Below are 57671 nucleotides of genomic sequence, written 5' to 3'. Positions count from 1 at the left end.
GTGGAAGGGCAGCCCGTGCTTTCGTCGGCGCGCACACGACCTGGCGGTGCATCGTCTTCGACGGCCCGGCCAACACCGACGCCCATACCGTCAACGTCAGGATCAGCGGCGGCGGGCCGACTTTCGAACAGTGCACCTTCGGCCCGGGCATGCAGCCGCTGTCCGTGGGCTCGGGCGGGGCGGGCTTTTCGCGCTGCACCATCGCCGGCGCGCGCCGGGGCACCGATGACGGCCAGATCGTCACCCTAGACGCCGGTTCCTCGCCCGTGACGTTCGACTACTGCCTGTTCGCGGACATGCAGTTCGGCTACGTCCGGCCCCACACGGCCTCCCGGGTGCAGTTCAACAACTGCCTGCCGGCCGGCTTTTCCGGCGACGTGCTCTACAGCTCCTCGGGCGCCGCCATCCCCGGCGGCGTGCAGCTCACGAACTGCCTGCTCATGGCCAACGGCTACGCCGCGGACTACCTCGTCTGGAGCGAGACGGCCGCCGCCAGCGTGACCCTGAGCCATTGCCTGACCCAGCCGCGAAGCCCCGTGGACCTCACCGGCGCGAAATACAGCGCCAACGTGACCGAGGTCAGCCCCCTGACTCCCGGCTCGCCCGGGCTCACCCGGCCGGCCGCCGCGGGAGCGGCCGCTCGTGCGGAAATGCCGGCCTCTCCTCGGGCGTCGCCGCTCTCGCCGTCCTGGCACCCCTCTTGCTTTCTTTTCGCTGCCCGGCGCAGGCCCGGGGGACCCACCGGGTGACCTGCCCGGCCTGTATCGATAACATATTGAAAAAATTAAATATTTATTTGAATATACCACCACCGCAACATCCCCTCGTCAAGAGCGGCGCAGCGGAGGCGGCCAATGAAAACGCAGATTCTAACAATATAAAACGAATCGGTCGGAAATTATTCCGGGCGGAAGTGTCAGGCCCGCTCCGGCTGCCAAGCAACCTGGGAGCACGAGGATATGGAAGTCTTCCCCCGCGAGAAGCCCGACCGCCGCTTTTTGCCGGACATCCCCTCCAAGGGGACCACGCGACGCGCCCACGACACGCGCTATTTCTCCGAGGGCAAGGCCGACGTCTATTCCGAGGACGGCAAGTACCGCTATTGCTCGGGAAACGTCGTCAACCTTTCCCAGGGCGGCATGCTGCTTACGCCCGACAAGAAGCTTCGCGTGGGCCAGAAGGCCATGCTGCGCTTCTTCCTGAGCGCCGGCACCCTGCCCGAGGGCTACGAATCCTACCTCAAGCTGCCGGCCACCGTGGTGCGCCTGGACGTCTCCAGCGGAAACGCCGCCTTTCGGTTCGACAAGACCATCACCGAATGCCTGCGCCGCAGCCGCTGGCGCTATTTCGAGGCTACGGCGCTGCTCGGCGTCATGCTGACCCTGATCGGCGTGTGGTTCCTCAAGAAGGAGAGCGTCTTCTACTTCTGGTTCGACGTGCCGGTCTTCCTCTACGGCCTGTGCGCCCTGTTCTACCTCTTGTCGCGCTTCTTCTTCGCCGCCCTGTACCGCCCCTTCCCCGTGGATCCCGACTTCACCCCCAGCGTGAGCGTCGTCATTCCCTGCTTCAACGAGGAGGAATGGATCGAGCGCACCGTACGCGGCTGCCTCAACCAGCACTATCCCGAGGAGCTCCTGGAAGTGATCGTGGTGGACGACGGCAGCACCGACGGGTCCTTGACCGCCCTCGAGGCGGTCAAGGCCAAGATCTACGACGAGGTGGGCGAGCGGCTCGTCATCCACGCGTTTCCCCGCAACCGGGGCAAGCGCCACGCCATGGCCGCCGGCGCGCGCCTGGCCAAGGGCGACGTGCTCGTGTTCGTGGATTCCGACAGCTTCCTGCAGCCGATCTCCATCCTCCAGGTGGTGCAGCCGCTGAAAAATCCGCGCATCGGCGCATCCACCGGACGTTGCGAGGTGGAGAACAAGTGGACCAATGCGCTCACGCGCATGCAGGCCGTGCGCTACTATGTGGGCTTTCGCATCTTCAAGGCGGCCGAGAGCGTCTTCGACGCCGTGACCTGCCTGTCCGGCCCCCTGGCCGCCTACCGCCGGGACGTGCTCATGCGCTGCCTCGACGCCTGGGAGCACCAGACCTACCTCGGCCGACCGGCCACCTTCGGCGACGACAGGAGCCTGACCAACTACGTGCTCGGCAGCCACGACGCCGTGTACCAGCACACGGCCGTGACCCACACCATCGTGCCCTCGTCCTACCGGAAGTTCTACAGCCAGCAGATGCGCTGGAAGCGTTCCTGGCTGCGCGAGACCCTGCGGGCCTGCGCCTTCATGTGGAAGAAGGAGCCCTTCATGGCCATCTCCTTCTACCTGGGCTTCATCCTGCCGCTTCTGGGACCGGTCATCGTGCTGCGGGCCTTCGTGTTCATGCCCCTGGTCTACGGCGTGTGGCCCGTCATGTACATCGCGGGCGTGTTCGTCATGAGCATGCTCATGTGCACGTCCTATCTCTTCATCAAGCGCTCCAACCTGTGGTTCTACGGCGTGCCGTTCTGCTTCTTCTACCTTTTCGTGCTGCTGTGGCAGATCGTGTGGGCCGTGCTCACCTTCTGGAAGTCGGAGTGGGGTACGCGGCCCTCGAGCCATGACGCCAAGGTCCCGGCCAAGGACGCTCCCCAGCCCCGGGCGGCCACCCAGACCACCGGGGACCAATCATGAGAAAGTTCCTGCGCTACGCCTTCCAGTACGCCATCCTGGGCGTCGTCGCCTTGGCCGTCTACCAGACGACCTTCCGGCGCGGCGCTCCTCCGGCCGAGGACCGGGCCGCCTGGAGCCAGCGCGACGGGTTCGTGGCCATTTCCTACGGCGGCCTGACCATGGAGGAGCGCGAAAACGCCCTGGTGACCAAGGCCCGGCTGCGCGAGCACCTGACGGCCCTGGCCAAGGCCGGCTTTCGCACCGTGGCCACGGCCGACTTGCGGGATTTCTACAATGCCGACAAGCCCCTGCCCGAAAAGGCCCTGTATGTGATGTTCGAAGGCGGGCGCAAGGACAGCGTGCTCTTCAGCCAGCCCGTGCTCCAGGAAACGGGCTTTCACGCCTCCCTGTACCTTTTCGGCGGCCACCTCACGGGCTGGAACCGGTTTTTCGTGCGCGCCGACGAGCTGGGCAAGATCGCGCGCAGCCCCTTCTGGGACGTCGATTCCATGGGCTACCATGCCGAGGATCCCGCCGCCGCCGGGAAAACCGCCGCCTTTCATTACCTGGCCGCGCTCCAGACCGGCCCCGACGGCAAGTCCGTCGAAACCCAGCAGGAGTTCGAAGCCCGGGCGGCCGAGGACTTCCGCCTGGCCTACCGGTCCATCGACGAGGCCGCCGGCGTCCCGCCCCTGGGCTACGTCTTCGTGCCGGCCAACACCCTCGGCGTAAGCCTGCCCGCCGCCCTGGCCGATCCTCTCGAGAAGGACCTCAAGGCCACCTTTCCCGTGGCCTTCACCCGGGTGGGCGAGGCCTACAATTCCCGGGAGAACGATCCCCACGCCCTGACCCGCCTGGCCGTGGCCCCGGACTGGACCGCCGAACGGCTGCTCCTGGAGATCGACTCCCGCCTGCCCCGGTCGCGCTACCTGGACTTCTCCGATTCCGTGCGCCAGGGCCTGTGGCAGGTCGCGGCCGGAGACGTCGCGGCCGACGGCCAGCGCCTGACCCTGACCGCGCCGGCCGGCGTGGACCCTTTCGCCCGGCTGCGGGGCTCCGAGGGGTTCGAGGACTTCCTGTGCCAGGTCAAGGTCGATCCCCAACCGGGCGGCGCGAGCCTCGTCTACCTGCGCTACCGCGGGCCGGGCTCTTTCGTGCGCCTGCAGATCACCCAGGACCGGGTGGTGGTGCAGGAAAAAAACGGTTCCTCCCTCAACACCATCCTCCAGTACGTCCTGCCCCTGGAGCACGACGGCCCCGTAAGCCTGGACGGCTGCGTCAAGGCCAACCGGCTGCTCCTTTCCGTGGACGGCAAAAGCGCCTGCCCCTATCCCATTCCCCTGACGGCCGACACCAGCCGGGGCTACTTCGCCCTGGGGGCCCTTTCCGACAAGGAGCAACAGCCGACCAGCTTCACGGACCTGCGGCTGACCACCTTTGCGCCGCGCTGGGTCCAGTTGCCGACCGTGCGCGACGCCGCCCTGGACGAGGCCCGGACCCTGACCGGCATGATCCTGCCGGCCACGAACCTCGCCTCCGACCCGGTGGGCGACGCCGCCGCCCTGGTGGCCGTGTCCGCGGCCGGCGTCGGCGTCTACCTGGACATGCCCGAGGCCGACGCGGCCAAGGTCATGGAAACCGTCGCCTTCGTGGAAAAGGCTCCGGCGGCCATGGTCTTCGCCAAGCTGCTGCGCGGCTTGGTGCTGTCCCTGGACAACTTTCCGGACCTCGCCGCCCTTTCCCCGTGCATCAAGAATCTCCGGGCCAAAGGCTTCGCCGTGGTCCTGCGCCTGTCTCAGGCCGAAGCGGCGCGCCTGGCCGCCGGGCCGCTCCTGACGCCGGACTGGCTGCTCTTCGACGTCGCGCCCGCCGAGGACGCCCCGGACATGGCGACGCTTCGGAACCGCTACGACCGCGCGCGCATGCTCTTCCGCCTCCCCGCTCCTCCCGAGGCAACGGCCGTTTCCTACGAGGTGAAAAGGTAGCGCCATGACCAAGACACTGCTTCTGCTCATGGCGCTCGTCCTGGCCGCGCCCACCGCCGCCTCGGCCGCCGACGCCTCGGTGGTGACGCTTTTGCGCCAGTCCCAGCAGGCCGCCGCCCGGGGCCAGACGGCCCAGGCCATGGAACTCGTCGCCCAGGCCCTGGCCCAGGACCCGGCCTATCCGCCCCTGTGGCGACAGAAGGCCTCCCTGCAGATCGCGGCCAAGGACTACGCCGGCGCGCTGGAGACCCTGGCCGTGGCCATCCGGGTGGAGCCAGGGGACCTGGAAACCAACGTGCTCGAACTCTCGGCCCTGCTGCGCCTGGGCGAGGGCGGGCAGCCGCGCCTTTCGCAGTATGTGGCGGGGCTTGGCGAGGGCATGGCCGGCGCGCTCGTCATCGACCTCCTGTCCCGGCCCAAGGCCAAGGCCGACCTGACCCGGTTCCTGGCCGCCTGGAAGCCGGCCGGGCCGGACGGCCAGGCCGTCAAGGCCCTGGCCGCCGGCTACGCCGCCGGCGACCCCGGCTCCCTGCGCGCCCTGGCCGACGCCCCGGACATTCCAGCGCGAAAGGACGTCGTGGCCGCCCTGCAATTTTTCGCCGGCAAGGAAGCCCTGGCCGACAAGCGCCTGGACCTGGCCCAGGCGCTCCTCGACAAGGCCCTGGCCAACGGCTACGACCCGGTGGCCGTCACGGGCGAGCTCGGCTGGGTGCGCTACAACCAGGGACAGCCCGGCGCGGCCGCGGACCTCTGGGAAACGCAGTGGCGCAACGCCCCGGACGTGGGGCTCTGGGCCGGCTGGATCGCCGACGCCCGCCTGGCCTCCAAGGACTACGTCCGGGCGGCGCAGTTCCTGGAAAAGACCCTTCAGTTCAATCCGAAAAGCCCGGTCTACCAGGGCCAGTACCTCTTCGCCCTGCGGGCCTCGGGCCAGGGGCCCGCCGCCGAGGCCTTCGAGGAGAAGCTGCGCGACGCGCCGGACCAGGACGGCCTGCACTTCGGCCTGGCCATGGATGCCTGGCGCAAGGGCGACCTGACCGCCGCGACCGGGGAATTCCGCCAGATCCAGAACCGCCGCCCCTTCCGCGACCAACTGATCGAACTGGCCGACGCCTGGGTCGGCCGCATCGGCCCCAAAAGCGACCCGGCGAGCTGCATCGGCCGGATCGAGGGGCTCATCGAAGGCCTGGACGTGCGCCCGGCCATCCTGCGCGACATCGGCTGGCGGCTGTGGGCCGCCGGCAAGCAGGACATGGCCCTGTCCTTCTGGAAGCAGTCCCTGGACGACGGCCTGGCCGCCAGCGATCCGCTGGTGGCCCGCATCGTGCCGCTGCTCGTCGAGACCGGCCGCGCGGCCGAGGCCATGGCGCTGCTGCGCGCCCACGCCCCGGAGGTGACGCCGCTCGGGCTCGCCTGGTCCCTGGCCGCCGGCAACCGCTGGGATCTGGTGGGCAAGGTGCTGGCCCAGGGGCCGGCCGGCCCCTATCCCGACCTGCTCCTGGCCATGGCCGAACTGCAAGACGGCAAGTCCCAGGCGGCGCTCAACCGCCTGCGCGCCCTGGCCGCCCTGCCGGCCGGCGGCCTCGGCCAGGCCCCGGTGGCCGGCTTCGACGCCGACGGCCGCCTGACCCGGGCCGTCCTGACCCCGGCCCTGGCCGGCGAGGTCTACCTGCGCCTGGCCCGCACCATCGTGGACTACCAGTTCGCGGCGGCCTATTTCGTCCTCACGCCCCCGGCCTGGGCCACAGGCGTTTCGGCCAAGGCCATGGCCCCGGTCTGGGCTGGCGCGGGCCGGTCGCTCTGGAACGCGGGCAAGCTCGACGAGGCCGCGACGTTCCTGCAAAAGGCGCTGGCGGCCGATCCCGGCCAGACCCAGGCCATGCTCTATCTGGCTTTAGTAAAAAAACGGCAGGGCCAGGACGCGGAAGCGGGAAAGCTCCTGGACGCGGCCATGGCCAAGGCCCCGCCCTTCGACCGCGAGTACGCCCTGGGCGAGTTCGCCCTCCTCGACGGCGATAAGGCCGCCGCCCTGAGCCGGTTCCAGGCCGCCGTGAACCTCTCCCCGGCCGACGCGACGCTACGGCTTCGGGTGGTCAACCTGCTCGTGGCCGCCGACCGCTTCGCCGAGGCCCGGCGGGTTGACGCCTGGTTCGAGGACAAGACGGCCAAGGGCGACAAGGCCGTCTTCAGCGCCGCGGCCGCCGCACGCCTGGACCTCGGCGACCCCAAGGGGGCCGAGGCCCTGTACCGGGCCATGCTCGCGGTCAACCCCGATTCCCTGGACTACCTGTCCGGCCTCGGCCTGGCGCTGAACCGCCAGAGCCGCTACGCCGAGACCGTGGCCGCCCTGTCCGCGCCCTACGCCGCTTCCGCCTCGCCGCTGCTCGGCGGCGTGGTCTGCGAGGCCCTGCTGTCGCTCGGGCAGTACCAGGAAACCATCCGCCAGGCGGAGATCGGCCTGGCCCGCAACCCCAACGACAAGGAACTCCTGCGCCAGGCCGCCGAGGCGGCCGAATTCGCCAAGGACCCGGCCCATTGCGAGGGCTACGCCAGGCGCTACCTGGAACAGGACCCGGACTCGGTCACCATCCAGAACATGTACGGCCAGACGCTGCTCGACCAGGAGAAGTACGAGGCGGCCATGGCCCACTACAAGGGGCTGCTGGAGAAAAACCCGGTCTACCTGCCGGCCCTGCGCGGCATCTTCAACATCCACCAGTACACGGGCGACGCGCCCAAGGCCTACGAGGCCGCCCAGAACCTCATGACCGTGGCCCCGGACAACGCCACCCTGCGCCTGCACTACGCCGTGGCCGCGGCCGCGGACCACGACTACCGGCCGGCCTTCCCGACCCTGGAGAAAATTCGCGACTTCGGCCCGGGCAGCCCTGTCCTGTGCCTTTACTACGCCGACGTGCGCGACGCCGAGGCCGCCGGCAAGGTGCGCCTGTCCCAGCTGGCCGAGCACCTGCGCGCCGTGGCCGCGGCCGGTGGACGGTTCCTCGACGTGGCCGAGCTGGCCGCGCGCCCGGCCGGCGAGGAGGCCCGCAAGAAGCGCGACGTCGACCTGGCCCCGCGCGTGGCCCTGCTGGTGGACCGCACCGCCGGCCCGGTTCTCGACAAGATCGACGCGCTCCTGGCCGAGGTTGGCGGCAAGGCCCTGCTGGTGGTGGGCGGCGAATCCCTCGCCGACGGCACGCCCTACCTGCCGGACCTGGCCCAGGTGCGCCGGCTCGTGGGCACGGGCCGCTGGAGCCTGGCCCTGACCGACCACCGGCCGCCCACGGTGACGAGCGCCGACGGCCGGCCCACGGGCCTTTGGACCGCCGGCGGCGCGGTCGCCGGGGACGCGGCCGACCCCGGCGCGGCGGCCGCCCGTCTGACCGCCCGGCTCAAGGCCCTGGACCCCCGAAGCGAGATCCTCGGCAGCGCCCGGCCGGTCTTTTTCTATCCCGGCGGAGATGCGCCCATAGAAGCCCTCGGCGCGGACGCCGCCGGCCGGGAAGGCTACGCCAAGGCCGTGGCCGAGGCCTTTCCACTGGCCTTCGAGCTCACCCCCGAGGGCTACTGGACGCCCGTGTCCGATCCCCGGCGCATCGCGGCCAAGGCCGTGTCCCCGTCCCTGGACGCGGCGGGACTCGGCCGCTACCTGAAGCAGGCCAACCCCATGCGTCAGGTGTCACTGGAGCTGGCCAAGGTCTATTCCTGGCAGGAGCAGCTCGGACAGGCCGAGAACTATTTCAAGGAAGCCGCCGACCTCAAGGTCAACCCGGCCGACCTGACCTACCACCGGGCGGTCAACGCCTACTACATGCACGACGACCCGGTGGCCGTGGCCCGGGCGGAGAAGGCCGTGGAAGAGGCCCCCGACGCCCCGCGCACCCACGTCCAGCTCGGCCGGGCCGAGCTGCGCACCCGCCCCAGGGTCGAGGCCAGCGCCACCACCTGGTGGGACAGCGACAACCGCCAGTACGGGTGGTTTGGCCTGGGCGGCGACGTCCACCTGCGCGACGACTTGCTGGTCTTCGCCAGGACCGGCCGGATCCAGTGGTCCCTGGACAGCTTCCAGCGCCGGGGCAAGATGCTCAAGGCCATTTCCAACACCCTGGAAAACGGCTCCCTCGCCGCCTCGGACGTCTACGACGTGCTGCACTCCCGGCGCACCCGACACCTCGACGGCGAGGACCTGACCGTGGGGGCGCGCTGGTTCTTTCACCCCGAATTCTGGCTGGAAGCCCAGGGTCAGCTCACCAACACCGACTCCGGCCCGTCGACCTGGATCAACGGCATGGCCACCGTGCACGGCCCCCTGGCCCCCAAGGGGCTGCCCGTGGACGGGACCTGGGACCTGCAGGCCGCCCACGAGCGCATCGACACCGTGGAGGCCATCTCCGATCAGATCATGGCCAACCGGCTGAGCCTTTTCACCCACAACCGGGTATTCGACTACTACGACCTCTTCCTCAACCTCCACGGCATCTCGCGCACCGACGGCAACAACACGAGCTCCGTGGACGGCCGGCTGCTGGCCCGGCTGTTCGAATTTCCCCTGTTCTCCCTGGGCTACGCCTTCCAGTTCGCCAACAGCGACCGCAACCCGCCCCAGTACTGGGCCCCCCTGGACCTGGCCACCCACCTGGCCTACGGCTCCTTCGGCTATTCCCCGACCCGCTGGTTCAACATCAACGGCAGCGCCGGCTACGGCCCGTCGCGCGACCGCAACAACGACTGGCGCAACATCTGGCGGGCCAACGCGGGCATGGACATCACCATGCGGGAACGGCTAAAGCTCTCGGTCAAGTACTCCTACTTCAGCACCCCCACCTACAACCTCAGCGAAGCATGGGCCGGCATCAGCTACATATTCTGAAGATCATCCAGGCCGCCTGCCGGGGACTCCCCCTGGCGGCGGCCCTGGTCTGCGCCGCCCTGTTTCTCGTCGCGCCGGCCCGGGCAACGGCGGCCGGCACGGAGATCACCACCTGGATCGCCGACTGGGACCTGGCCCGGGGCCTGACCGAATGGCGCGCCCACCAGGGACTTTTCGATTCCGTGCGCGTCTTTTCCGCCAGCTTCGACGAAAAGGACCGACCGGCCCTGTCCCCGGACTGGGCCCGCGTCCTCGGCCGCGACGCCGCCGCCGTCTTCGGCGGCACGCCGGCTTACCTCACCGTGGTCAACGACGTGGTCACGCCCTCGGGCAAGGGCAACAAGCTCAAGGATCCTGGGCTCGTCTCCCGGCTGCTGGCCACACCCGACTCCCGAAGCCGACACCTGGACGCCCTGCTGTCCCTGGCCAGGGACAGCCGCTTCCAGGGCTTGGAAATCGATTACGAGAACGTGGCCGAGGCGGACTGGCCGGCCTTCCTGGACTTCGTGGCCGCGCTTTGGCAACGCGCCAACGCCTCGGGCTTGCGTCTGTCCGTGCTGCTTCAGCCCCAGCGCCGCTACCTTTCGCGCCCCCTGCCGCCCGGGCCGCAATACGTGCTCATGGGCTACAACCTCTACGGCTTCCATTCCGGCCCCGGCCCCAAGGCCACGCCGGCCTTTCTGGCCGAGCAGGCCGCCGCCCTGCGCGCCCTCGGGGCGCTCTCGTCCACGACCCTGGCCCTGGCCACGGGCGGCTTCGACTGGACCGGCCCCAAGGCCGCCAGGCAACTGACCGAGGCCGAGGCCCGGGCGCTTCTGGCGCAGCAGGCCGCCGCGCCGACGCGCTCGGCCGGGGACGGCTACCTCGTCGCCCGCTACCGCGACGGCACGGGAAAGGACCACGAGGTCTGGCACGCCGACGGCCAGACCCTGGGCACGTTGTGGCAGGCCGGCCGCCAGGCGGGCTTCGCCGGGCTGGCCGTCTGGCGTCTCGGCGGCAACACGCCGTCGCTTTTCGAATTCCTGTCCAGCCTCAGAAAATGAAGGGAGAAGTCCGCGTGCGCATCCGTTTCGCCGCCTTGGCCGGCGGCCTCGTTTTGACCTGTCTCGTCCTGGCGGCCCAGGCCGTTCCCGCCTTGGCCCAGGGCCTTTCCCCGGCCACGCGCGGCGTCCCCCTGCCCGGAACCGGCCCCCGGGCCTACGTGGCCATCGTCATCGACGACCTGCCGAACCTCGACCTCTGGTCGCGCCTGTCCGAGGACGCCGACGCCTTCGGCGTCAAGACCACCCTGGCGCTCAACACGGCCAAGGCCACGCCCGAGGATTACGCCCTCATGTCCCGGCGCATCGCCGCCGGCCACGAAGTGGCCAACCACACCCGCGACCACGTGTCCGTGGCCCCGGGACCGGTCATCCGGCTGCGCTACTTCAATCCGGCGGCCAAATCCGCCTTCCTGGTCATCGATGGGGAGAAGCCCACGCTGCGGCTTTTCGTGGACGACAAATCCGAACCCGCGGCCGCCTTCGACCTGTCCGAGGAAGGACGCACCCCGAGCCTCAAGCAGCTCGTGGACGCGCTTTGCGACGTGCGCGGCGTGACGGCGGAGCTCGGCGACCCCTACTACGCCAACATCCGCTCGCGGTTTCTGGCCGCCAAGGACAAGGTGGACGTCTTTTTCAAAAACGGCCTGGTGCCCCTGTTCGTGGACGGGACGGCCAGCGCCCGCTACGAGATGGCCGGGGCGCTCGAGGACATCAAGGCCGGCCTGCCCGACCATCCGGCCACGTCCATGGTCTTTCCGTTCCTGGTCAGCGACGCCGTGTCGCGCGCCGCGGCGGCGGAGCTCGGCATGGACTGCGGCCGCGTGGGCACGGCTGGCAACGCCGCCCTGGGCGCGCCGGGCGGCTACGACCTCTACCGCATCTACGCCGTCAAGCCCCGCGACGCCTTCGGCACGGACCCGGCCAGCCCGGAATTCAAGGAAAAGGTCGAGGCGTTCCTCAAGAAGGCCAAAGAAGTGGGCGGCATGCTCAGCCTCTACTCCCACGGCCCGGACGAATTCACCAACGAACAGTGGAAGGCGCTCTTGCCCCTGCTGGCCAAGGACAAGGAGGTGGCCTACGTCACCCTGCGCGGCCTGGGCGAGGCGGTGCGCAGGCTCGGCACGTTGCGCGACGGCAAGTACTTCCTGCCCCAGGGGAAATAGCCGGGCGGCGGTTATCGCGCCAGATCGCGCAACGCCTCCGGGCTTTCGGAAAAATCAAACGAAGACGCGCCCCTGCATCCGGCGTCTCCAGGACGCCGGATGCAGGGGCGCGATGCGTTTCCAGGGCGGGCGGTCGGAAGGGCGAGCCCCTCCGGCCGGCGCGAGCGTTTCCCTTGTTTCGCGATCAGCCGATCTGGGAGCAGATGTATTTGATCTCCAGGTACTCGTCCATGCCGTACTTGGAGCCTTCCCGGCCGATGCCGGACTGCTTCACCCCGCCGAAGGGCGCGACCTCGTTGGAGATGAGCCCGGTGTTGTGGCCGATGAGGCCGTATTCCAGGGCCTCGGCCACGCGCCAGGCCCGGCGGGCGTTTTCGGTGTAGAAGTAGGCGGCCAGGCCGTACTCGGTGTCGTTGGCCGCGGCCACCACTTCCGCTTCGGTCTCGAAGCTGAAAAGCGGGGCCAGGGGGCCGAAGGTCTCTTCCCTGGCCACGCGCATGGCGCTGGTCACGCCCGTGAGGATGGTGGGCTCGAAGAACTGGCCGCCGAGGGCATGGCGCTTGCCGCCGAGCAGCACTTTCGCGCCCTTTTCCACGGCGTCGGCGATGTGGCTCTCGACCTTCTCCACGGCCTTGGCGTCGATCATGGGGCCGACCAGCACGCCCGGGGCGTCGCCCCGGCCGATGGGCATCGCGGCCACGGCCGCGGCCAGCTTGGCGGCGAAGGCGTCGTAGACCCCGGACTGCACGTAGAGCCGGTTGGCGCACACGCAGGTCTGGCCGGCGTTGCGGTACTTGGAGGCGATGGCCCCGGTCACGGCGGCGTCGAGGTCGGCGTCGTCGAAGACGATGAACGGCGCGTTGCCGCCGAGCTCCAAAGAGATGCGCTTGATGGTCGGGGCGCACTGGGCCATGAGGGTGCGGCCGACTTCGGTGGAGCCGGTGAACGACAGCTTGCGCACCGTGTCGCTTCCGGTCAGCACCGCGCCGATGGCCCGGGACTTGCCGGTGACGACCTGGAACACGCCGGCCGGCACGCCGGCGGCCACGGCCAGCTCGCCGAGCGCCAGGGCGGAAAAGGGCGTCTGGGCGGCCGGACGCACGATCATGGCGCAGCCGGCGGCCAGAGCCGGCCCGGCCTTGCGGGTGATCATGGCCGCCGGGAAGTTCCAGGGCGTGATCGCCGCGCACACCCCCACGGGCTGCTTGATGACGAAGAGCCGTTTGTCGGCCGTGGGCGCGGGAATGACGTCGCCGTAGACGCGCCGGGCCTCCTCGGAAAACCACTTGATAAACGACGCGGCGTAGAGGATCTCGCCCTTGGCCTCGGCCAGCGGCTTGCCCTGCTCGGTGGTGAGGATGCGGGCCAGGTCGTCGGCGTTGGCGATGATGAGGTCGTACCATTTCTCCAGCACGGCGGCGCGCTGGGAGGCGGCCAGGGCCGCCCAGGGCTTGCGGGCCCGGTCGGCCGCGGCGATGACGCCCTCGATCTCCTTTTCGGACAGCTGGGGCACATGCCCGACGAGGCTCCCGTCCGCGGGATTGGTCACGGCCATGGTCTCGCCGCTTGCCGCCGCCACCCAGGCGCCGTCGACAAGGCAGCCTTCGCGGAAAAGCTGCGGATTGGAAAGCTGCAACATGAGATTCCCCCTGTGCTTGCGTTGACGAAATTCCCTTGCGGGATTGCCTTGCCTCACGGGCGCGCCGTCGTTTCGCCGCTCGAAATTTGCAAAAACAGAATATTCTCCGTAAAAATCCGGAGCCGGGGAACGGCGCGCAACAGGCCCGGGACCCATTGGGTCAAGGCCTATAAGCCCGGACGCCCGCGCCGCGCAAGGGGGGCCCCGCCCGGCCCGCCCGGCGGCAAGGGGCTTTCCGTTCCCGCGGCGGGTTGCCTCGAACCTTGGTTTCATGACACTTTGCGGGCAAAAGGACGGCCCCGCGTCCCCACGGCGACATTTTTGCGGAGTCCTCGATGGCAGCCCCTTTCAACGACGCCGACATCCTGCGCGCCCTGGCCGCCCCGGTGCTGGCCGTGGACGCCGACGGCCGGGTGGCCTCGGCCAACGCGGCGGCGCTCGCCCTTTTCGGACCGGAGACGGCCTCGCCCGGAGCGGCCCTGCCCCTGGCCCGGCCCGCCCTGTGGCGGGAGGTGTCGGCCGTCGTCGCCTCCGGCCTGCCGAGCCGGGTCCAGGCCGCCGAGGACGGCCAGACCCTCGGGGCCTGGGTCACGCCCATCGAGCGCGACGGCCGGGTGGTCGGCGCGACCATCGCGTGCGGCCCGGGCGGCGGCTCCTGCGGCGGGCCCATCGGCGACCGCCTGCGCTCCGTCCTCGACTCCGTGTCCGACGGCATCTGGATCTGCTCGGGCGACGGCACCATCCTGGAGATCAATGCCGCGTCGGAACGCCTCAACTCCATCGAGGCCGAGGGCTACATCGGCAAGGACGTGGCCTGCATCGTGGCCGAGGGCATGGTGGACCGCTCGGCCACCCTGGAGGTGCTGGCCACGGGCAAGCAGGCCAGCATGATCCAGCACATCACCCGCACGGGCAAGCAGCTTTTGGTCACGGCCTCGCCGGTGCTCGGCGCGGACGGCAAGGTGGCCCTGGTGGTGGTCAACGAGCGCGACGTGACCGAGCTCAACAACCTCCGCCAGGGGTTGCAGCACGCCCGCAAGGTGGAGGAGCGCTACCGCAGCGAGCTGGCCGAGCTCTCGCTCTACGAGCTGTCCCAGAAGGACCTGGTGGCCCGCAGCCCGCAGATGCAGCGCACCCTGCGCACGCTTTTAAAACTCGCCCAGATGGACGTCTCGCGCATCCTGCTCCTGGGCGAATCCGGCACGGGCAAGGGCCTGCTCGCCAAGTTCCTGCACCAGGTGAGCCCCCGGGCGCAAAAACCCTTCATCCAGATCAACTGCCCGGCGGTGCCGGAAAACCTCTTCGAGGCCGAGATCTTCGGCTACGAGCGGGGGGCCTTCACCGGGGCGCGGGAAAACGGCAAGGCCGGGCTCATCGAGCTGGCCATGGGCGGCACGCTGTTTCTCGACGAGGTGGGCGACATCCCGCTCTCGGTCCAGGCCAAGCTGCTCAAGTACCTGGACGACCACGAACTGCGCCGCCTGGGCGGCTCCGAGTCCCGGGTCGTGGAGTGCCGGGTGGTGGCGGCCACCAACTGCGACATGGAGGGGCTGGTCGAACGACGGCTTTTCCGCAAGGACCTCTACTAGCGGCTCAACACCTTCCTGGTGCGCATCCTGCCGCTTCGCGAGCGCCGCGACGACATCTTCGGCCTGGCCGAATTCTACCTGGCCCAGCAAAACGCCCGCCACGGCAAGGCCAAGCGGCTCTCGGCCCGGGCGATGCGGCTGCTCGAGGCCTACGACTTCCCGGGCAACGTGCGCGAGCTCGTGAGCATCGTCCAGAAGGCCTTCGTCATGAGCGAGGACGACGACCTGACCGACGCCCTGGAGGAGGCCCTGGCCGGGGACGCGGCCGCCTCCGCCTCCGGCGTCGCGCCGCGCAGCCTGTCCGAGTCCACGGACCAGACGCTCCAGCGGCGGCTGCGCGAGGCCATGGCCGCCTGCCGCACCACGCGGGAGATGGCGGCCTATCTTGGCGTGAGCCAGGCGACCGTGGTACGCAAGCTCAAACGGTACGCTCTGACCCGGGATTGATTCGTTTCTGAATCAGACGTTATCCGTCGCCGCGCCCGCGACGGACTTTTTTCCCGATCTCCACCTCGGGCGTTTTCCCCCAACCGGCTTTGCTTCCTCACTGTTTTTCGACCGCATCGGCTGCGTCGCGCCCGTGGTCCGGCGGTCAGCGTCCCGGGCGACCCGAAGCGGACTTCTTGCGATTCATCAGAGAATCAACGCCAACCATCGACAGCAACATGATTTTTACAAATTTGCCGATTCAAAAGAGAATCAGCGCCGGGATGCAAGCGGAGGACGACTTTTACAACATACTAAAATAACATGATAATTTTTAAAAGAGCCTCTGGCGTGGTTCTTGCTGTAAACTCTGGCTGACGTTTCGGTGCCAATGACCACAAGGCGCTTTCGCCCAAAACCGCCAACCTCGAGGATGCTCCGTGAACACTTCCGGCAAAGCGAGCCAACTCCAGGCGCTCCGCGATCGTTACGTCCCCAAGGGCCATCCCAACGCCACGCCCTTTTTCGTCGAATCCGCCCAGGGCGCCATGCTGCGAGACGTCGAAGGCCGCGAATTCATCGACTTCGTCGGCGGCATCGGCGTGCTCAACGTCGGCCACTGCCACCCCAAAGTCGTGGCCGCCGTCAAGGACCAGGCCGACAAGTACCTCCACACCTGCTCCATGATCACCCTGTACGAGCCCTACGTGGAGCTGGCCAGGCGCGTGTGCGAGGCCGCCGCCGGCAAAAGTCCCAAAAAGGCCCTGTTCGTCAACAGCGGCTCCGAGGCCGTGGAGAACACGGTCAAGATCGCCCGCTGCCACACCGGCCGCGCCGGCGTCATCGCCATGAAGAACGCCTTCCACGGCCGCACGCTTCTGGCCATGTCGCTCACCAGCAAGGTCAAGCCCTACAAGTACGCCTTCGGCCCCATGGCCGCCGAGGTCTACCAGTACCCCTACTACGCCTACTGCTACCGCTGCCCCCTGGGCCTGTCCTACCCCGACTGCGGCGTGGCCTGCGCGGAAAAGATGCGCGAATTCTTCATCGGCACGGCCGCCGCCGAGCAGACCGCCTGCATCATCGCCGAGCCGGTCCAGGGCGAGGGCGGCTTCGTGGTGCCGCCGGCGGAATTCTTCGTCAAGCTCAAGGCCATCTGCGAGGAGTTCGGCATCGTGTTCGTCGCCGACGAGGTCCAGTCCGGATTCGGCCGCACCTCCAAGATGTTCGCCATGGAGCACTTCGGCGTGGAGCCCGACCTCATGAGCGTGGCCAAGAGCATGGGCGGCGGCCTGCCCCTGGCCGGCGTCGTGGGCAAGGCCGACATCATGGATTCCGTCCACGTGGGCGGCATCGGCGGCACCTACGGCGGCAACCCGCTCGCCTGCCGCGCCGGCATCGCCGTGCTCGACGCCATCGAGGAGGAGGGCCTGCTGGCCGCCGCCGTGCGCCTGGGCGACACGCTGGCCGCCCGCTTCGAGGCCTGGAAGGACGAGTTCGCGCTCATCGGCGACGCCAGGGGCCTTGGGGCCATGCGCGCCCTGGAGTTCGTCTCCGACCGCACGACCAAGGCCCCGTGTCCCGAGGCGGCCAAGGGCGTGGTCAAGTACTGCCAGGACCACGGCCTGCTCGTGCTCTCCTGCGGCAACTTCGGCAACTGCATCCGGGCGCTCATGCCGCTGGTCATCACCGACGAGCAGCTTTCACGCGGCCTGGACATCATGGAAAGCGGCATCCGCGAGGTCTCCAAGAGCCTCGGCAAATAGGCAAGGCCCGACCGACAGCAACCGTCAACCAAGGGGAAAGGCATGAAAACGCAGGGCAAGGGATCGCTTCTGGCTTGCTGCCTGGCCGCGGCGCTGGGCCTGTACCTGGCCGCCTCGCCGGCCGGCGCCGCCGACAAGGTGGTGAAAATCGGCAACGTCGAGCCGCTGTCCGGCCCGTCGGCCTCGGTCGGCGTCCAGGGCAAGCAGGCCCGGGAAATGGCCGTGGAGGAGATCAACGCCGCCGGCGGCATCAAGTCCCTGGGCGGAGCCAAGCTCGAACTCGTCTACGCCGACAGCAAATCCGACCCCACCGTCGGCGTGACCGAGACCGAGCGCCTCATCAACACCGAAAAGGTCAACCTCATGACCGGTTGCTGGAACTCCGCCGTGACCTACCCGGCCACCCAGGTGGCCGAGCGCTACGGCATCCCCTTCGTGGTGCCCGTGGCCGTGCGCGACACCATCACCGAACGCGGCTTCAAAAACGTCTTCCGCGTGGCCGCCAAGGACTCCTGGTGGGTGCGCGACCAGTTCCGCTTCCTGAAGGACATGCAGGAAGAGACCGGAACCAAGCTCAAGACCATCGCCTTCGTGTTCGAAAACGGCGACTGGGGCACCGGTTTCGCCGAGAAGTGGCGCGAGCTGGCCAAGAAGGACGGCTACCAGATCGTCCTCGACGAGCCCTATCCGTCCACGGCCACGGACCTGACCCCGGTCGTGACCAAGCTCAAGTCCGCCAACCCCGACGTCGTCATGCTCGTCTCCAACGCCGCGGACGCCATCCTTTTGACCAACACCATGGCCGAGATGCAGGTCAAGCCCAAGGTCGTGCTGGCCAGCGGCGGCGGCCACGCCGATCCCAAGTTCCTGGAGAACACCGGCGACACCGCCTACGGCATCTTCGACGAGGTCGAGTGGAACACCGACGTCAACAAGCCCGGCGCCAAGGAAACCAACGCCAAGTTCAAGAAGAAGTACGGCTATGACCTGACCGGCGAATCCGTGGACGCCTACGCCGCCATGTACGTCATCGCCGACGCCCTGGAGCGCGCCGGTTCCACCGACCCGGCCAAGATCCGCGAAGCCCTGGCCGCCACCAATCTCACCTCCGGCCCGGCCATGATCGTCTCCTACGACGGCGTGGAGTTCGACAAGGACGGCCAGAACAAGAACGCCGGCATCGTCATCGTGCAGGTGGCCAAGGTCGACGGCAAGCCCGAGCGCGTGACCGTGTGGCCCAAGGCCGCCCGCCGCGCCGGTTACACTCCGGTCTTTCCGGCCAACAAGTAGCCCCGACGCTTCCCCATAAACGCCCCGGGCGGTCTGGCTGGCCGCCCGGGGCAAACGTCCTGGAGTAGGCCTCATGACCGCGGTGATTCAGGCGACGCTCAACGGCATCATGATGGGCGCCATGTACGGGCTGACCGCCCTGGGTCTCACCCTGATCTTCGGGGTGATGAAGGTGGTCAACTTCGCCCACGGCTCCCTGCTCATGGTCGGCATGTTCAGCGCCTATTGGCTGATCAAGCTCACGGGCATCCACCCGTACCTGGCTCTTCTTATCGTTCCTCCCATCCTCTACTTCTTCGGCTACTATCTCCAGGATCTGGTGATAAAACCCGTGTTCCGGGCCGAGCGGCAGGTCCGCGAACCGCTGACGGTCATCATCGTGACCACCGGCGTCTGGTACGTCCTGGACAACCTGGCGCTCATGCTCTTCGGGGCCGAATACCGCACCGTGCGCACGGCCATTTCCAACAAGTCCTTCGCGCTCGGCTCCTTCATCGTCTCCATCCCCAAATTTTCCGGCTTCGTCATCGCCGTGGCCACGGCCGTGGGCCTGGCCCTTTTCATGCGCAAGACCAAGATCGGCATGGCGCTTCGGGCCACCAGCCTCGACCGCGAGGCGGCCAACCTCATGGGCATCGACCAGTACAAGGTCTACAACATCGCCTTTGGCCTGGGCACCGCCATCGCCGGCATCGCCGGCTGCGTGCTCATTCCCTTCTACTACGTCTACCCGTCGGTGGGCGTGGTCTTCGACATCCGGGCCTTCATCATCGTGGTCCTCGGGGGCCTTGGCAGCATTCCCGGGGCGCTCCTCGGCGGCCTGGTCATCGGCCTGATCGAATCCGTCTTTTCGCAGTTCATGGCCTCCACCTGGACCGAGGCCATCATCTACGCCATTTTTCTCATTATCTTGTTCGTGAAACCCTCGGGTTTTTTCGGCAACAAACAGGACTGGTAGGAGGGGACGCCGTGAGCCGAAAACAACTCGACGCAACGCTTATGACCGTTGCCGCCCTCGTCGCCTTCGGGCTGCCCCTGGTGGTCACCTCGCCCACCTACCTGCAAATCCTCATCCTGCTCTTTTTCTACGCGTACCTGACCACGTCCTGGAACCTGGTCGGCGGCTTCGCCGGGGTGCTGCCGCTTGGCCACTCGGTCTTCGTCGGCATCGGGGCCTACACCTCGACCATCCTCACCCTCCAGTACGGCGTCTCCCCCTGGATCGGCATGCTGGTCGGCGGGGTGCTCGCCGCCCTGGTCGGCGTCGTCATCGGCCTTCCCACCTTCCGCATGCGCGGGGCCTACTTTTGCCTGTGCACCATCGCCTTCGCCGAAGGCATCCGGGTCATGGTGGAAAACATCGATTCGTTGGGGCCGCTGAAGGTCAACGGTCCGCGGGGGCTGCTCATACCGCTTAAGGACCCGTCCTTCTGGCACTACCAGTTCATGTCCAAGCTGCCGTACTACTACATCATCCTGGTCATGCTGCTCATCGTCCTGACCCTGACATGGTTCATCTCCCGCTCCAAGATCGGCTACTACCTGGCCGCCGGCGGCGAGGAGCCCGAGGCGGCCGCGGCGCTGGGCGTCAACGTGGCCAACTGCAAGCTTTTGTCCATGGCCCTGTCCTGCTTCTTCACGGCCCTGGCCGGCACCTTCTACGCCCAGCTCATGCTCTACTTCTATCCCAAGGGCCTCATGGGCCTCGACCTCTCCTTCGAGATCGCCTTCATCGCGCTCATCGGCGGCCGGGGCACCATCGCCGGCCCGGTCATCGGCGCGCTGGTGCTGCGGCCGCTTAACGAGTTCACCCGCATCTACCTGAGCGACATGCTGCCCGGCCTGCACCTCGTCATCTTCGGCCTCATCCTCATCCTGGTCATGCTCTACAAGCCGCAAGGCCTCACCGCGCCGCTGTCCGCCGTCTACGACAAGCTGGCCCGCAAGATCACCCGGGAACCCAACGCCAAGGGAGTCGCCGCATGAGCGCCAACATCCTTGAAATCACGACCCTGACCAAGCACTTCGGCGGCCTGACCGCGGTCAGCGCCCTGGACCTGCACATCGAAAAGGGCGAGATCCTGGCGCTGATCGGCCCCAACGGCGCGGGCAAGTCCACGGTGTTCAACCTCGTGGCCGGGGTCTACCCGCCCTCCGAGGGCACCATCCGCTTCAAGGACGCGGTCATAAACGGCCGCAAGCCCTGGGACCTGTGCAAGCTGGGCCTGGCCCGCACCTTCCAGATCGTCAAGCCCTTCGCCAGCAAGACCGTCCTCTACAACGTCATGGTCGGGGCGTTTTTGCACACCAACTCCACGGCCAAGGCCCGCGAAAAAGCCGAAGAGGTCATGGCCGTCCTCGGCCTGGAGCATCTGCGCGACCGCCTGGCCGGCAGCCTCACCATCGCCGACCGCAAGCGCCTGGAGATCGGCAAGGCCCTGGCGACGAACCCCGAACTGCTGCTCCTCGACGAGGTCATGGCCGGCCTGCGCCCCACCGAAGTGGACGACATGATCGCCGTCATCAGGGGACTGCGCGACCGGGGCGTCACGGTCTTCGTCATCGAGCACATCATGCGCGCCGTCATGGCGCTCTCCGACCGGGTGGCGGTCATCCACTTCGGCCAGAAGATCGCCGAGGGCACGCCCGAGGCCGTGACCAGGGACGAGAACGTCATCAAGGCCTATCTCGGGGGGGACTATGACGCTGCTTAGCGTGGAACACATCGACGTGGCCTACGGCGACGTCCAGGTCATAAACGACCTGTCGCTGACCGTGGAGGAAGGCGAGGTCGTGAGCATCATCGGCGGCAACGGCGCGGGCAAGTCCACCCTGCTCAAGACCATCTCCGGCCTCATGGCCCCGAGTTCCGGCATCATCCGCTTCAAGGGCGAACCCATCCAGAACCTGCCGCCCGAGCGCATCGTCGATCGCGGCATCGTCCACGTGCCCGAGGGCAGGCGGCTCTTCTCGCTCATGACCGTGGCCGAAAACCTGATGATCGGGGCCTACTCGCCCAGGGCCTACAAGGAGCGGGACAAGACCCTGCGCCAGGTCCACGCCCTGCTGCCGCGCCTGCTCGAACGCCAGGCCCAGACGGCCATGACGCTTTCCGGCGGCGAGCAGCAGATGGTGGCCATCGGCCGGGGACTCATGGCGTTGCCGGGGCTGCTCATGCTCGACGAACCGTCGCTTGGACTCGCGCCCATCCTGGTCAAGTCCATCTTCGACACCCTGCGCAAGATCGCCGACTCCGGCACCACGGTGCTCCTCGTCGAACAGGACGTGCACCACTCGCTGCGGCTTTCGGACCGGGGCTACGTGCTGGAGCACGGCCGGGTGGCCCTGTCCGGGCCGGCGGGGCAGCTGCTCGAGAACCCGCACATCAAGTCGGCCTATCTGGGCATCTGACGCCGGGCCGGGTCCGCCCGGCCCGGGGCGTCCTGCCGGGAGGGACCGCGCAGGCGGTCGGACGACAATGGATTCGGGGCATTGGTTTGTCCTGGAAAATCCGGACGGATGCTTCAGGACGCAACACTAGCGCAAGGAGCCACAGCATGCTCGTCGGAGATTGGATGTCGCGCAACGTGGTCACGGCGACCGAGGACGTGTCCATGATCAAGGCCGGGCGGATGCTGCGCGAACGCAAGATCCGCCGCCTGCCCGTGGTGGACAAGGACGGCAGGCTCGTCGGCATCGTGTCCGAGCGCGACCTCAAGGCCGCCTCGCCCTCGGCCGCGACCACGCTCGACATGTACGAGATGACCTACCTGCTCTCGGAGATGAAGCTCAAAAGCATCATGAACAAGTCCCCGCTGTCCATCCGGCCGACCGACACGGTGGAGCGGGCGGCCCTGGTCATGCGCGACAACAAGGTCGGCTGCCTGCCGGTGGTGGACGCCGCGGGCAAGGTCGTGGGCATCATCACGGACACGGACATCTTCAGACTCTTCGTGTCCATCACCGGCATCGACCAGGGCGGCATCCAGATCGGCCTGCGCCTGGGTACCAACGAAGGCAGCCTCAAGCCCGTGCTCGACGCCCTGCGCGGCCACGAGGCCCGCATCATCAGCATCCTTTCTTCCTACGACCGGGCCGACGCCGCCCGCCGCGACGTGTCCATCCGCATCCAGGGCCTGCCCGAAACCAAGGAACGGGAACTCCACGCCCTGCTGGAAAAGACCTGCCAGGTGCTGTCCTGGACCCGGGACTAGGCGGCCAAGCCGCAGCCTCCGCAAGCACGACGGGGCCGGTCGAACGACCGGCCCCGTTTCGTTTTCCGTCATGGCGCCTGGGAGGGCCGCCGCCTCGCCGCCCGGCCGGGGCGCGCCCCGGGCGGCGCGTCGGAAGCCTCGCCCGTCAGGAGCCGCGCCGGATGTTGTACACGCCGCGCCCCTCGGCCACGTGCTCGTCCGGGCTGCCGTCGGACCACAGCGCCACCTGCGCGTTGCCCACCCGGTTGCCGAGCAGGCGCACGGTCGCCTCGGCGTAGAGGTCGCGGGCCGCGGCCGGGCGCAGGTAGTCCACGCGCAGGTCGATGGTGGCGATGCGGTCGGCCAGTTCGCAGCGGGTCCACACGGCGAAGCCGGCGCACACGTCGGCCAGGGTGGAGATCACGCCGCCGTGGATGGCCGGCCGGCGCGCGTCGCCGATCAGGTCCTCGCGAAAGGGGATGAAAAGCCGCACCCGCCCTTCCTCCACGGCCGCCACCCGGATGCCGAGCATCTTCTGGAACGGCAACCCGTTTTCGATCAGGTCGGCCAGCACTGCGAAATCCATGTCTCCCCTCCGCGCATGACGTTTCCCTGCCCTGCCGGGCCGGACCACGGGCATACCGGCTCCCCGCCGCCTTGTCCAACCGCGCCGGGAGCGGACGCGGCCGGACCGGGCCGACCGCCGTGCCCGGGCGTTGCGGGGCAGCCGCGCCCAAGTGCGGCCGTTTCCCGCCCCGACGCCCGCCACCGTTCCCCGGGGCCGACGCCTCCGCAACGCCCCTCTCTCGACCTTTCCGCCGCTTTCCCCAGAGCCCGCCGCCCCTGGCGGTCGGCATGCAATGGAAGTGCATCTGCAAATCCTGCAATTGCACGGTCGCGCCCTGACCGGTGGCGCGCCCCGCGCCAGACGATTTCACAACACACTGAAATATCACTTCATCCCGCCATCGCTCTCTGCTGCGCGCCGTGAAGCGGCGCAATCCCGGTCGCGAACGCCTCCCGCCGGACCGTCTCCGGCCATACGTAAATTCAATCAATAATCACGGCTAAATAGGGAATTTCATGAAGTTCGCCTCGCTCCATGGCGTGGGCATTGGCATGCAAGCTGCTATGAGCGTGTTCGAACACTGCATGATGACAAGCAAAAAAATACAATAAAAACAATTTAATAAGGCTGATCAAAGCATGAGGCAGAATGGTTTCGCGACAACTGGTTGAAACCCATGATGCGACCATGCTTTCAGGTGATTACGGCGACAAGCATTTGTCATTTTCAACAACCTTAAGGAGGTCTTGTTCATGAGTTTCGTCGCACCACCGGATGTTGCAAAGAACTGTTGCAACGTACAGGAAGCAAGGGTGAAGTTGTCCGTTCCCAAAATGATCGTTCTCGGTCTGGCGGCGGGTTTCTACATCTCCTTCGGCGCGGAAGCCTCGGTCATGGTCGCCCACGACCTCACCGCCCTGGGAGCCGGCTTCCAGCGGTTCATGCTGGCCTCGATCTTCTCCGTCGGCCTCATGATCGTCATCAACGGCGGGGCCGAGCTCTTCACCGGCAACTGTCTGCTCTGGGTCGCCTACATGGACCGCAAGATCTCCACCGCCGCCATGCTGCGCAGCTGGGGCTGGGTGCTTTTGGCCAACATGGTCGGCGCGGTCTTCTTCGCCTGGCTGTACTACTGCACCGGCCTGGCCAACTTCAACAACAGCCTCCTCGGCGCGTTCCAGCTGAAGATGGCCGTGGCCAAGACCACCACCCCCTGGGACCAGTTGTTCGTGCGCGGCATCTTCTGCAACTGGCTGGTCTGCCTGGCCGTCTGGCTGGCCTTCGCCTCCGGCGACGTCATCAGCAAGTGCGTCTCCGCCTGGATCGGCGTCATGACCTTCGTCATGAGCAACTTCGAGCACAGCATCGCCAACATGTACTACCTGCCCGCCGGCTGGTTCGCCAAGCATTCCGACGCCGTGGTCAAGGCCTCGGGCCTGGCCGCCGACAAGGTGGACGCCCTGACATGGTCGAGCATCGTCTTCAACAATTGGGTGCCGGTGACGCTCGGCAACACCGTGGGCGGCTGCGTGTTCGTGGCCAGCCTCTACTGGTTCAGCTACGTGCGCCAGTGCAAGGGCGCGCCCAACGTCGCCGCCTGCATGCGCAAGGCCGCGGTCAACGAGTAGTCCCTCGCAAGCCCCCGGGAGGAACGCGCCATGTCGGACTGTAGCGGTCAGCACATCGCCCCTGTCCTGCTCGCGGGGGGAAAGAGCGCCCGGATGGGACGCGACAAGAGCTTCGTGCCCCTGGCGGGGCGACCCATGATCGAAGTGGTGGCCGGGCGCATCGCCGCCATATTCGGCGAAAAGCCCCTGCTCGTCGCCGACAGGCCGGACCGCTACAGCCATTTGGACCTGCCCGTGGTCGTGGACGTCTACCGCGAGCGCGGCCCCCTGGGCGGCATCCACGCCGCCCTGGCCGCCGGAAGCGCCCCCGCCTGCTTCGTCTTCGCCTGCGACATGCCGTTCCTCGACGCGCCGCTGATCGCGGCCATGCGCCGCATGGCCGACGGCCACGACGCCGTGGCCCCCCGCCACGGCAGCCGCGTCGAACCCCTGCACGCCATCTACCGCGCCTCGTGCCTCCCGCTGCTGGAAAGCATGCTGCGGGAAGGGCGCGGCAGACTGGCCGAGGCCCTGGCCCGGCTGCGGGTGCGCTACGTCTCCGAACGCCTGGTCCGCGCCTGCTCGCCCGACCTGCGGGTCTTCACCAACGTCAATACGCCGGCCGAACTCGGCGCGATCGCCGCGCTGGCCCCATACAACCCGGAACACCCCGTCTCAGCCGTCCGCGCTGAAAGGACATGCCCATGAACACCTCGCTCAACACCTTCGTTGTGGCGGACCCCAAGAAATGCATCGGCTGCAAGGTCTGCGAAGTGGCCTGCTCCACGGTGCACGCCACCCCCGAACCCCGGACCGTCGGGGCCATGGCCTCGCCCGTCCTGCCCCGGCTCTACCTCGTGCGCGTGCCCGAGGTGACCATGCCCGTCCAGTGCCGCCACTGCGAGGACGCCCCCTGCGCCAACGTCTGTCCCGTGGCCGCCATCACCCAGAAAAACGACGCCATCGTCGTGGACGAAGCCGTGTGCATGGGCTGCAAGACCTGCATGATGGCCTGTCCCTTCGGAGCCATCGACCTGGTGCCGGTCTACAAGAACGGCCAGGCGGTCATGCAGAACCTCCAGGAGGCCCAGGGCCAGGGGCTGGCGGTCAAGGAGAAGCTCGTGGCCAGCAAGTGCGACATGTGCTTTTCCCGCGACAAGGGGCCGGCCTGCGTCGAGAACTGTCCGGCCAAGGCCCTGGAAGTCATGTCGCTCAAGAAGGAAAAGCGGAAGCGCAACCTCAGCTCGGCCATGAACCTGCTCGAATCCGTCAAGCAGTTCATGGAATGACGCCCGGACGCTTGCTGCGTCGTCTCCGGAGCCTGCTGCCCCCAAACACCAACACTGCATCCGGTCGCCAGCGGACGGAACCCACCGACCTGGCGCGCGATGCCGGAGGTCCACATATGAGCGCCACCAGCGGCCCGATCATCAGCATCGACAAGGAACTGTGCACCGGGTGCAAGCGCTGCACCGAGGTCTGCCCCGTCAACGCCATCGAGGGCAAGAAGGGCGAGCCCCAGACCGTCGTCGCCGACCGGTGCGTGGTTTGCGGCCAGTGCGTCCAGGTCTGCAGCGCCTTCGCCTCCATCTTCGACGAGGGCGTCGCCCCCCGCGAGGCCAAGCTCGCCGAGCGCGGCCTGCTCCCCACGGTGCGCGAGCCGCTCTTCGCCGCCTACAACCGCGGCGACGCCGCCCGGGTCAAGGACGGCCTGGCCGATGCCGGGCTTTTCACCATGGTCCAGTGCGCCCCGGCCGTGCGGGTGTCCATCGCCGAGGAATTCGGCCTGCCGCTCGGCTCTCTCACCCCGGGCAAGATGGCCGCCGCCCTGCGCCGGCTCGGCTTCGACCGCGTCTACGACACCAACTTCACCGCCGACCTGACCATCATGGAGGAAGGCAGCGAGCTCATCAAGCGGGTGACCGAAGGCGGCGCGCTGCCCATGTTCACCTCCTGCTGCCCGGCCTGGGTCAAGTACCTGGAGCAGACCTATCCCGAGCTCATCCCCCACCTGTCCAGCTGCAAGTCGCCCCAGCAGATGGCCGGCGCGCTGTTCAAGACCTACGGCGCCAAGGTGGACGGCGTGGATCCGGCCACGGTCCTGAGCGTCTCGGTCATGCCCTGCACCTGCAAGAAGTTCGAGAGCGAACGCCCGGAGATGCAGGACAGCGGCTTCCGCGACGTGGACGTGGTCCTGACCACCCGCGAGCTCGGCTACCTGATCAAGGACGCCGGCATCGACTTCGCCGGCCTGCCCGAGGAGGCCTTCGACAAGCCGCTCGGCGTCTACACCGGCGCGGGCAACATCTTCGGCGTCACCGGCGGCGTCATGGAGGCGGCCCTGCGCACGGGCTACGAGCTGATCACCAAGGAGCCCGTGCCCAAGCTCGAGATGAACTTCGTGCGCGGCGGCGAGGGCGTGCGCAAGGCCACGGTCAAGGTGGGCAAGCTCAGCCTCAAGGTGGCCGTGGCCTCGGGCCTGGCCAACGTCGCGCCCCTGCTCGAGCAGATCAGGTCCGGCGAGGCCGACTTCCACTTCCTGGAGGTCATGACCTGCCCCGTGGGCTGCGTCAGCGGCGGCGGCCAGGCCAAGGTGCTTTTGCCCACGGACCGCACCGTGGCCTACGAGACGCGCACCGCCGCCACCTACAGCCACGACGAGCACCTGCCGCTGCGCAAGTCCCACGACAACCCCGAGGTGAAAAAGCTCTACAAGGACTTCCTCGGCGAACCCTTGGGCCATGAGTCCCATCATCTGCTGCACACGGAATACGTTCCCAGTAACCAAGGCTACCCGGTTCCGGGGCCGGGGCGCAGGCGCGTCCCGGCCCCGGCCCGACGCCAGGAAAAGGTCGCACCCATGCTGCGCGTCACCCCCCTCATCCACCGCGACGCCGCCGCCTGCATCGGCTGCCGCCTGTGCGAGGTCGCCTGCCAGGCCCGGGATCTCCGCCGGCCGACCGTCGGCTGCCTGGAGGAGCCCGTCGTGCCGCGCCTGCGCGCCGACCGGCGCGGCGCGGCGGTGGAACTCGCCTTCTGCGCCCACTGCGAGGAGCCCGCCTGCCTGCCCGCCTGCCCCGAGGGCGCGCTCGTCCGCCGGGACGGGACCGTGTCCGTGGACGCGGCGAAGTGCCGGGGCTGCCCGCATTGCCTCGCGGCCTGCCCGTTCGGGACGATCCGCATCGCCCCGAACGCTTCGGCCCGCAAGTGCGACCTGTGCCTCACGCGTCCCGGCGGCCCCGCTTGCGTGGAAGCTTGCCCGGAAAACGCCCTGGCCCGCGTGGAACCGGGGCGCGACAGGAAGGAGAAGAATCTCGCCGCCGCCCTGGCGCTCCTCGCGCCCGGGACCGGACGGCAGGCGGCGCAGGCGGCTTCCCGCCCGGCCGCCGGAAACGCCGACGACCGAACCCACAAACAAGCGGGGGAGTTGTAACCATGAAACTCTGGTACGTAAGCGCGCTGTGCTTCTACGCGCTCGGCATCTGCTCGCCGCTGTTCGCCGCCAAACGGCCGGCCGTGAGCAACGTCCTGGCGCACTTCGCGGCCGTGCTCGGCAGCCTGGCCCTGCTCGGGCTGTCCCTGACCATCATCACCGGCAACGGCGAAACCCTGCGTTTCGCCTGGTTCGCCCCCCTGGGCGACATCCTCGTCACCCTCGACGGCCTGTCGGCCCTGTTCCTCCTCGCCCTCGGCGTGGTCGGCACGGCGGCGAGCATCTACGCCGTGGGCTACACCAAGGAGTACTACGGCCACCGGTTCGCCTCCATGGCCTCGCTCTACAACGCCTTTCTCCTGTCCATCGTCCTGGTGCTGACCGTAAGCCAGGTGTTCTACTTCATCATCGCCTGGGAGACCATGACCCTGGTCTCCTTCTTCCTGGTGAACCACGAGTTCGAGAAGGCCGGCAACACCAAGGCCGCCTACCAGTACATCCTCATGACCCACGTGGGCACGGCGTTTATCGTGGCCGCCTTCCTGATCCTCTCGAGTTCCGTCGAGAGCCTGGACTTCGCCGGCCTGGCCGGGGCCCAGCTGCCCGGCGGCCTGCGCAACCTGGTGTTCGCCTGCGCCCTCCTCGGCTTCGGCACCAAGGCGGGCGTGATCCCCATGCACGTCTGGCTGCCCGAGGCCCACCCGGCCGCGCCGAGCCACGTGTCGGCGCTCATGTCCGGCGTCATGATCAAGACGGCCATCTACGGCATGTGCCGCTTCTTCCTGGAATTTCTGGGCACCGGTCCCCAGTGGTGGGGCGTGGTGGTCCTGGCCCTGGCCATCGTGTCCTCGGTGCTCGGCGTGCTCTACGCCTGCGTGCAGCACGACCTCAAACGCCTGCTCGCCTACCACAGCGTGGAGAACATCGGCATCATCCTGCTCGGCGTGGGCTCGGGCATGGTCTTCATGAGCCGGGGCCAGGCCCTGCCCGCGGCCCTGGCCTGGATGGCCGCCCTGTACCACGTCTTCAACCACGCCGTGTTCAAGTCCCTGCTCTTCCTCGGGGCCGGCTCGGTGCTCCACGGCTCCGGCACCAAGGACATCGAGCACATGGGCGGGCTTATCAAGCGCATGCCCGTCACCGCCCTGCTCTTCCTCATCGGCGCGGTGGCCATCTCCGCCCTGCCGCCGCTGTCCGGGTTCGTGAGCGAATGGCTGACCTTCCAGTCCATGTTCCACCTGCCGGCGGCCATGTCGGGCCTGCTCGGCAAGCTCTGGGCCGTGATCCTCATCGCCCTGCTGGGGCTGACCGGCGCGCTGGCCGGAGCCTGCTTCGTCAAGGTCGTGGGCGTGACCTTCCTGGCCAAGCCCCGAAGCGCCGGCGCGGCCAAGGCGCACGAGGCCCCGGTGTCCATGCTGGCCGGCATGGCCGGCCTCGCCGCCGTGTGCGTGGCCGCCGGCGTGTGCCCGCAGTGGATGCTTGCTGTCGTCGGCCGGGCCGTGGCCGGACTCAAGGGCGTGGACAGCGCCGGCATGCTCGCCCAGAGCGACTGGCTGACCACCATGCTGCCCCTGGGCTCGGGCGGCGATTCCCTGGCCATGCCCTTCGTGGCCGTGCTGCTCCTGGCCGGCTGCCTCATGGCCCTCGGCTTCGCCCGCCTGGCCGGCAAGGCCAAGGTGGTCACGGGCGAGACCTGGACCTGCGGCATCGTTCCCACCGCCCGCATGGAATACTCGGCCACGGGATTTACCGAGCCCATCCGTCGCGTGTTCAAGGCCATCCTGCGGCCCGTGGTCGAGATCAAAGCCGAGAAGGAGCCCAATCCCTACCACGGCGTGCGCATGACGTTTTCCGTGCACATCACCAACATCTTCAACGAGTGGATCTACAACCCGCTGTGCGAAGGCGTGATGTTTCTTGCCGAGAACTTCAAGCGCATCCAGGGCGGCAGCCTGCAGGTGTACATCGGCTACATCATGGTGTTCACGGTCATCGTGCTCATCGTCAGCAACAGGGGTTAGCCATGCCATACGAATCGCTTCTCATCCAGGTCGTCCTCGTCCTCTTGCTGGCTCCCCTCGTGCAGGGCGTCATCAAGAACACGAAGGCCCGTTTCCAGAGCCGTCGCGGCCCGGGCTACCTCCAGCCCTACTACGACTACGCCAAGTTCCTGCGCAAGGATTACGTCGTCTCCCCCACGACGTCCTGGGTCTTCCACGTCGCGCCCTACGTCTACTTCGGCGCGGCCGTGGCCGCCGCCCTGTTCGTGCCCACCCTCATGAACACGGGCGTCACCTTCAACAACCTCTTCATCCTGGTCTACGTCTTCGCCCTGGGCCGCTTCTTCCTGGCCGCCGCCTCCCTGGACGCCGGCAGCGCCTTCGGCGGCATGGGCGGCTCCCGCGAGATGTACATCGCGGTGCTGGTCGAGCCCATCCTCATGCTCACGCTCTTCTCCGTGGCCATGGGCGCCCAGACCACCACCCTGTCCGGCATGGCCGCCTGGGCCTCGGGCACGGGGCTCACCTTCTCGGGCCTGCTGGCCGCCCTGGCCTTCCTCATCGTGCTGGTGGCCGAGACCGGCCGCATCCCCGTGGACAATCCCGACACCCACCTGGAACTGACCATGATCCACGAAGGCATGGTCCTCGAGTACTCCGGCCGGCCCACGGGGCTCATCTTCTGGGCCGCCTCGGTCAAGCAGCTCGTGCTCATCGTGGTCTTCGTCAACCTGTTCGTGCCCTGGGCGCCGCCCTTCGTCGAGGGAACGGTCCTGTCGTGGGCGCTTTTCGCCCTGAAGGTCCTGGTCACGGCCGTGCTCCTGGCGGCCATCGAGACCAGCACCAACAAGATCCGGCTGTTCCGCGCGCCGGGGCTCCTCGCCGCCGGCGGCGTGCTGGCCCTGCTCGCCCTGGCCGCCCAATAACCGTGGAGGAACGCGTCATGTATCTGCTCACCATCCTGCTCCTGGCCGCGGCCGTCATCCAGACCCGGATGACCGACCTGCGCCGGGCCATCGCCATCATCCTGGTCCAGTCGGCCTTCCTGGCCCTGGCCTGCGCCGTGGTCGGCATCCAAAGCGGGCACATGCACATGTACGTGGCCGCGGTGCTGACCGTCGTCATCAAGGTCGGCCTGATCCCCTACGCGCTCTACAAGGTGCTGCCCTACCTGGCCGAAGAGCGGGAAGTGCCCACCAAGGAGATCGTCAAGGCCAACATGTCGACCTTCCTGTCCCTGCTCTCCATCATCATCGCCTTCACCCTGGTCATGCCGGTCATTCCCAGCGCCGCCCAGCACGAGACCCTGCCCGCCTCCATTTCGCTCGTGCTCATCGGCTTCGTGCTCATCATGACCCGCAGCCAGGCCGTCATGCAGATCATTGGCCTCATCACGATGGAAAACGGCCTCTACCTCCTCGGGCTCACCATCGCCAACGGCCTGCCGCTGATCATCGAACTCGGCATCTTCTTCGACGTCCTGGTGGCCGTGGTGGTCCTGGTCATCCTCACCTACCGGCTCAAGCTGTCGTTTCTGACCACCGACACGAGCCTGCTCAAAAAGCTCAAGGGGTAACGCCATGTACGAACTCCTGCTCATCACCATGGCCCTGCCCGTCATCGCCGGCGGCCTGTCGCTGTTCAACGCCAACCCCGGCATGCTGCGGGTGATCAACCTCTCCGGCAGCGCCGCCACCGGAATCTGCATCCTCGGCATCATCGCCAAGACCATCCACGGCGGCCCTTTCACCAGCGCCTTCCTTCACGTGGACGACCTGACCGCGGTCATGCTCTTCGTGGTGGGGCTGCTCACCTTCACGGCCACGCTGTTCTCCCTGTCCTACATGGAGCGCGAGGTGCGCGACGGCCACGTCGCCCCGCACATGCTGCCGCGCTACTACGCCCTGCTCAACCTCTTCGCCGTGTCCATGATCAGCGTGCTCGTGGTCGGCAACCTGGGCCTCATGTGGGTGGCCGTGGAAGGCACCACCCTGGCCTCGGCCCTGCTGGTGGCCTTCTACTTCAACCAGGCGGCCCTGGAGGCGGCCTGGAAGTACGTCATGATCTGCACGGTGGGCATCTGTCTGGCGCTGCTCGGCACCATCCTGCTCTACTCGGCCCAGGTCGGGGCCGGCGGCGCGGAACGGGCGCTCGACTGGGCCACGCTCAAGGAGCTGGCCCCCATGCTCGACCCCAAGACGGTCAAGATGGCCTTCATCTTCATCCTCATCGGCTACGGCACCAAGGCCGGCCTGGCCCCCATGCACACCTGGCTGCCCGACGCCCACAGCCAGGCCCCCTCGCCGGTCAGCGGCCTGCTCTCGGGCGCGCTTCTCAGCTGCGCCCTGTATGCGCTGATTCGCAACCTGGTCATCGTCGAAGGCACGCTCGGACCGGCGTTCCCCCAGACCGTGCTCCTGTGCGTGGGCGTGCTGTCGATCCTCATCGCCATCCCCTTCGTGCTGACCCAGCACGACCTCAAGCGCCTGCTGGCCTACTCGAGCGTGGAGCACATGGGCATCGTGACCCTTGGCCTGGGCATCGGCACGCCCCTGGCCGTGTACGCGGCCATCCTGCACATCGTGAACCACGCCGCGGCCAAGTCTTCGCTCTTCTACATCGCCGGCTCCATCTCCCAGGACTACCGGACCAAGGACATCAAGGGCATCCACGGCGTAGCCACGGTGGCCCCGCTTCTGGCCACGCTGTTCGTCCTGTCCGTCATGGCCATCACCGGCGTGCCGCCGTTCAACATCTTCCTGTCCAAGTTCATGATCATCAACGCCCTGTTCGACGACCACCACTGGCTGCTCGGCAGCGTCATCCTGCTGCTTTTGACCGGGGTCTTCGCCGGCATGCTGCGCTACGGCCTGCGCATGAGCTTCGGCCAAAAGCCCGCCGACGTGGCCCACCGCGAGCGCCTGTCGCTTTCGGCCAGGCTGGCGCTCGGCCTGTCCATGGTTCTGGTCTTCATCGGCGGGGTCTACCTGCCCGAAGCGGCCAACGGCGTGCTGCGCCGCGCCGCGCAAATCATCATGGGAGCCTAACGATGCTGCCGCATGACACCAAGATCGTGCCCGCCTTCCAGCTGCGCGAGACGGCCTACGCCATCTCCCGGGAAGGGGGCCGCCTGCTGGCCATGTTCGCCAACGACGAGCGCCCCGTGTGTGGCAAGTTCGTCATCTACTGTCTGTTTTCGAACGACGGGGGCACGGTGCTCGTCAAGGGCCTGCTCGACCGGGACGAAACCCCGGAATTCCCGTCCATAAGCCCGGAGATTCCCGCCGCCGCCTGGTACGAGCGCGAGATCCGCGACCTCTTCGGCCTGAAGCCCGTGGGCCATCCCGACCCGCGCCGGCTGGTGCTGCACGAAAACTTCCCCGACGGCGTGCATCCCCTGCGCAAGGACTTCGACACGCGGACCCCCATCGAAACCGTCGTCGGCGGCGAGTTCCCCATGGCCGGCGTCTCGGGCGAGGGCGTCTTCGAGGTGCCCGTGGGCCCCATCCACGCCGGCATCATCGAGCCCGGCCACTTCCGCTTCAGCCAGGCCGGCGAGATGATGATGCGCCTGGACGCCAAGATGTTCTTCGTCCACCGGGGCATCGAGAAGGCCGTGGAAGGCCAGCCCCTGGCCGACGCCTTCTACCGGGTGGAGCGCATCTCCGGCATCGCCTCGGTGGCCCACGCCCTGGCCTACAGCCAGGCCGTCGAAAGCCTGGCCGGGGTCGTCCCCTCGGGCCGGGCCCGGTACCTGCGGGCCCTGGTCGCCGAAATGGAGCGCCTCTACAACCACGTGGGCGACATCGGCAACATGTGCGCCGGCATCGGCTTCGCCGTGGCCATCATGGCCGGGGCGCGCATGAAGGAAGCCGTCATGCAGGTGAGCGACCGGCTGACCGGCAACCGCTTCCTGCGCGGCATGGTCGCCCCGGGCGGCGTGCGCCGCGACATCGACGCCGCGACCGAACAGGCCATCCGGACCCTGCTCGACGCCCTGGAGCCGGACTTCACCGAACTGGTGGGGCTTTTCCGGGAAAACGACGAACTGCTCGAACGCATGAACACCACGGGCATCGTGCCCAAGCAGGCCGCCTTCGACCTCGGCGTCACGGGCGTGGGCGCACGGGCCTCGGGCGTGGACACGGACTACCGCCGCGACTTCCCCTACGGCTGCTACCCGGACCTGGCGCTCTCCATCCCGGTCTACACCGCCGGCGACGTGGCCGCCCGGCTGTGGGTGCGCGTGGACGAGACCTACGCCTGCATCCGCCTCATCCGGCAGATCCTCGATCAGATGCCCGAGGGCGAGCTGCGCCTGCCCGTTCCTTCGATCCCGGCCCATTCCAGCGCCTTCGGCTGGGCCGAGTCCTCCCAGGGGGGCGTGATCCATTGGCTCATGACCGGCAAGGACGACACCGTCTACCGGCTCTTCGTCCGGGCGGCCGCCTACCCCAACTGGCCGGCCCTGACCGTGGCCGCGCCGGGCAACATCATCCCGGACTTCCCGCTCATCAACAAGAGCTTCGAACTCTCTTACGCCTGTCTGGACCGATAGGAGGACTGCCATGCTGCTCGACGTTTGGCGCAAGATCATCACCACCGGCACGGTCACGAGGGACTTCGACGCCGTCGTTCCCCCGGCCTGCTCCCGGGGCCAGGTCGTGCCCAAGGCGGCCAGGGACGGGGCCTGCGCCGCCTGCCGCAAGTGCGAGGCCGCCTGCCCCGGCCAGGCCATCACCGTGGACGGCGAGGGCGCGCATGTCGACGACAAGGCCTGCCTGTTCTGCGGCCGGTGCGTTTCCCTGTGCCCCAAGGACAGGCTCGAACAGACCGCGAAATACGACCTGGCCAGCCTCGGAGGCGTCTTCGCCGGCCCTTCGCCCAGCGACACGGCCAGGAAGATCCGGGCGGCGCTCGGGCGGTCCCTGCACATCCGCCACGTGGACATCGGGTCGTGCAACGCCTGCGACTTCGAGATGACCCACCTGTGCAACCCCATCTACGACGTGCAGCAGTACGGCCTGGACTTCGTGCCCTCGCCGCGCCACGCCGACCTGCTCATGGTCACGGGCGTGGTGACGCGAAATTCCACCCAGGCCCTGCAAATGACCTACGAGGCCACGCCCACGCCCAAGCTGGTCATGGCCGTGGGCACATGCGCCTGCAGCGGCAAGGCCTTCGGCGAGGGCTACGCCGTGCGCGGCGCGGTGGACAGCATCGTGCCCGTGGACATCTACGTCCCGGGATGTCCGCCCAGGCCCCAGGCCATCATCGACGGCGTCATGAAGGCCCTGGCCAGGCGGATCGGCCAATGAGGAGACACTGTCCCGGCCCCGCCCCGCGCGGGAACCGGGCAGGCATGGCGACGGCGCGCTCTCCGGCGCGCCGCGCCTCCGGTCAGGCGCGACAGGCCCAAGGCGGCCGCCGCGCCCGCCCGGAGGACACGGCCGCCGGGCCAGACGCCCGGCGGCGGCGGAAAGGACGCGCCCAGGTGGCCAAGCGCGCCTTGCCCGCATGAGCAGACGCCCGGGCCGCCTTCGCGGCGCGCCGCCCGGGCCAGAGGTTCCCATGGGTTTTGAACGATTGCGCGCCCAAAGCGGCCTGCTCGACGGCCCCCCTGCGCCGCGGCCGCGACCCGGCGAGGCCCCCCTCGAGATCGTCGAGGGCCTCGACCACAGGGGCCGGGCGCTCACGCGCTGCGTGGCCATCGAACATCCGCTGACGATCTATCTCAACGCCACCGAAGTCTACACCACCATGACCATGTGCGGGAACCAGGACCTTCTCGCCATCGGCCACCTGCTGAGCCGGCGGCTGCTGACCGAGGAGCAGGCCCTCGAGTCCGTCGCATCCATCGAATGCAACGACGACTTCCAGACCGTCATCGTCAAGACCAACGGCCCCCAGGCCATGGAGCCCAAGTCCCTGCGCCGGGTCTCCGCCTCGGGCAAGGGCCTGGGCGACCTCTACTACGACGCCCTGGACCTGCTCGATTCCATGCACCTCGACACCACGGCCACGGTCAGGGCCTCGTCCCTGGTCGGCCTCGACGCCGCCACGCGGGCGCTCACCGACGTGCACGCCAAGACCGGCACCGTGCACGGCTGCGTGCTGTTCGAAAGCGGGCTGCCCCTGGTGTGCATGGAGGACGTGGAGCGCCACAACGCCATGGACAAGGTTTCGGGCTACATGTGCGTGCACAGGATTCCCCCCCGGGGCAAGATCCTCTACACCACCGGCCGGCTGACCAGCGAAATGGTGCTCAAGACCGTGCTCATGGGCATTCCGGTCCTGGTCTCCTCCTCGGGCTTCACCGGCTGGGCCGTGGAGCTGGCCCGCCACGCCGACCTGACCCTGGTCGGCTACGCCAAGGACGACGCCTTCCAGGTGCTGTCGAGCCCCTACCGCGTCGTGTTCGACCTGCCCGCCGAAACCGGGGTCTCGGCCCGGCCCGCCGGAGGCCGCAAGGCCGCCGATTCCCGTCCCGCCCGGGCCAAGGCCGTCTGAAACGCCTCCCGCCTCGTGCAATCCCTGCAATTGCAGGGATTACACTTCTGCATCCCTTGCAGATCCTCCCGGTGGAGCACGCCTCGGAATTTGCCTGACAATCCAGGACATTGACATCCGAATTGGGGCCGTCCCGGCCTGGGCACGGCCTTTGCTAACATAACAGCGAAAGCAGCCAAGGAAACGGCCGGACAGCCGCCGCGCCGCGCAGGACCCGGACGCGGCGGCCCAAGCCGGGGATGCCGGGCGAACGGCCCGTGCGACCAACAAAAGGAGCATTCGCCATGGAGAGCGTCGTCACCACCTGCCCCTACTGCGGGTGCGGGTGCAGCTTCACCCTCAACGTGGAGGGAGGCGAGATCGTCAGCGCCGTTCCCCAGGTCGACAACGTCGTCAACCTGGGCCGGCTGTGCCTCAAGGGGCGCTTCGGCTTCGACTTCGTGCACCACAAGGACCGGCTGCGCACGCCGCTGGTGCGCAGAAACGGCACGCTCGAGGAAGCGACCTGGGACGAGGCCTACGGCGTCATCGCCGAACGGTTCGCGGACATCAGGAAAAAGCACGGCCCGGACGCCATCGCCGCCTTCAGCTCGGCCCGCTGCACCAACGAGGAGAACTACCTCCTGCAAAAGCTCATGCGCGCCGTGGTCGGCACCAACAACATCGACCACTGCGCCCGGCTCTGACACGCGCCCACCGTAGCCGGTCTGGCTAAATCCCTGGGCAGCGGCGCGATGACCAACGCCATCCTCGAACTCAAGGAATTCACCGTCCGCGACGCCATCTTCGCCATCGGCACCAACGCCACGGACTGCCATCCCCTCATCGGCGTCTACATGCTGGAAGCCCATGCCCGGGGGACCAAGCTCATCGTGGCCGACCCCCGCCGCACGGAACTGGCCAAGCACGCCGACATCTGGCTGCGCCACCGCCCGGGCACCGACGTGGCGCTTTTAAACGGCATGATGCACGTCATCCTGACCGAGTCCCTCATGGACAGGGACTTCATCGCCGCGCGCACGGAGAATTTCGACGCCCTGCGGGAAACGGTCCTGGCCTATCCGCCCGAACGGGCCTCGGCCATCACCCACGTTCCCGCCGACAAGATCGCCGCGGCGGCCCGGATGTTCGCCCGGGCGGAAAACGCCGCGACCTACTACACCATGGGCATCACCCAGCACGTCACGGGCGTGGACAACGTCCTGTCCGTGTCCAACCTGGCCCTTTTGACGGGCAACCTGGGCAAGCCCAAGGCCGGCGTCAATCCGCTGCGCGGCCAGAACAACGTCCAGGGTGCCTGCGACATGGGCGCGCTGCCCAACGTCTTCCCGGCCTACCAGCCCGTGACCGACGACAAGATCCGGGAGAAGTTCGAGAAAGCCTGGGGCGTGCCCCTGTCCGGCAAGCCCGGCCTGACCATCCCGGACGTGCTCCACGGCCTGGAGCACGGCAGCGTCAAGGCGCTTTTCATCTTCGGCGAAAACCCCATGCGCAGCGACCCGGACATCAACCACGTCAAGCACTGCATGGAGAACGTGGACTTCTCGCCCTTGAAGGAAGCCCGGTTCATCGTGGTCCAGGATCTCTTCCTGACCGAGACGGCCGAGATCGCCGACGTGGTCCTGCCCGGCGCGTCCTTCGCCGAGAAGGACGGCACCTTCAGCAACACGGAGCGCCGGGTGCAACGCGTGCGCCAGGCCGTCGCGCCCGTGGGCAAGCCCGACTGGCTGATCCTGACCGAACTGATGCGGGCCATGGGGACCAAGGCCGACTACGCCGGCCCCGAGGCCGTGTTCGACGAGATGCGCACCCTCGCCCCGAGCTACGCCGGCATCAGCTACGCCCGCCTGGAACAGGGCGGCATCCCCTGGCCCTGCCCCAACGAAAGCCATCCCGGCACGCCCATCCTGCACGTGGGCAAGTGCAACCGCGGCCCGGGGCTCTTCTGCGCCGTGGACTTCAAGCCGCCGGCGGAGAATCCCGACGAGAGCTACCCCTTGATCCTCACCACCGGCCGCGTGGCCGCCCACTACCACACCGGCACCATGACCCGGCGCTGCTGGGGCCTGGACGCCGCCCATCCCGAGGAGTCCCTGGAGATCCACCCCGAGGACGCCGCGCGCCTGGGCATCGCCCACGACGACCCGATCCGGGTCACCACGCGCCGCGGCACGCTCACGACCAAGGCCAACGTGACCACCCGGGTGCCGGTCGGAACGACCTTCATCTCCTTCCACTTCTCGGAGACGCCCGGGAACATCCTGACCAATTCGGCCGCCGACCCCATCTCCAAGACGCCCGAATACAAGGTCTGCGCCGTCCGGGTGGAACGGGCCCGGGCCTAGCCGGCATAAAGGAGCCGCATGCCATGAACATGAGCACCTTCGTCGTGGCCAACCCGCGCAAATGCATCGCCTGCAAGTCCTGCGAGATCGCCTGCGCCGTGGCCCACCTCAAGACTACCGTGGCCACGGCCGGGGCGGTGGACGCGCCCTTCCAGCCGCGCCTTTGCCTCGTGCAGACGCCGCTTGCGGCCATGCCCGTGCAGTGCCGCCAGTGCGAGGACGCGCCCTGCGCCGCCATCTGCCCGGCCAGGGCCATCACGCGCCGGGACGGGGCCGTGGTCGTGGACACCGACCGCTGCTTCGGCTGCAAGAGCTGCATGCTGGCCTGCCCCTTCGGGGCCATGGACATGGCGGCCGCGGGCGGCGAGGCTCCGGACGCCGCCGCTCCGGCCAAGGCGCGCACCGTGGCCCACAAATGCGACCTGTGCGCCGGCCGCCCCGGCGGCCCGGCCTGCGTGGAGGCCTGCCCGGCCCTGGCCTTCGTGGTGGTCCGGCCGGACGAACTGCAAAAAACCGTGGCCGACCGCCGCCGGGCCGCCGCCATGCCGCCCGCCTAGAACCCACCCTGCCGTCGCGCATGGACGCGGTCGCCCCGCCGCTTCCACCCGCCGCGCCGCCGCCGCCCCGGTCCCCGTCCGGGCAAGCCCCCGCCGTTTTCCGGCGGGGGCTTTTTCTTCTCCCGCGGCCCGCGCACCCCGAACCGCGCCTCGCCGAAGCGGCACGCTGCCGGCTTTTTTCGTGACTGTACAAGCGCGTCTCAGCCAAGCATCCGTCGGTACATGGCGCGACGAAGTCAATATCCTCCGGCCTCAACCCCGCTTTCTTCCGCGCTCATGGCCTTTTCTTTCCGAGTCTTGTCCGGATCGATTCTTACAGTGGTTTTTTACCTGATGCGGCATCTGGAATAACCGGCCACCTTCCGACGGCATCATCCAGGCTGGCGTTTCTAGGTTAGAAAAAACATATTCATCGTGCATGCAAGCAATGCAGGCATTGCAAGATGCTTGCATCTTGGCGCACGAATATCGTGTCTCTCCAACCAACCTTAATCATGAATATTTTATAGAGCGGCCACATGGCATGGATCATGCTTTTTTAAAGATCGCGATGCTCGAAACGGCGTCAAGAAGCACTGTCCTTCAAATCGCCAAACTCGTGATCGTCGTCACCCTCCATTGCAGAGCCCCAAGGAAGGATCGTCATGAACAACTTTCTCATCGCCAACCCGGACAGGTGCATCGGCTGCCACACCTGCGAGATCGCCTGCGTGCTGGCGCACGCGGCCGAGGACGCGCTGGTCTCGGGCGCCATCGACCAGCACTTCACCCCGCGCCTGCGCGTGATCAAGACGGCCACGGTCAGCGCCCCGGTGCAGTGCCGCCAGTGCGAGGACGCACCCTGCGCCAACGTCTGCCCGACCAAGGCCATCGTGAACAAGGACAACACCATCCAGGTGGTGCCCGAGGCCTGCATCGGCTGCAAAAGCTGCCTGATGGCCTGCCCCTTCGGCGTGATGGACATCGTGCCCCAGCTGCTCGGGAACTACACCCTCAAGCAGACGGCCCTCAAGATCCAGGACGACGAGGGCGGGCGCTCCAAGGACAAGTTCGTCGCCCTCAAGTGCGACCTGTGCATCGGTCGCAAGGAGGGCCCGGCCTGCGCCGGCGTCTGCCCCACCGAGGCGTTCACGCCCGTGCTCGGCAAGACCATGAGCGCCAGCGTGGCCAACAAGAGGAAGGCTCGCGTCGCGGAGCTTTCGGGCCTTTCGCTCAACCAGTAAACAACGAGTCGAGGAGGTTTGGCACATGGCCAAGAAGGTACTCACCGTCTGCCCGTACTGCGGGGCCGGATGCCGTCTGTATCTGCTGGTCGAGGACGGCAAGGTGGTCGGCGCCGAGGGCGCGCCCGGCCGCACCAACGAGGGCACGCTGTGCCTCAAGGGGCGGTACGGCTGGGACTATCTCAACGATACCCAGCGTCTGACCAAGCGGCTGACCCAGCCGCTTCTGCGCGACAAGAGCGGCGAGCTCGCGGGCGTATCCTGGGACGAGGCCATCGGCTTCGTGGCGGACCGGCTCACGGCCATCAAGAAAAAGCACGGCCCTGATGCGATCCTGTGCACCGGTTCGGCGCGCGGGCCCGGAAACGAAGCCAACTACGTCATGCAGAAATTCACCCGCGCAGTGATCGGCACCAATAATATCGATCACTGCGCCCGGGTCTGACACGCCCCCTCTGTGGCCGGTCTGGCCTACACCGTTGGCGACGGGGCAATGTCCAATGGCGTTCCTGAAATAGAAGACGCCAAATGCCTGTTCATCTTCGGCTACAACGCGGCCGACTCGCACCCCATCGTGGCCCGGCGCATCATCAAGGCCAAGGAGAAGGGCGCGAAGATCATCGTCACAGACCCGAGGCGCACGGAAGCGGCGCGCATCGCCGACCTGTGGCTGCCCATTAAGAACGGAACCAATATGGCCCTCGTCAACGCCTTCGCCAACGTGCTCATCACGGAAGACCTTTTCGACAAGGACTACGTGGCCAAGTACACGGAAGGCTTCGACGCCTACAAGGAAATCGTGCTCAGGTACACGCCGGAACACGCCGAAGCCATCACCGGTGTGCCGGCGGCGGACATCCGCAAGGCCATGCGCATCTACGCCGGCTCGCCCACATCGTTTATTCTGTGGGGCATGGGCGTGACCCAGTACGGCCAGGCCGTGGACGTGGTCAAGGGCCTCTCGGGCCTGGCGCTCATGACCGGCAACTTCGGCAAGCCGAGCGTCGGCTGCGGCCCGGTGCGCGGCCAGAACAACGTCCAGGGCACCTGCGACGTCGGCTGCCTGCCCAACGTCTACCCCGGCTACCAGTCCGTCACCGACGACAAGGTCCGGGAGAAGTTCGAGAAGGCCTGGGGTGTGCCGCTGTCGCCCAAGGCCGGCGTGACCATGACCATGGTCCCGCACCTGGCCCAGGAGGGCAAGATCAAGGCGTTCTACGTGTTCGGCGAGGACCCGGTGCAAAGCGATCCGGACGCCGGGCACATGCGCCACACCCTCGACCACCTGGACCTGGTGGTGGTGCAGGACATCTTCTTCAACAAGACGTCCATGCACGCCCACGTCGTGCTGCCGGCCACCGCTTGGGGCGAGCACGAGGGCGTCTACTCCACCTGCGACCGGGGCTTCCAGCACTTCAACAAGGCCGTGGAGCCCAAGGGCGACGTGAAGCCCGACTGGGAGATCATCTCCCTGGTCGCCACGCGCATGGGCTATCCCATGCACTACGACAACACCGAAGAGATCTGGAACGAGATGATCGCCCTGTGTCCGAAGTACGCCGGCGCGACCTACGAGATGCTCGACAAGTACGGCAGCATCCAGTGGCCCTGCCCCACCGTCGGCCATCCCGGCACGCCGTACCTGTTCTCGGGCAACAAGTTCAACACGCCGAGCACCAAGGGGAACCTCTTCGCCGCCGAGTGGCGTCCGCCCAAGGAGCTGCCGGACGAGGAGTATCCGCTCGTCCTGTCCACGGTGCGCGAGGTCAGCCACTACTCGGTGCGCACCATGACCGGCAACTGCGCCGGCCTGCAAAGCGTGGCCGACGAGCCCGGCTACATCCAGATGAGCGTGGCCGACGCCGAGGCCATGGACCTCGAGGAGAACGAACTGGTCTGGATCTCCTCGCGGCGCGGCAAGGTCATGGCCAGGATCATGCCCTCGGAGCGCATCAACAAGGGCACGGTCTACATGACCTACCACTGGTGGGTCGGCTCGTGCAACGAACTGACCATCGACAACCTCGACCCCGTCTCCAAGACGCCGGAATACAAGTTCTGCGCGGCCAAGGTGGAGAAGGTCGCCGACCAGGCCTGGGCCGAGCAGTACGTGAAGGACGAGTACGCGCGCCTGCGCGCCCGCATGGGCTGCCAGACAGCCGCGCCGGCCGCCGCGGCCGAAGCGGCGGCGAACGCGAACTGACGACCGGCCTTTGACGGCCCCGGACGGCGCGGGGGCCTGCATCGCATCCCGCAGGCCCCCGCCCGTCCCTTTCGCCAATACGACCCACGCCAACGGAGCCGCCATGTTCAGACCCTGGACCATCGCCCGGGAACCGGCGCGGACAGCCGACAAAAGCGCCCCGGAGAGCCGGCGGGAAGCCCCCCCCGACGTTCCCGTGATCTGCATCGTGGCCGGCCGGTCCAAGACCGGCAAGACCACCCTCATGGAAGGCCTCATCGACGAACTGACCCGGCGCGGCCACCGCGTCGGCGCGGTCAAAAGCGACTGCCACGGCTTCGACATGGACGTCCCGGGCAAGGACTCCTGGCGTTTCGGCCGGGCCGGAGCCCGGGCCACGGCCGTGGTCGGGCCGGGCCGCTACGCCGTCATCCAGCGCACCGAGGCCAAAAGCGAACTCGACGCGGTGGCGGCGCTCATGCGCGACGTGGACATCATCCTGGCCGAGGGCTTCAAGCATTCCGACAAGCCCAAGATCGAGGTGGTGCGCCAGGCCATGGGGGACACGCTGGTCTCCCGGGCGGCGGACCGCATCGCCCTGGTCACGGACGTGGACTGGGGGGCCGTGTCCACACCCGTGTTCGGCCTTGACGACTACCCGGCCATCGCCTCCTTCCTCGTGGACGCCTATCTGCGGCCCCGCGACTGACGCGTTCCGGGCCCTGCGTCCCGGTGCGCCGATGCTTTTCGGACGCGCGCCGGGAGAGACAAGGGCCAAGACGGCCCGCTTGCAGGACGCAAGGGAAGCGGGGAAAGGGAAAAGTCCGGCCGGCCTCAGGCCATGGCCGGGACGCGGGCGTCGGGGCGGACCTCGGCCGCCAGGCGACCGAGCACGGCGTTGCGGTCGGCCAGGCCGGCGAACCGGCCGTCCCGGTCGAGGACCAGCAGGAGCTTGGTCCGCTTTTCCGCGAAAAGTCGCAGCATCCGCTCCAGGGTCGCATCGGCGTACACGGCCGGCAGCTCGCAACGGGAGGCGTTGCGAGCCGTGCCCACCGCGTGCACGTCCTTGGAAACGTCGCCCGAGAATACGGCCACGAGGATTTCCAAGAGCTCTGGCTTGTTGCGGCCGAGGCACCGCTCGAGCAGTCCCCGGTCGGACACCACGCCCACGGGCCGGCCGCCGGCGTCCACCACCACGGCCAGGCGGCGCGGGGCGGCCATGATCCGGGCCAGGACCTCGGGCAGGGGCAGCTGCGGCGACACGATGGGCGCGGCGTCGGACAGGAGGTCCGCGGCGCACACGGCCCGCTCCCGAAGGGGCACGTCGAGGCCGGGCAGCAGGTCCGCCCGACCGACGATGCCGGCCAGGTCGCCGGCGTCGTCGAGGACCGGCATCCGCTTGAACCCGCCGGCGACCAGACGGGAAAGGGCCTCGGCCAGGGGCGTCTTGACGTTGAGCGCCTGGGCCGAGGCGGTCATGACGTCGCGCACGAGCAGCCCGGCCCGCGTAAGCGGCCCCAGGCACGGCTCCAGGAAACGCCGGGGCAGCATGGCCAGAAGGTCCAGGCGAAGCGGCAATCCGGCCCGGTGCAGCAGGTCGCCGCCCGTGAGCATGCCGGCCAGGCGGCCGCCGTCCATGACCGGCGCGGCGGTCACCCCCCGCTCGAGGAGCCGCTCGACCGCCTGGGCAAGCGGCAGGTCGGGCGCGACCGTGCATACCTCGGCCCGCATGACGTCGCGCACGCGCGGCGACGTGCAAAAGATCGCCAGAGCCCGCTCCACCACCAGCGTCCCCTCGCGCACGGCGGCCCTGGCCAGGGGCACGAAGGCGGCGATGCGCTCCGGCCGGTCCACGATCTCCACCACCGCCGGCAGGTCCTCGGACAGGCGCAGGAGCCTCGGCGTATGCACCAGGCAATTGCCGCCGAACCCCAGGACGCCCCGATACACCGTGGCTCCGGCCATGCCCCGTCGCCGGGCCTCCTCCACGAGCCATTCGTAGAGGGGGCGGCCCTCGTGCCGCGCGGCCTGGCCGACATAGACGCGCAGAATGCTCGCCTCGGTCATGGAAGTCATGGCGATCGTCCTTGTTGGCGGTGGCGGACCTTTGGCAGCTTGGGAGAGCAAGGGCCATGCCAGGGGCGGGGGGGACGCAAGCAGGCCGCGCAAGCCGGTCGAACGCCCCGCCCCGCATGCCTGGTTGAAAAACAATGGAGAGCTAATTATAACATAAAACTATGCAGCCTGCATGCAATTGCAACGCTTGCATGGCCGACGCGCCCGACCCAGGGCATTGTCCGCGAGGCCGGCCGGTCCCGGGACCGGCTCCGGCCGGGGCGGAGAGGGCGGCCCGTCGCCTGCCTTCCCCCCGCCAGAGCCGCGGCGAGCAATAGATCCCAGGAGCCAGGCAGGGGGGCCCGTCGGCCCCGTGGCCTGCTTCTTGCTTTTTTCATCCGCCAAGCGGCCACAGCGCGACGAGGCGGGACAACGACCGGCCGACGGCACGGGCCGCTGCCCAGGCCGGCAAAACGACACCGAGCGCGCCTTCCGCCCCTGGCGGGGGGCGGAAAGCGCGCCGCGAGAGGCAGCCATGCGCAGCGTTTCCGTGTTAGAAGCCCAAGGCATGGTCCTTTGCCACGACATCACCCGCATCGTGCCGGGCGAGGGCAAGGGGCCGGCCTTCCGCAAGGGCCATGTCGTCACGGACGAGGACATCCCCGTGCTGCTGCGCCTGGGCAAGGAACACATCCACGTCTGGGAGCCGGTGGAGAACGCCGTGCACGAGGACGAGGCCGCCCTGGCCATCGCCGCGGCCCTGGCCGGCGAGGGCGTGCGCATCGGCCGGCCCTGCGAGGGACGCGTTGACCTCACGGCCGACCGGCCGGGCCTCCTCGTCGTCGACAAGGACGCCCTGCGCCGCTGCAACAGCGTGGAGGAGGTCACCATCGCCACCCTGCACGGCGACATCGCCGTGCCCCCGGGCAAGGTGCTGGCCGGGGCCCGGGTGGTGCCCCTGGCCGTGGCCCGCGACCGGCTCGACCGGGTGGCGGCCGTGACGGCCGAGACCGGCCCGGTGGTGTCGGTGCTGCCCTTCCGGGCCCTGCGCGTGGGCGTGGTCACCACGGGCAGCGAAGTCTACCACGGCCGCATCGCGGACCGGTTCGGCCCGGTGCTGCGCCGCAAGTTCTCGGAGCTCGGCAGCGCCGTCACGCGCCAGATCATCGTGTCCGACGACCTGGACATGATCGTGGGGGCCATGACCCGGCTGCTGGGCGAAGGCGCGGAGATGCTCGCGGTCACGGGCGGCATGTCCGTGGACGCCGACGACCTCTCCCCCACCGCCATCCGTTCCCTCGGCGGCGACATCGTCACCTACGGCGCGCCCACCTTCCCCGGGGCCATGTTCATGCTGGCCTACGTCGGCGAGGTTCCCGTGGTGGGCCTGCCCGGCTGCGTCATGTACCACGAGGCCAGCATCTTCGACCTGACCGTGCCCCGCATCCTGGCCGGCAAGCGCCTGACGCGCGCCGACATCGTGGAACTCGGCTACGGCGGGCTCTGCGGCAAGTGCCCGCAATGCCGGTTTCCGGACTGCGGCTTCGGCCGCCACTGAGCCGGGGAAGCGGCCTCAAAGCATAATACATTGATATAATTAAATAAAAATAATACCATATGAAATTGATAAGGGTATCGGGATCAGGTAGCATCCCGGGGAAGCGTTCACGTCGCACGCAAGAGCGCGAGAGGCGCCGGTGAACAGCAGCAAGATCGACTCGTTCTACAATTTCCTGCGCCGCAAACCGCCCAAGGGGCAGCCCTCGGCCCGGGAGAGCGACCAGTTCCACATCCTGGTGGAGCAGTCCTCCGACGGCATCATGGTCACGGACAGGGACTGGGTGCTGCTCGACGTCAACACCAGCGGCTGCCTGATCTTCGGCTACGACCGGCCGGACCTGCAGCGCCGGGCCTTCGGCGAGCTGGTGGCCGGCGAGGACCTGCCCAAGCTCGAGCTGATCGGCAAGGCCCTGCGCACCGGCGACTCGGTGCTGTGCTCCCTCAACTGCCGCCGCCGGGGCGGCTGCTCCTTCCCGGCCCAGGTCAACCTGCGGCCGCTGATGGACGGCCGCATCCAGATCATCCTGCGCGACATGACCCAGAAGGGCCGGATGCAGGCCCGGCTGGAGGCCAGCGAGGCCCGCTACCGGGCCATCGTCGAGGACCAGACCGAGTTCATCCGCCGCTTCAAGCCCGACCTCACGCTCACCTACGTCAACCCGGCCTTTTGCAAGTATTTCGGCAAAAACCAGTTCGAACTGCTCGGCAAGAACTTTCTGGAGCTCGTGCCGCCCGAGGACCACGCCTCGGTGGCGCGCCAGGTCCGGGAGCTGAGCCGGGACCGGCCCGTGGCCGTGGCCGAGCGCCGGTCCCTGCACGCCGGCGGCGAGGAGCGCTGGCAGCAGTGGGTCAACCGGGCCATCTTCGACGACGCGGGCGAGATCATCGAATACCAGTCCGTGGGCCGCGACATCACGGAGCAAAAGCGCATCGAGCGCCGCCTCAAGGAGAGCGAGGTCCGCTACCGGGCCATCGTCGAGGACCAGACCGAGTGCATCCGCCGCTTCAAGCCCGACCTCACGCTCACCTACGTCAACCCGGCCTTTTGCAAGTATTTCGGCAAGACCGAGGGGGAGCTGCTCGGCAAGAGCTTCCTCGCCCTCTTCCCCGAGGAGGACCACGCCCACATCCGCCGTCAGATCGAGGGCCTGTCCGCCAAGCACCCCGTGGCCGAGGCCGAGCGCCGGCTGCGCGGGCCCGGCGGCGCGGAGCGCTGGCAGCTGTGGGTCAACCGGGCCATCTGCGACGACGCCGGCAATATCGTCGAATACCAGTCCGTGGGCCGCGACATCACGGAACAGAAGGTCATCGAGCGGCGGCTCACCGAAAGCGAGGCCCGCTACCGGGCCATCGTCGAGGACCAGACCGAGTTCATCCGCCGCTTCAAGCCCGACCTCACGCTCACCTACGTCAACCCGGCCTTTTGCCGCTACTTCGGCCGCCGCGAACGGGAACTTCTGGGCAAGAGCTTCCTGGCGCTCATTCCCGACGAGGACCACGACCTGGTGCGCGCCCAGATCCGGGCCCTTTGCATCTCCCAGCCCGTGGGCGTGGCCGAGCGGCGCACCATCATGCAAAACGGCGAGGAGCGCTGGCAGCACTGGGTCAACCGGGCCATCTTCGGCGAGGACGGGGAGATCGTCGAATACCAGTCCGTGGGCCGCGACATGACCGCCTACAAGCGCATGGAGGAGCAGCTCAAAAAAAGCGAGAGCCGCTACCGGGCCATCGTCGAGGATCAGACCGACCTCATCCGCCGCTTCACGCCCGACGGCACCCTGACCTTCGTCAACAGCGCCTTCTGCCGCTTCTACCAGAAGGACTTCGCCGAGATCCTGGGCAGCAACTTCGAGTCGCTCATCCCGCCCCAGGACCGGGAGCGCATCGCCAACCAGATCTATTCCCTGACCCCGGAAACGCCCACCTGCATCACCGAGCCGCGCTACTACAAGCCCGATGGCACCTTGAGCTGGTTGCAGTACGTCAACCGGGGCATCTACAACAGCAAGGGCGAGGTCATCGAATACCAGTCCGTGGGCCGCGACATCACCGCCCAGAAAGAGGCCGAGACCAAGGTCCAGGAGGCCCGCGAGGCCATCGAGCGCGCCACCCGCGTCACCACCCTGGCCGTCATCGGCGGCGGCATCGCCCACGAGATCAATCAGCCCCTAAACGCCGTGAAGATCCTCGTCGGCACCCTGTCCTACCTCATCAAGAACGGAAAGGACGCCGTGCCGGACAGCATCACCCAGGGCCTGACCGACATCGGCGAACAGATCGACCGCATCGACGCCATCGTCAACCACCTGCGGCTTTTTCTGCGCAAGAGCCAGAACTTCGAGTACATCCCCTGCAACCTCAACGAGATCGTGGAAACGGCCCTGGCCCTGGTGGCCAACCAGCTCTTCTCCAAGCGGATACGGGTCAAAAAGCTCCTCGCCCCGACCCTGCCCCCGATATGCGGCTCGTCCGTGCGCTTCGAGGAGATCGTGCTCAACCTCATCATGAACGCCGTGGACGCTCTGGAAGGCATCGACAAGCGCCGCAAGATCACCATCCAGACCTGGGCCGAGGAGGACGGCGTCCACCTGGTGGTCTCGGACACCGGCCGGGGCGTCGCGCCGGAAGTGGCGGACAAGATCTTCGAGCCCTTCTTTTCCACCAAGAAGCAGGGGGGCAACATGGGCCTTGGCCTGTCCATCGTCCATTCCATCGTCGTGGCGAGCAACGGCACCATCAGGATCGAGAACCTTCCCGGCGGCGGGACGGCGGTGTCGGTCCGCCTGCCGGCGGCCCGGGACGGGACGGAAGACGGGGCGTGCTGCCGCGAGGCGGCGCAGCTCGCCCGGCAGTAGCCTGCAAAGGACGCGGAACATGCGCATATTGCTGGTCGACGACGAGATGCAGGGCCGCAAGTACCTGGCCAACTACCTGACGCTGCTCGGCCACGAGGTCACCCAGTGCCAGTCGGCCGAGGAGGCCATCGAGGTGCTGGCCGAGGCCCGCTTCCACATGGTCCTGTCCGACATCAAGATGGAGGGCCAGTCCGGCATCGACCTGGTGCGCCACATCAAGAAGGGCGCCAAGGCCGACCAGCCGGACATCGTGCTCTACACCGGCTTCATCGACATCGAGCTGGCCATTGGGGCGCTACGGGCCGGGGCCTACGACTACCTCACCAAGCCCATCAACTTCGACGAGCTCGGGGCCATCCTGGACCGGGTGGCCGAGCACCAGGAGCTGGTCCGGGAAAACGCCCTGCTCACCGACCATTTCGACGACGAACTGCGGGCCGCGGCCGCGGACAAGGACCGCGAGCTGGCCGAGGTCCACGCCATGCTGGCCAAGCAGGCCGGCATCGAAAACCTGCTGCTTTTCTCCAAGCCCATGCGCGAGGTGATCCGCCAGGCCGAGCAGTACCACACCGACCGGTCCATCCCGGTGCTCATCCAGGGCGAGACCGGGGTCGGCAAGGAGATCGTGGCCAAGGTCATCCACTACGGCGACGACCGGGAGGCCCGGCCCTTCATCGACATCAACTGCACGGCCATCACCCCGAGCCTGTTCGAGAGCGAGCTGTTCGGCTACGAGGGCGGGTCGTTCAGCGGCGGCTATTCGCGCGGCCAGAAAGGCAAGCTGGACATGGCCGCCGGGGGATCGCTTTTTCTCGACGAGATCGCCGAGATCCCGGTGGAGCTGCAGGCCAAGCTCCTGCGCGTGCTGGAGGAGAAGCACTTCTACCGGGTGGGCGGGCTAAAAAAGATCCAGACCGACATCCGGGTCATTTCCGCCACCAACCTGGATTTCGACGAGCGCATCAAATCCGGGCTTTTTCGCCGCGACCTCTACTACCGGCTCAAGGTGGGCCACATCTACGTGCCGCCCCTGCGCGAGCGCCAGGAGGACATCCTCAACATGGGCCTGGCCTATCTCCAGATCTTTTCCCGCAAGCGCGGCAAGCGCTTTTGCCGCATAAGCGACGCCGCCGCCGAGGTGCTCCTGTCCTACCGCTGGCCGGGCAACGTCCGCGAGCTGCGCAACGCCATGGAATGGGTCTCCTTCATGTTCGACGACGAGGAGCTGCGCGTCGAGCATTTCGGCCGGCTGCTCAACAAGGCCGCCCCGGCCGACGGCGAGCCGCGCAACCTCGCCGAGGCCCGGCCCGTGGCCCGCAAGCGCCTGGAGCGCGCCGTCCAGGACGACCAGATGACCGACGTCGTGGAACAGGCCCTGGAACGCTTCCACGGCAACAAGACCCAGGCGGCCCGGTTTCTCGGCATCTCCATCCGCACCCTCTACTACCGCCTGGAACGGGCGCGCAAGGAACCGGCCAAGGCCCAGGGGAGCTGACGGACCCCAGCTCCCCTGCAATTGCAGGCCATGCAATTGCAAGCCGTGCAGCCGGTCGCGCCCGACCGCCCCGCCGGCCCCTCCCACGCCGGTCCGGGAGGGGCCGACTTTTTTTCATGCCCAGCCAACAAGCCGAAATCGCACGATTTATCGGAAACATGCTCCGCCGGCCCGCTGTCGGCCCCGGGCAGGAACGGATGTTGCTTTGTCATGGTCCAGGTTGTGCCGCCATCGGCGGCGGGCCGGCCCGGCCTTCCTCCTGCCGGCCGGCCCGCCGCCGAAAAACCGGCCGGACTCTTTCCCCGGCAGGCACGACGGTGGGAGCGCGCCATGGCTTCGAAGCTCGAAACGGTGCAGCAGACGCTGCTTGAGGTCGTGCGGACCGCCGGCACGGAACCCCTTCCCCTGGAGCAGTGCTGGCAGCGCGTGCTGGCGGAAGACGTCGCCGCGGACATGGACTTCCCCCCCTTCGACCGCTCTCCTCTGGACGGCTACGCCGTCATCGCCGCCGAGGTCGAGGCTGCCGGCCGGGAGCGGCCGGTGGTTCTGCGCGAGGTGGAAAGCGTGGCCGCCGGCGAAGTGCCGCGCCAGATCGTGGTCCCGGGCACGACCTGCCGCATCATGACCGGCGCGCCCCTGCCCGAAGGGGCCACGGGCGTGGTCAAGCTCGAGGACACGGTGCGCCTGGGCCGGCGCATCCACATTCTCAATGGCGCGGGCGCGGCCCGCAACATCTGCCGGCGCGGCGAGGAGATCGCCGCGGGCGAGGTGGCCGTGGCCGCCGGCACGCTGCTCAATTCCGGGGCCATGGGCACCCTGGCCCTGCTCGGCCGGGCCCGGCCCCTGGTCCACCGGCGGCCCCGGGTCGGCATCATCGTCACCGGCAGCGAACTGGCCACGGTGGACGACGCCCTGCCGCCGGGCAAGATCCACGACTCCAACAGCTACATGCTCGGGGCGCAGGTGCGCGACGCCGGGGCCGAGCCCGTGCTCTTCGGCGTCATCCGCGACGACGTGAGCGCCATCTGCGCCGTCATCGAAAAAGCCGGCGACTGCGACATGGTCATCACCACCGGCGGCGTGTCCGTGGGCGACTACGATCTGGCCCGGCTCGTCTTTACGCGCCTTGGCATCGCCACCTTGTGCGAGCGGGTGGACATGAAGCCCGGCATGCCGGTGCTGGCCGGGCTGCTGGCCGACCGGCTCGTGGTCGGCCTTTCGGGCAACCCGGCCGCGGCCAGCATCGCCTTCGAGCAGATCATCCGGCCGCTGCTGCTCAAGATGGGCGGCCGCAAGGCCTGGTGGCGGCAGAGCGCGCGCGGCACCATGACCAAGGGCTTCGCCAAGGGCTCCGGAGCCAGGCGTTTCGTGTGGGCCTACAGCTGGCTCGGCGAGGCCGGGCTCCTGGTCGAGCCCCTGCCCCTGCAGGGCAACGGCATGCTCAAGTCCGCCATCGCCGCCAATTCCCTCATCGCCGTGGAAGCGGGCAGCCCGCCCATCGGCGCGGGCGAGAACATCGAAGTCATCCTTTTGCACTGAGCCGGGCGGACGGCGCGCGGGCGGGCCCGTCGCCGTCCACCAATTCCCTACCGTTCCAGGCTGAAATAGACCCCGGAGGCCGCCATGACCGTACCCCAGCCCCAGCCGGCGCATCGCCTCGAACTGGCCCCCAATCCGGCCGACCCGTCCCTTTCCCGGGCCGTTCCCGCCCTGGACCAGGACGGCGAGCCGATCAGCCTGTGGGCCGTCGCCGAGCGCATGCTGACCATTTTTTTAAACGGCCGCGAGATCGTCACGGTCATGACCGTGGGCGACAACGCCGGCTACCTGGCCCTGGGCTTTCTGCTCAACCAGCGCCTGCTCGAACCCGGCGACCGGGTGCACGGCGTCAAGCACGACCCGGAGTGCGGCACGGTCATGGTCGAGGCCGATCTCCTTCCCCGACCCGAACTCGGCCCCATGCGCCGTATCCACACCTCGGGCTGCGCCGTGGGCACGCTCTTCGGCGGGGTCATGGAGTCCCTGGACGACATCAAGCTCCCGGCCGCGCCTCGCCTGCGCAGCACCTGGCTGCGCACGCTGGGCTACAAGATCGACACCCTGGAGACGCTGCACCGCAAGACCGGCTCCATCCACCGCTGCGTGCTGTGCCGGCAGGACCAGCTGCTGGCCTACGTGGAGGACGTGGGGCGGCACAACGCCCTGGACGCCCTGGCCGGGTTCATGTTCCTGCATGGCATCGATCCGGCGGACAAGATCGTCTACACCACGGGCCGGCTCACCAGCGAGGTGGTCATCAAGACCGTGATCATGGGCGTGCCCGTGCTGGTCTCCCGGGGCGGCTTCACCGCGCTCGGCATCGAGCTGGCCCAAAAGACCGACCTGACGCTGATCGGCCGCTGCCGGGGACGCTACTTCCAGGCCCTGTCCGGGTGCGGGCGCATCCTCTTCGACGCCCCGTCCCTGGCCAAGGGAGCCTGAGCCGGCGTCATCCGGTTTGACGCGCCGCGCGGGCCGGCGTATCCGGAAGGCATGCTTTGCCCCAGCCTTTGAGGCGAAGGGCCTCGGAGCGGGGCCTCGCGTCCGCTCCAGGCCGGGGCGGGCCGACGCCAGGAACTGCCATGCCCCAGCGGCTTCCCTCCCTTTTCGTCTCCCACGGCGCGCCGACGCTCTTTCTGGAGCCCCAGCCCGCCAGGGCCTTCCTGCAACGGCTGGGGGCGACCCTTCCCCGGCCCGAGGCCGTCCTTTGCGTCTCGGCCCACTGGACCACGGCCCGGCCCACGGTGACCCTGGCCGCGCACCCGGAGACCATCCACGACTTTTCCGGCTTCCCCGAGGAGCTTTACGCCGTGCGCTATCCCGCGCCGGGCGCGCCCGGGCTGGCCGGACGCGTGCTTTCCCTGCTTGAGGAGGCGGGCGTCCCGGCCTCGGGAGATGCGGCGCGCGGGCTCGACCACGGGGCCTGGGTGCCGCTCGGGCTCATGTATCCCGAGGCCGACGTGCCCGTGGTCCAGCTTTCCGTGCAGCCGGGCCTGTCGCCTCGGGAGCATCTGGCCGTGGGGCGGGCCCTCGCCCCTCTGGCCCGGGAGGGCGTGCTGGTCCTTGGCAGCGGCGGCGCGACGCACAACCTTCGCGACGTCCGCTGGGACGACCCGGACGCGCCCCCGCCGCCCTACGTGCGCGCCTTCGACGACTGGCTCAAGGCGGCCGTGCTCGAAGGGCGCACGGAAGCGCTGGCCGCCTATGCGGACCAGGCCCCTTACGCCGGGCGCAACCACCCCACGCCGGAACACTTCCTGCCGCTTTTCGCCCCGCTGGCCATGGGCGGGACGGCGCGCCTGGCCCACGATTCCTTCTGCCTCGGCGTGCTTTCCATGGCGGCCTTCCTGTGGGAGCCTTGAGTTCCCGCGACCACCCGCAAGGAGGACGGACCATGCCGGGCCGAAACATCGAGGACCGCGCGCGCGGCGCGCTCATGGGGGCCTTCGTCGGCGACGCCCTGGGCCTGGGGCCCCACTGGTACTACGACCTGGACGCCCTGCGCCGCGACTACGGCGACTGGATCGACGGCTACACCGACCCGAAACCCGGGCGCTACCACGAGGGCCTTCGCGCCGGGCAGCTCTCCCAGGCCGGCTTCCTGCTGGCGCTCACCCTGGAGTCCCTGGTCTCGCGCGGCGGCTACGACCGCGACGACTTCTGCCGCCGCCTGGACGAGGACCTCTTTCCCCGGCTCGACGGCACGCCGGTGAGCGGACCGGGCAACTACACCAGCCAGTCCATCCGCGAGGCCTGGCGGCGGCGCGTGACCCTGGGGCTGTCCTGGGACAGGACCGGCGGCCCGGCCGACACCACCGAGGCCATCGAGCGCGCCCTGGCCATCGCCGTGCGCTACGCCGCGCGCCCGGCCGAGCTGGCCGCCCACGTCGCGGACAACACGACGCTCACCCAGTCCGATCCTCTGGTCGTGTCCCTGACCGTGGCCTACTGCGCCGTGCTCGGCCAGCTCGTGGCCGGCCGCAGGCTCGACGCGGACTTGTCGGAGCGGCTCATGCATCTGGTCAAGACCGGGGAGCTGCCCTTCCACGCCGTCACCCGCGACGACCTCCAGCCGCCGCGCCCCGGCGACCCGGACCCGCCCCGGGCCGGGCGCTTCGCCTCGCCCGACGCCCTGCTCTCCCCGTCCTACATGGCCCGGGCGGCGGCCGACCCGGACATCCGCATCGAGCCGGCCTGGAAGGTTTCCCTCGTCTACGGCCTGCCCTGCGCCATCTACCACCAGCTCCCGGCGGCCTACTACCTGGCCGCCCGTTTCCACGACGACTTCGAAGCGGCGGTGCTCCATTCCGTCAACGGCGGCGGCCAGAACCAGGCGCGCACGATCCTCGTCGGCGCGCTGGCCGGCGCGCAGACCGGGCTGTCGGGCATCCCCAAACGGTTCCTGGACGGACTGGAGCAAGGCGGGCGGCTGCTCGAACTGGCCGAAGCCCTGGCCGCCGCCGTGGGATAGGCGGGAGCCCGCCCTGCCTAGAGGCTCTCGTAGAAGTTCTTGAGGAGCAGCGCGTCGTTTTCGAGTTCCGGGCTTTCGCACACGACGCAGCCTTTCGCGCCGTGCCCGTGCAGGGCCTTCAGACAGGCCTTGTAGTCGAAGTCGCTTTCCAGAAGCGGCAGGTGGTTCTTTTCGCCCTTGGGGCCGTAGGCGATGCCGCTGATGTGGATGTGCAGGTCGGCCAGGGCCTCGGGGCCGAGACGTTCGCCGACGTGATCCAGGATCCGCGAGAAATCGTCGCGGCTCTTGAGGGCCCCGCCGTCCCTGGCGTGCAGGTGGGAGAAGTCGATGCAGGGCTTGCAGGTGCCGATCTCGCCGCAAAGGGCCACGATCTCCTCAAGGGAGCCGAACTGCGAGGCCTTGCCCGTGGTCTCCAGGCGGTAGTCCACGCCCAGGCTTGGCAGCAGGCGCAGGTTGTCCCGGATGGCGGCGTAGGCGTCGCTTTCGGATCTGCCGAGGTAGAAGCCGGGATGGAAGACCACGCTGCGTCCGCCGACGCCGCGCAGGGCCTCGGCGGCCTTGACGATGCGCGCCCGGGACTGGTCCCGCTTCTCGGGCTCCGCGGCATTGAGGTTGATGAAATAGGAGGCGTGGGCGGAGAGGTAGAGGCCGTGCGCCTCCTTGGCGGCCAGGACGGCGGCGCGGTTTTTTTCCGTGACGTTGACCGAGCGCACGAAAGGCAGCTCCATGGCGTCGAGGCCAAGGGCGCGCAGATAGGCGATGCCGCCGGCGTAGTCGAACTTTTGCCCCTCGCCCAGGGGCAGGCCGGAAATGCCGAAAAGCAGTTTGTCCAACGATCGGTCCTCGGCTTGCGCGGTCATGGCGGCGAGCCCGCGCCGCCTGGCGCGGGCTCGCCCGGAAAATGCCCCGCCAGGCGGGCGCTACAGCTCCACCCGCACGAAGGAGGCGGCGCGCACGGCCTTGGCCTTGGCCTCCTCCACGTCGCGCCCCAGGGCCAGGGCCACGCCCATGCGGCGAAGGCCGTGCACCTCGGGCTTGCCGAAAAGGCGCAGGGCCGTGTCCGGCTCGGCCAGGGCCTGCGGATCGATCGCGTAGCGCGGCGCGGCGCAGTCGCCCTCGGCCAGCACCACCCGTGAGGCGGCCGGCCCGTACTGGCGGATGGCCGGCACGGGCAGGCCCAGGATGGCCCGCACGTGCAGGGCGAACTCGGACAGGTCCTGGGAAATGAGCGTCACCATGCCCGTGTCGTGGGGCCGGGGGGAGACTTCGGAAAAAAGCACCGTGTCGCCCTTGATAACAAGCCCCACGCCGAAGATGCCGCGCCCGCCCAGGGCCCCGGTCACGGCCGCGGCCATTTCCCGGGCCCGGGCCAGGGCGGCGTCGCTCATGGGATGCGGCTGCCAGGACTCGCGGTAGTCGCCCTTCTCCTGGCGATGGCCGATGGGGGCGCAAAAGGTCGTGCCGCCGGCGTGGCGCACGGTCAGCAGCGTGATCTCGTAATCGAAATCCACGAACCCCTCGACGATGACCCGCCCGGCCCCGGCCCGGCCGGCGCTCTGGGCGTAGTCCCAGGCCGCCTCGGCCGAGGCGGCGTCGCGGGCCACGCTCTGGCCCTTGCCCGAGGAGGACATGACCGGCTTGACCACGCAGGGGAACCCGACCACCTGGCAGGCGGCCAGGAACTCCTCCCGGGTGTCGGCGAAGCGGTAGGGCGAGGTGGCAAGGCCCAGCTCCTCGGCGGCCAGGCGGCGGATGCCCTCGCGGTCCATGGTGAGCCGCGCCGCCCGGGCCGTGGGGATGACGGTCACGCCCTCGGCCTCCAAGGCCAGCAGCTCGTCCGTGGCGATGGCCTCGATCTCCGGCACCACGAAGTCGGGTTTTTCCTCCTCGATGATGCGGCGCAGGGCGGCGGCGTCGAGCATGCTGACGACGTGGCTGCGGTGGGCGACCTGCATGGCCGGCGCATTGGGATAGCGGTCCACAGCCACGACCTCGACGCCCAGGCGCTGGGCCTCGATGGCCACTTCCTTGCCGAGTTCTCCGGAGCCGAGCAGCATGATCCTGGTGGCGGACGGGGTGAGCGGCGTGCCGATGGTCGCCATGGCGGGCCTCCTGGTGAATGTTGTGCGGGCGCGGGGAAATTACAGGGAAGA

Annotated in this window: 43 protein-coding genes; 38 read left to right on the top strand and 5 right to left on the bottom strand. The window is 68.3% G+C overall.

Annotated elements, in window-relative coordinates; all coding sequences use genetic code 11:
• Positions 1-149 precede the first annotated feature (149 nt).
• The 6 genes from Q1K70_RS07025 (at position 150) to Q1K70_RS07000 (ending at position 11715) form a co-directional block, all read left to right on the top strand.
• Positions 150-749 (top strand): hypothetical protein, encoded by a 600-nt coding sequence (locus tag Q1K70_RS07025; RefSeq protein ID WP_300157278.1) that lies wholly within the window; start codon positions 150-152, stop codon positions 747-749.
• Positions 750-959: 210 nt separating this feature from the next.
• Positions 960-2675, top strand: coding sequence for a glycosyltransferase (locus tag Q1K70_RS07020; RefSeq protein ID WP_300157276.1), 1716 nt, complete (start codon positions 960-962; stop codon positions 2673-2675).
• Positions 2672-4639 (top strand): hypothetical protein, encoded by a 1968-nt coding sequence (locus tag Q1K70_RS07015; protein ID WP_300157274.1) that lies wholly within the window; start codon positions 2672-2674, stop codon positions 4637-4639. Before Q1K70_RS07020 ends, Q1K70_RS07015 begins: the two co-directional genes overlap by 4 nt.
• Positions 4640-4643: 4 nt before the next feature.
• Positions 4644-9509: a tetratricopeptide repeat protein gene (locus Q1K70_RS07010; RefSeq protein ID WP_300157272.1), complete on the top strand. Its 4866-nt coding sequence runs from the start codon at positions 4644-4646 to the stop codon at positions 9507-9509.
• Complete coding sequence (locus tag Q1K70_RS07005; RefSeq protein ID WP_300157270.1) at positions 9482-10552, top strand: glycosyl hydrolase; 1071 nt, start codon at positions 9482-9484, stop codon at positions 10550-10552. The genes Q1K70_RS07010 and Q1K70_RS07005 overlap by 28 nt, the downstream gene beginning before the upstream one ends.
• A gap of 14 nt (positions 10553-10566) precedes the next feature.
• Positions 10567-11715 (top strand): polysaccharide deacetylase family protein, encoded by a 1149-nt coding sequence (locus Q1K70_RS07000; RefSeq protein WP_300157268.1) that lies wholly within the window; start codon positions 10567-10569, stop codon positions 11713-11715.
• Between the two features lie 184 nt (positions 11716-11899).
• On the opposite strand, the gene Q1K70_RS06995 is transcribed toward Q1K70_RS07000, so the two are convergent.
• Entirely contained in the window at positions 11900-13354 is a 1455-nt protein-coding gene (locus tag Q1K70_RS06995) for an NAD-dependent succinate-semialdehyde dehydrogenase (RefSeq protein WP_300157265.1), read from the bottom strand.
• Between the two features lie 335 nt (positions 13355-13689).
• On the opposite strand from Q1K70_RS06995, the gene Q1K70_RS06990 reads away from it, so the two are divergent.
• The 9 genes from Q1K70_RS06990 to Q1K70_RS06950 all read left to right on the top strand — a co-directional run bounded on the left by Q1K70_RS06990 (position 13690) and on the right by Q1K70_RS06950 (position 22639).
• Positions 13690-14943 carry a sigma 54-interacting transcriptional regulator gene (locus tag Q1K70_RS06990; protein ID WP_300157263.1) on the top strand — a complete coding sequence of 418 codons (1254 nt, stop codon included), beginning with the start codon at positions 13690-13692 and terminating at the stop codon, positions 14941-14943.
• An 18-nt stretch (positions 14944-14961) separates the two neighbouring features.
• The gene (locus Q1K70_RS06985; protein ID WP_300157261.1) at positions 14962-15390 is read left to right on the top strand and encodes a hypothetical protein; all 429 of its coding nucleotides are present in this window, start codon (positions 14962-14964) and stop codon (positions 15388-15390) included.
• 419 nt (positions 15391-15809) lie between these two features.
• Complete coding sequence (gene gabT / locus Q1K70_RS06980) at positions 15810-17135, top strand: 4-aminobutyrate--2-oxoglutarate transaminase (RefSeq protein ID WP_300157259.1); 1326 nt, start codon at positions 15810-15812, stop codon at positions 17133-17135.
• Between the two features lie 42 nt (positions 17136-17177).
• Entirely contained in the window at positions 17178-18425 is a 1248-nt protein-coding gene (locus tag Q1K70_RS06975; protein ID WP_300157257.1) for an ABC transporter substrate-binding protein, read from the top strand.
• Between the two features lie 73 nt (positions 18426-18498).
• A complete protein-coding gene (locus Q1K70_RS06970; RefSeq protein WP_300157255.1) occupies positions 18499-19383 on the top strand; it encodes a branched-chain amino acid ABC transporter permease in 885 nt (294 codons plus the stop codon).
• An 11-nt stretch (positions 19384-19394) separates the two neighbouring features.
• Positions 19395-20411, top strand: coding sequence for a branched-chain amino acid ABC transporter permease (locus Q1K70_RS06965; protein ID WP_300157253.1), 1017 nt, complete (start codon positions 19395-19397; stop codon positions 20409-20411).
• Complete coding sequence (locus Q1K70_RS06960; RefSeq protein WP_300157251.1) at positions 20408-21139, top strand: ABC transporter ATP-binding protein; 732 nt, start codon at positions 20408-20410, stop codon at positions 21137-21139. The genes Q1K70_RS06965 and Q1K70_RS06960 overlap by 4 nt, the downstream gene beginning before the upstream one ends.
• Positions 21126-21836, top strand: coding sequence for an ABC transporter ATP-binding protein (locus Q1K70_RS06955; protein ID WP_300157249.1), 711 nt, complete (start codon positions 21126-21128; stop codon positions 21834-21836). Before Q1K70_RS06960 ends, Q1K70_RS06955 begins: the two co-directional genes overlap by 14 nt.
• A gap of 146 nt (positions 21837-21982) precedes the next feature.
• Complete coding sequence (locus Q1K70_RS06950) at positions 21983-22639, top strand: CBS and ACT domain-containing protein (protein WP_300157247.1); 657 nt, start codon at positions 21983-21985, stop codon at positions 22637-22639.
• Between the two features lie 145 nt (positions 22640-22784).
• Here the strand turns inward: Q1K70_RS06950 and Q1K70_RS06945 are convergent, their stop codons facing one another.
• Positions 22785-23204: a PaaI family thioesterase gene (locus tag Q1K70_RS06945; RefSeq protein WP_300157245.1), complete on the bottom strand. Its 420-nt coding sequence runs from the start codon at positions 23202-23204 to the stop codon at positions 22785-22787.
• Between the two features lie 734 nt (positions 23205-23938).
• Between Q1K70_RS06945 and Q1K70_RS06940 the strand changes: the two genes are divergently transcribed.
• From Q1K70_RS06940 to mobB, 16 genes are all read left to right on the top strand, one after another.
• On the top strand, positions 23939-24814 hold the full coding sequence (locus tag Q1K70_RS06940) for a formate/nitrite transporter family protein (protein WP_300157243.1): 876 nt from the start codon (positions 23939-23941) through the stop codon (positions 24812-24814).
• A 30-nt stretch (positions 24815-24844) separates the two neighbouring features.
• On the top strand, positions 24845-25501 hold the full coding sequence (locus tag Q1K70_RS06935; RefSeq protein ID WP_300157241.1) for a molybdenum cofactor guanylyltransferase: 657 nt from the start codon (positions 24845-24847) through the stop codon (positions 25499-25501).
• Positions 25498-26082: a 4Fe-4S dicluster domain-containing protein gene (locus Q1K70_RS06930; protein ID WP_300157240.1), complete on the top strand. Its 585-nt coding sequence runs from the start codon at positions 25498-25500 to the stop codon at positions 26080-26082. The genes Q1K70_RS06935 and Q1K70_RS06930 overlap by 4 nt, the downstream gene beginning before the upstream one ends.
• A 116-nt stretch (positions 26083-26198) precedes the next feature.
• Complete coding sequence (locus Q1K70_RS06925; RefSeq protein WP_300157238.1) at positions 26199-28226, top strand: [FeFe] hydrogenase, group A; 2028 nt, start codon at positions 26199-26201, stop codon at positions 28224-28226.
• A 2-nt stretch (positions 28227-28228) separates the two neighbouring features.
• On the top strand, positions 28229-30247 hold the full coding sequence (gene hyfB, locus Q1K70_RS06920; protein WP_300157236.1) for a hydrogenase 4 subunit B: 2019 nt from the start codon (positions 28229-28231) through the stop codon (positions 30245-30247).
• Between the two features lie 2 nt (positions 30248-30249).
• On the top strand, positions 30250-31152 hold the full coding sequence (locus Q1K70_RS06915; protein ID WP_300157234.1) for an NADH-quinone oxidoreductase subunit H: 903 nt from the start codon (positions 30250-30252) through the stop codon (positions 31150-31152).
• 17 nt (positions 31153-31169) lie between these two features.
• On the top strand, positions 31170-31802 hold the full coding sequence (locus tag Q1K70_RS06910; RefSeq protein WP_300157232.1) for a hypothetical protein: 633 nt from the start codon (positions 31170-31172) through the stop codon (positions 31800-31802).
• A 4-nt stretch (positions 31803-31806) separates the two neighbouring features.
• On the top strand, positions 31807-33273 hold the full coding sequence (locus Q1K70_RS06905) for a hydrogenase 4 subunit F (protein ID WP_300157230.1): 1467 nt from the start codon (positions 31807-31809) through the stop codon (positions 33271-33273).
• Between the two features lie 2 nt (positions 33274-33275).
• Positions 33276-34784, top strand: a complete 1509-nt coding sequence (locus Q1K70_RS06900; RefSeq protein WP_300157228.1) for an NADH-quinone oxidoreductase subunit C — start codon at positions 33276-33278, stop codon at positions 34782-34784.
• Positions 34785-34794: 10 nt separating this feature from the next.
• The gene (gene nuoB / locus Q1K70_RS06895) at positions 34795-35544 is read left to right on the top strand and encodes an NADH-quinone oxidoreductase subunit NuoB (RefSeq protein WP_300157226.1); all 750 of its coding nucleotides are present in this window, start codon (positions 34795-34797) and stop codon (positions 35542-35544) included.
• Positions 35545-35797: 253 nt separating this feature from the next.
• Positions 35798-36736, top strand: coding sequence for a formate dehydrogenase accessory sulfurtransferase FdhD (locus tag Q1K70_RS06890; RefSeq protein ID WP_300157224.1), 939 nt, complete (start codon positions 35798-35800; stop codon positions 36734-36736).
• A 284-nt stretch (positions 36737-37020) separates the two neighbouring features.
• Complete coding sequence (gene fdhF / locus Q1K70_RS06885; protein WP_300157222.1) at positions 37021-39081, top strand: formate dehydrogenase subunit alpha; 2061 nt, start codon at positions 37021-37023, stop codon at positions 39079-39081.
• 23 nt (positions 39082-39104) lie between these two features.
• Positions 39105-39638 carry a 4Fe-4S dicluster domain-containing protein gene (locus Q1K70_RS06880; protein ID WP_300157220.1) on the top strand — a complete coding sequence of 178 codons (534 nt, stop codon included), beginning with the start codon at positions 39105-39107 and terminating at the stop codon, positions 39636-39638.
• Between the two features lie 644 nt (positions 39639-40282).
• Positions 40283-40861 (top strand): 4Fe-4S dicluster domain-containing protein, encoded by a 579-nt coding sequence (locus Q1K70_RS06875; protein WP_300157217.1) that lies wholly within the window; start codon positions 40283-40285, stop codon positions 40859-40861.
• A 25-nt stretch (positions 40862-40886) separates the two neighbouring features.
• Positions 40887-43064, top strand: coding sequence for a formate dehydrogenase subunit alpha (gene fdhF / locus Q1K70_RS06870; RefSeq protein ID WP_300157215.1), 2178 nt, complete (start codon positions 40887-40889; stop codon positions 43062-43064).
• A 103-nt stretch (positions 43065-43167) separates the two neighbouring features.
• Positions 43168-43752, top strand: a complete 585-nt coding sequence (mobB, locus tag Q1K70_RS06865; protein WP_300157212.1) for a molybdopterin-guanine dinucleotide biosynthesis protein B — start codon at positions 43168-43170, stop codon at positions 43750-43752.
• Between the two features lie 125 nt (positions 43753-43877).
• Here mobB and Q1K70_RS06860 read toward each other — a convergent pair whose 3' ends face one another.
• On the bottom strand, positions 43878-45119 hold the full coding sequence (locus Q1K70_RS06860; RefSeq protein WP_300157210.1) for a DUF190 domain-containing protein: 1242 nt from the start codon (positions 45117-45119) through the stop codon (positions 43878-43880).
• A gap of 514 nt (positions 45120-45633) precedes the next feature.
• Between Q1K70_RS06860 and Q1K70_RS06855 the strand changes: the two genes are divergently transcribed.
• From Q1K70_RS06855 to Q1K70_RS06825, 7 genes are all read left to right on the top strand, one after another.
• On the top strand, positions 45634-46656 hold the full coding sequence (locus Q1K70_RS06855) for a molybdopterin-binding protein (protein WP_300157208.1): 1023 nt from the start codon (positions 45634-45636) through the stop codon (positions 46654-46656).
• Between the two features lie 139 nt (positions 46657-46795).
• Complete coding sequence (locus Q1K70_RS06850) at positions 46796-49513, top strand: PAS domain S-box protein (RefSeq protein WP_300157205.1); 2718 nt, start codon at positions 46796-46798, stop codon at positions 49511-49513.
• Positions 49514-49532: 19 nt separating this feature from the next.
• Complete coding sequence (locus tag Q1K70_RS06845; RefSeq protein WP_300157203.1) at positions 49533-51008, top strand: sigma-54 dependent transcriptional regulator; 1476 nt, start codon at positions 49533-49535, stop codon at positions 51006-51008.
• 330 nt (positions 51009-51338) lie between these two features.
• Complete coding sequence (gene glp / locus Q1K70_RS06840; protein WP_300157201.1) at positions 51339-52547, top strand: gephyrin-like molybdotransferase Glp; 1209 nt, start codon at positions 51339-51341, stop codon at positions 52545-52547.
• 84 nt (positions 52548-52631) lie between these two features.
• Positions 52632-53489 carry a formate dehydrogenase accessory sulfurtransferase FdhD gene (locus tag Q1K70_RS06835; RefSeq protein WP_300157199.1) on the top strand — a complete coding sequence of 286 codons (858 nt, stop codon included), beginning with the start codon at positions 52632-52634 and terminating at the stop codon, positions 53487-53489.
• 140 nt (positions 53490-53629) lie between these two features.
• Positions 53630-54409 carry a class III extradiol ring-cleavage dioxygenase gene (locus tag Q1K70_RS06830; protein WP_300157197.1) on the top strand — a complete coding sequence of 260 codons (780 nt, stop codon included), beginning with the start codon at positions 53630-53632 and terminating at the stop codon, positions 54407-54409.
• 32 nt (positions 54410-54441) lie between these two features.
• Positions 54442-55518 (top strand): ADP-ribosylglycohydrolase family protein, encoded by a 1077-nt coding sequence (locus Q1K70_RS06825; RefSeq protein WP_300157195.1) that lies wholly within the window; start codon positions 54442-54444, stop codon positions 55516-55518.
• Between the two features lie 17 nt (positions 55519-55535).
• On the opposite strand, the gene Q1K70_RS06820 is transcribed toward Q1K70_RS06825, so the two are convergent.
• Positions 55536-56351 carry a TIM barrel protein gene (locus tag Q1K70_RS06820; RefSeq protein ID WP_300157193.1) on the bottom strand — a complete coding sequence of 272 codons (816 nt, stop codon included), beginning with the start codon at positions 56349-56351 and terminating at the stop codon, positions 55536-55538.
• 87 nt (positions 56352-56438) lie between these two features.
• Positions 56439-57620: a formate-dependent phosphoribosylglycinamide formyltransferase gene (gene purT / locus Q1K70_RS06815; RefSeq protein ID WP_300157191.1), complete on the bottom strand. Its 1182-nt coding sequence runs from the start codon at positions 57618-57620 to the stop codon at positions 56439-56441.
• Positions 57621-57671 lie beyond the last annotated feature (51 nt).

The sequence above is a fragment of the Solidesulfovibrio sp. genome (genome assembly GCF_029978005.1).
GTDB lineage: Bacteria > Desulfobacterota > Desulfovibrionia > Desulfovibrionales > Desulfovibrionaceae > Solidesulfovibrio.
The sequence above is the reverse complement of the archived record's forward strand: the minus strand, read 5'-3'. Positions and strand labels throughout refer to the sequence as shown.

Bases quoted from the DNA above. Each gene is read 5' to 3' on its own strand.
- Q1K70_RS07025 (WP_300157278.1), top strand. From the start codon at position 150: ATGCAGCCGCTGTCCGTGGGCTCGGGCGGGGCGGGCTTTTCGCGCTGC.
- Q1K70_RS07020 (WP_300157276.1), top strand. From the start codon at position 960: ATGGAAGTCTTCCCCCGCGAGAAGCCCGACCGCCGCTTTTTGCCGGAC.
- Q1K70_RS07015 (WP_300157274.1), top strand. From the start codon at position 2,672: ATGAGAAAGTTCCTGCGCTACGCCTTCCAGTACGCCATCCTGGGCGTC.
- Q1K70_RS07010 (WP_300157272.1), top strand. From the start codon at position 4,644: ATGACCAAGACACTGCTTCTGCTCATGGCGCTCGTCCTGGCCGCGCCC.
- Q1K70_RS07005 (WP_300157270.1), top strand. From the start codon at position 9,482: ATGGGCCGGCATCAGCTACATATTCTGAAGATCATCCAGGCCGCCTGC.
- Q1K70_RS06995 (WP_300157265.1), bottom strand. From the start codon at position 13,354: ATGTTGCAGCTTTCCAATCCGCAGCTTTTCCGCGAAGGCTGCCTTGTC.
- Q1K70_RS06990 (WP_300157263.1), top strand. From the start codon at position 13,690: ATGGCAGCCCCTTTCAACGACGCCGACATCCTGCGCGCCCTGGCCGCC.
- Q1K70_RS06975 (WP_300157257.1), top strand. From the start codon at position 17,178: ATGAAAACGCAGGGCAAGGGATCGCTTCTGGCTTGCTGCCTGGCCGCG.
- Q1K70_RS06970 (WP_300157255.1), top strand. From the start codon at position 18,499: ATGACCGCGGTGATTCAGGCGACGCTCAACGGCATCATGATGGGCGCC.
- Q1K70_RS06960 (WP_300157251.1), top strand. From the start codon at position 20,408: ATGAGCGCCAACATCCTTGAAATCACGACCCTGACCAAGCACTTCGGC.
- Q1K70_RS06955 (WP_300157249.1), top strand. From the start codon at position 21,126: ATGACGCTGCTTAGCGTGGAACACATCGACGTGGCCTACGGCGACGTC.
- Q1K70_RS06950 (WP_300157247.1), top strand. From the start codon at position 21,983: ATGCTCGTCGGAGATTGGATGTCGCGCAACGTGGTCACGGCGACCGAG.
- Q1K70_RS06945 (WP_300157245.1), bottom strand. From the start codon at position 23,204: ATGGATTTCGCAGTGCTGGCCGACCTGATCGAAAACGGGTTGCCGTTC.
- Q1K70_RS06940 (WP_300157243.1), top strand. From the start codon at position 23,939: ATGAGTTTCGTCGCACCACCGGATGTTGCAAAGAACTGTTGCAACGTA.
- Q1K70_RS06935 (WP_300157241.1), top strand. From the start codon at position 24,845: ATGTCGGACTGTAGCGGTCAGCACATCGCCCCTGTCCTGCTCGCGGGG.
- Q1K70_RS06930 (WP_300157240.1), top strand. From the start codon at position 25,498: ATGAACACCTCGCTCAACACCTTCGTTGTGGCGGACCCCAAGAAATGC.
- Q1K70_RS06925 (WP_300157238.1), top strand. From the start codon at position 26,199: ATGAGCGCCACCAGCGGCCCGATCATCAGCATCGACAAGGAACTGTGC.
- hyfB (WP_300157236.1), top strand. From the start codon at position 28,229: ATGAAACTCTGGTACGTAAGCGCGCTGTGCTTCTACGCGCTCGGCATC.
- Q1K70_RS06915 (WP_300157234.1), top strand. From the start codon at position 30,250: ATGCCATACGAATCGCTTCTCATCCAGGTCGTCCTCGTCCTCTTGCTG.
- Q1K70_RS06910 (WP_300157232.1), top strand. From the start codon at position 31,170: ATGTATCTGCTCACCATCCTGCTCCTGGCCGCGGCCGTCATCCAGACC.
- Q1K70_RS06905 (WP_300157230.1), top strand. From the start codon at position 31,807: ATGTACGAACTCCTGCTCATCACCATGGCCCTGCCCGTCATCGCCGGC.
- Q1K70_RS06900 (WP_300157228.1), top strand. From the start codon at position 33,276: ATGCTGCCGCATGACACCAAGATCGTGCCCGCCTTCCAGCTGCGCGAG.
- nuoB (WP_300157226.1), top strand. From the start codon at position 34,795: ATGCTGCTCGACGTTTGGCGCAAGATCATCACCACCGGCACGGTCACG.
- Q1K70_RS06890 (WP_300157224.1), top strand. From the start codon at position 35,798: ATGGGTTTTGAACGATTGCGCGCCCAAAGCGGCCTGCTCGACGGCCCC.
- Q1K70_RS06880 (WP_300157220.1), top strand. From the start codon at position 39,105: ATGAACATGAGCACCTTCGTCGTGGCCAACCCGCGCAAATGCATCGCC.
- Q1K70_RS06875 (WP_300157217.1), top strand. From the start codon at position 40,283: ATGAACAACTTTCTCATCGCCAACCCGGACAGGTGCATCGGCTGCCAC.
- mobB (WP_300157212.1), top strand. From the start codon at position 43,168: ATGTTCAGACCCTGGACCATCGCCCGGGAACCGGCGCGGACAGCCGAC.
- Q1K70_RS06860 (WP_300157210.1), bottom strand. From the start codon at position 45,119: ATGACTTCCATGACCGAGGCGAGCATTCTGCGCGTCTATGTCGGCCAG.
- Q1K70_RS06855 (WP_300157208.1), top strand. From the start codon at position 45,634: ATGCGCAGCGTTTCCGTGTTAGAAGCCCAAGGCATGGTCCTTTGCCAC.
- Q1K70_RS06845 (WP_300157203.1), top strand. From the start codon at position 49,533: ATGCGCATATTGCTGGTCGACGACGAGATGCAGGGCCGCAAGTACCTG.
- glp (WP_300157201.1), top strand. From the start codon at position 51,339: ATGGCTTCGAAGCTCGAAACGGTGCAGCAGACGCTGCTTGAGGTCGTG.
- Q1K70_RS06835 (WP_300157199.1), top strand. From the start codon at position 52,632: ATGACCGTACCCCAGCCCCAGCCGGCGCATCGCCTCGAACTGGCCCCC.
- Q1K70_RS06830 (WP_300157197.1), top strand. From the start codon at position 53,630: ATGCCCCAGCGGCTTCCCTCCCTTTTCGTCTCCCACGGCGCGCCGACG.
- Q1K70_RS06825 (WP_300157195.1), top strand. From the start codon at position 54,442: ATGCCGGGCCGAAACATCGAGGACCGCGCGCGCGGCGCGCTCATGGGG.
- purT (WP_300157191.1), bottom strand. From the start codon at position 57,620: ATGGCGACCATCGGCACGCCGCTCACCCCGTCCGCCACCAGGATCATG.